The 56,331-nt window shown below is 71.3% G+C and carries 57 protein-coding genes and 1 pseudogene (1 of these 58 only partly in view); 18 read left to right on the top strand and 40 right to left on the bottom strand.

Features of this window, described 5'->3' with window-relative positions; genetic code table 11:
* From ACIBEF_RS27815 to ACIBEF_RS27780, 8 genes are all read right to left on the bottom strand, one after another.
* A protein-coding gene (locus tag ACIBEF_RS27815; protein WP_396796152.1) for a YciI family protein crosses the window boundary here: on the bottom strand, positions 1-257 show its 5' portion. 79 nt of this gene lie to the left of the window's left edge; 257 of the gene's 336 nt are visible here — the first part of the coding sequence; it begins with the start codon at positions 255-257; the stop codon falls past the left edge of the window.
* An 87-nt stretch (positions 258-344) separates the two neighbouring features.
* Entirely contained in the window at positions 345-956 is a 612-nt protein-coding gene (locus ACIBEF_RS27810; protein ID WP_238682656.1) for an ATP/GTP-binding protein, read from the bottom strand.
* Positions 937-1,323 carry a DUF742 domain-containing protein gene (locus tag ACIBEF_RS27805; RefSeq protein ID WP_396796150.1) on the bottom strand — a complete coding sequence of 129 codons (387 nt, stop codon included), beginning with the start codon at positions 1,321-1,323 and terminating at the stop codon, positions 937-939. The genes ACIBEF_RS27810 and ACIBEF_RS27805 overlap by 20 nt, the downstream gene beginning before the upstream one ends.
* Positions 1,324-1,328: 5 nt before the next feature.
* Positions 1,329-1,751, bottom strand: a complete 423-nt coding sequence (locus ACIBEF_RS27800) for a roadblock/LC7 domain-containing protein (protein ID WP_396796149.1) — start codon at positions 1,749-1,751, stop codon at positions 1,329-1,331.
* An 81-nt stretch (positions 1,752-1,832) separates the two neighbouring features.
* Positions 1,833-4,394 (bottom strand): nitrate- and nitrite sensing domain-containing protein, encoded by a 2,562-nt coding sequence (locus ACIBEF_RS27795; protein WP_396796147.1) that lies wholly within the window; start codon positions 4,392-4,394, stop codon positions 1,833-1,835.
* Between the two features lie 124 nt (positions 4,395-4,518).
* Positions 4,519-6,135 carry a prenyltransferase gene (locus ACIBEF_RS27790; RefSeq protein ID WP_396796146.1) on the bottom strand — a complete coding sequence of 539 codons (1,617 nt, stop codon included), beginning with the start codon at positions 6,133-6,135 and terminating at the stop codon, positions 4,519-4,521.
* Complete coding sequence (locus tag ACIBEF_RS27785) at positions 6,128-7,045, bottom strand: terpene synthase family protein (protein ID WP_396796144.1); 918 nt, start codon at positions 7,043-7,045, stop codon at positions 6,128-6,130. The genes ACIBEF_RS27790 and ACIBEF_RS27785 overlap by 8 nt, the downstream gene beginning before the upstream one ends.
* Complete coding sequence (locus ACIBEF_RS27780; RefSeq protein ID WP_396796161.1) at positions 7,042-8,379, bottom strand: cytochrome P450; 1,338 nt, start codon at positions 8,377-8,379, stop codon at positions 7,042-7,044. The genes ACIBEF_RS27785 and ACIBEF_RS27780 overlap by 4 nt, the downstream gene beginning before the upstream one ends.
* A 432-nt stretch (positions 8,380-8,811) precedes the next feature.
* Between ACIBEF_RS27780 and ACIBEF_RS27775 the strand changes: the two genes are divergently transcribed.
* Complete coding sequence (locus ACIBEF_RS27775) at positions 8,812-9,060, top strand: DUF2630 family protein (RefSeq protein WP_091403743.1); 249 nt, start codon at positions 8,812-8,814, stop codon at positions 9,058-9,060.
* Between the two features lie 44 nt (positions 9,061-9,104).
* Here ACIBEF_RS27775 and ACIBEF_RS27770 read toward each other — a convergent pair whose 3' ends face one another.
* The 3 genes from ACIBEF_RS27770 to ACIBEF_RS27760 form a co-directional block, all read right to left on the bottom strand.
* Positions 9,105-10,037: a serine protein kinase RIO gene (locus ACIBEF_RS27770; RefSeq protein WP_396796143.1), complete on the bottom strand. Its 933-nt coding sequence runs from the start codon at positions 10,035-10,037 to the stop codon at positions 9,105-9,107.
* A 192-nt stretch (positions 10,038-10,229) separates the two neighbouring features.
* A complete protein-coding gene (locus ACIBEF_RS27765) occupies positions 10,230-10,874 on the bottom strand; it encodes an HAD family hydrolase (RefSeq protein ID WP_357232909.1) in 645 nt (214 codons plus the stop codon).
* Between the two features lie 65 nt (positions 10,875-10,939).
* Positions 10,940-11,800 (bottom strand): carbon-nitrogen hydrolase family protein, encoded by an 861-nt coding sequence (locus ACIBEF_RS27760; protein WP_396796141.1) that lies wholly within the window; start codon positions 11,798-11,800, stop codon positions 10,940-10,942.
* Positions 11,801-11,877: 77 nt separating this feature from the next.
* Between ACIBEF_RS27760 and ACIBEF_RS27755 the strand changes: the two genes are divergently transcribed.
* The 6 genes from ACIBEF_RS27755 to mug all read left to right on the top strand — a co-directional run bounded on the left by ACIBEF_RS27755 (position 11,878) and on the right by mug (position 16,280).
* The gene (locus tag ACIBEF_RS27755; RefSeq protein ID WP_396796139.1) at positions 11,878-12,450 is read left to right on the top strand and encodes a TetR/AcrR family transcriptional regulator; all 573 of its coding nucleotides are present in this window, start codon (positions 11,878-11,880) and stop codon (positions 12,448-12,450) included.
* Between the two features lie 81 nt (positions 12,451-12,531).
* A complete protein-coding gene (locus ACIBEF_RS27750) occupies positions 12,532-13,458 on the top strand; it encodes a TIGR04222 domain-containing membrane protein (protein WP_396796137.1) in 927 nt (308 codons plus the stop codon).
* Positions 13,455-14,273 (top strand): DUF692 domain-containing protein, encoded by an 819-nt coding sequence (locus ACIBEF_RS27745; RefSeq protein WP_396796136.1) that lies wholly within the window; start codon positions 13,455-13,457, stop codon positions 14,271-14,273. The genes ACIBEF_RS27750 and ACIBEF_RS27745 overlap by 4 nt, the downstream gene beginning before the upstream one ends.
* Entirely contained in the window at positions 14,270-14,815 is a 546-nt protein-coding gene (locus tag ACIBEF_RS27740) for a hypothetical protein (RefSeq protein ID WP_396796135.1), read from the top strand. Before ACIBEF_RS27745 ends, ACIBEF_RS27740 begins: the two co-directional genes overlap by 4 nt.
* Positions 14,800-15,561, top strand: coding sequence for an SDR family oxidoreductase (locus tag ACIBEF_RS27735; RefSeq protein ID WP_396796134.1), 762 nt, complete (start codon positions 14,800-14,802; stop codon positions 15,559-15,561). The genes ACIBEF_RS27740 and ACIBEF_RS27735 overlap by 16 nt, the downstream gene beginning before the upstream one ends.
* 143 nt (positions 15,562-15,704) lie before the next feature.
* Positions 15,705-16,280: a G/U mismatch-specific DNA glycosylase gene (gene mug / locus ACIBEF_RS27730; protein WP_396796159.1), complete on the top strand. Its 576-nt coding sequence runs from the start codon at positions 15,705-15,707 to the stop codon at positions 16,278-16,280.
* Positions 16,281-16,289: 9 nt separating this feature from the next.
* Here the strand turns inward: mug and ACIBEF_RS27725 are convergent, their stop codons facing one another.
* The 3 genes from ACIBEF_RS27725 to ACIBEF_RS27715 all read right to left on the bottom strand — a co-directional run bounded on the left by ACIBEF_RS27725 (position 16,290) and on the right by ACIBEF_RS27715 (position 19,422).
* Positions 16,290-18,266, bottom strand: coding sequence for an ABC transporter ATP-binding protein (locus ACIBEF_RS27725; RefSeq protein ID WP_396796157.1), 1,977 nt, complete (start codon positions 18,264-18,266; stop codon positions 16,290-16,292).
* 114 nt (positions 18,267-18,380) lie between these two features.
* Positions 18,381-19,148, bottom strand: coding sequence for an enoyl-CoA hydratase/isomerase family protein (locus ACIBEF_RS27720; protein WP_396796133.1), 768 nt, complete (start codon positions 19,146-19,148; stop codon positions 18,381-18,383).
* Between the two features lie 46 nt (positions 19,149-19,194).
* Positions 19,195-19,422 (bottom strand): helix-turn-helix domain-containing protein, encoded by a 228-nt coding sequence (locus tag ACIBEF_RS27715; RefSeq protein WP_007462679.1) that lies wholly within the window; start codon positions 19,420-19,422, stop codon positions 19,195-19,197.
* Positions 19,423-19,638: 216 nt separating this feature from the next.
* Here ACIBEF_RS27715 and ACIBEF_RS27710 point away from each other — a divergent pair, with 216 nt between their 5' ends.
* Positions 19,639-20,187, top strand: coding sequence for a cadmium resistance transporter (locus ACIBEF_RS27710; protein ID WP_396796131.1), 549 nt, complete (start codon positions 19,639-19,641; stop codon positions 20,185-20,187).
* A gap of 69 nt (positions 20,188-20,256) precedes the next feature.
* Here the strand turns inward: ACIBEF_RS27710 and ACIBEF_RS27705 are convergent, their stop codons facing one another.
* Complete coding sequence (locus ACIBEF_RS27705; protein ID WP_396796130.1) at positions 20,257-21,861, bottom strand: ABC-F family ATP-binding cassette domain-containing protein; 1,605 nt, start codon at positions 21,859-21,861, stop codon at positions 20,257-20,259.
* A 263-nt stretch (positions 21,862-22,124) separates the two neighbouring features.
* On the opposite strand from ACIBEF_RS27705, the gene ACIBEF_RS27700 reads away from it, so the two are divergent.
* Entirely contained in the window at positions 22,125-23,054 is a 930-nt protein-coding gene (locus tag ACIBEF_RS27700; protein ID WP_396796128.1) for a neutral zinc metallopeptidase, read from the top strand.
* A gap of 72 nt (positions 23,055-23,126) precedes the next feature.
* Here the strand turns inward: ACIBEF_RS27700 and ACIBEF_RS27695 are convergent, their stop codons facing one another.
* The 13 genes from ACIBEF_RS27695 to ACIBEF_RS27635 all read right to left on the bottom strand — a co-directional run bounded on the left by ACIBEF_RS27695 (position 23,127) and on the right by ACIBEF_RS27635 (position 33,554).
* Positions 23,127-23,486 (bottom strand): YybH family protein, encoded by a 360-nt coding sequence (locus ACIBEF_RS27695; protein WP_396796127.1) that lies wholly within the window; start codon positions 23,484-23,486, stop codon positions 23,127-23,129.
* A 65-nt stretch (positions 23,487-23,551) separates the two neighbouring features.
* Positions 23,552-23,851, bottom strand: a complete 300-nt coding sequence (locus ACIBEF_RS27690; protein WP_238682673.1) for a muconolactone Delta-isomerase family protein — start codon at positions 23,849-23,851, stop codon at positions 23,552-23,554.
* Positions 23,852-24,014: 163 nt separating this feature from the next.
* A complete protein-coding gene (locus tag ACIBEF_RS27685) occupies positions 24,015-24,662 on the bottom strand; it encodes an acVLRF1 family peptidyl-tRNA hydrolase (protein ID WP_396796125.1) in 648 nt (215 codons plus the stop codon).
* A 196-nt stretch (positions 24,663-24,858) separates the two neighbouring features.
* Complete coding sequence (locus ACIBEF_RS27680) at positions 24,859-25,491, bottom strand: LysE family transporter (RefSeq protein WP_396796124.1); 633 nt, start codon at positions 25,489-25,491, stop codon at positions 24,859-24,861.
* Between the two features lie 403 nt (positions 25,492-25,894).
* A complete protein-coding gene (locus ACIBEF_RS27675; protein WP_396796123.1) occupies positions 25,895-26,494 on the bottom strand; it encodes a TIGR03086 family metal-binding protein in 600 nt (199 codons plus the stop codon).
* Positions 26,495-26,681: 187 nt separating this feature from the next.
* A complete protein-coding gene (locus tag ACIBEF_RS27670; protein ID WP_396796121.1) occupies positions 26,682-27,131 on the bottom strand; it encodes a metal-sulfur cluster assembly factor in 450 nt (149 codons plus the stop codon).
* 67 nt (positions 27,132-27,198) lie between these two features.
* The gene (gene sufU, locus ACIBEF_RS27665; RefSeq protein ID WP_396796118.1) at positions 27,199-27,672 is read right to left on the bottom strand and encodes a Fe-S cluster assembly sulfur transfer protein SufU; all 474 of its coding nucleotides are present in this window, start codon (positions 27,670-27,672) and stop codon (positions 27,199-27,201) included.
* A complete protein-coding gene (locus ACIBEF_RS27660) occupies positions 27,672-28,976 on the bottom strand; it encodes a cysteine desulfurase (protein ID WP_355009956.1) in 1,305 nt (434 codons plus the stop codon). Before ACIBEF_RS27660 ends, sufU begins: the two co-directional genes overlap by 1 nt.
* 20 nt (positions 28,977-28,996) lie before the next feature.
* A complete protein-coding gene (gene sufC, locus ACIBEF_RS27655; RefSeq protein WP_007462702.1) occupies positions 28,997-29,770 on the bottom strand; it encodes a Fe-S cluster assembly ATPase SufC in 774 nt (257 codons plus the stop codon).
* Entirely contained in the window at positions 29,770-30,096 is a 327-nt protein-coding gene (locus ACIBEF_RS27650) for a non-heme iron oxygenase ferredoxin subunit (RefSeq protein WP_396796115.1), read from the bottom strand. Before ACIBEF_RS27650 ends, sufC begins: the two co-directional genes overlap by 1 nt.
* A complete protein-coding gene (gene sufD, locus ACIBEF_RS27645; RefSeq protein WP_396796114.1) occupies positions 30,096-31,241 on the bottom strand; it encodes a Fe-S cluster assembly protein SufD in 1,146 nt (381 codons plus the stop codon). The genes ACIBEF_RS27650 and sufD overlap by 1 nt, the downstream gene beginning before the upstream one ends.
* A gap of 85 nt (positions 31,242-31,326) precedes the next feature.
* On the bottom strand, positions 31,327-32,757 hold the full coding sequence (sufB, locus tag ACIBEF_RS27640; RefSeq protein ID WP_396796113.1) for a Fe-S cluster assembly protein SufB: 1,431 nt from the start codon (positions 32,755-32,757) through the stop codon (positions 31,327-31,329).
* On the bottom strand, positions 32,754-33,554 hold the full coding sequence (locus ACIBEF_RS27635; protein ID WP_396796111.1) for a helix-turn-helix transcriptional regulator: 801 nt from the start codon (positions 33,552-33,554) through the stop codon (positions 32,754-32,756). Before ACIBEF_RS27635 ends, sufB begins: the two co-directional genes overlap by 4 nt.
* A 98-nt stretch (positions 33,555-33,652) precedes the next feature.
* Here ACIBEF_RS27635 and ACIBEF_RS27630 point away from each other — a divergent pair, with 98 nt between their 5' ends.
* Positions 33,653-34,618 carry a heme A synthase gene (locus ACIBEF_RS27630; RefSeq protein ID WP_396796109.1) on the top strand — a complete coding sequence of 322 codons (966 nt, stop codon included), beginning with the start codon at positions 33,653-33,655 and terminating at the stop codon, positions 34,616-34,618.
* A gap of 492 nt (positions 34,619-35,110) precedes the next feature.
* On the opposite strand, the gene ACIBEF_RS27625 is transcribed toward ACIBEF_RS27630, so the two are convergent.
* The 3 genes from ACIBEF_RS27625 to ACIBEF_RS27615 form a co-directional block, all read right to left on the bottom strand.
* Positions 35,111-36,031, bottom strand: coding sequence for a RimK family alpha-L-glutamate ligase (locus tag ACIBEF_RS27625; protein WP_396796107.1), 921 nt, complete (start codon positions 36,029-36,031; stop codon positions 35,111-35,113).
* A 13-nt stretch (positions 36,032-36,044) separates the two neighbouring features.
* Positions 36,045-36,380, bottom strand: coding sequence for a hypothetical protein (locus tag ACIBEF_RS27620; RefSeq protein ID WP_396796105.1), 336 nt, complete (start codon positions 36,378-36,380; stop codon positions 36,045-36,047).
* Between the two features lie 354 nt (positions 36,381-36,734).
* Positions 36,735-37,688, bottom strand: coding sequence for a heme o synthase (locus ACIBEF_RS27615; RefSeq protein WP_357229939.1), 954 nt, complete (start codon positions 37,686-37,688; stop codon positions 36,735-36,737).
* Between the two features lie 266 nt (positions 37,689-37,954).
* Between ACIBEF_RS27615 and tkt the strand changes: the two genes are divergently transcribed.
* From tkt to pgl, 6 genes are all read left to right on the top strand, one after another.
* On the top strand, positions 37,955-40,093 hold the full coding sequence (tkt, locus tag ACIBEF_RS27610) for a transketolase (RefSeq protein WP_396796103.1): 2,139 nt from the start codon (positions 37,955-37,957) through the stop codon (positions 40,091-40,093).
* A gap of 15 nt (positions 40,094-40,108) precedes the next feature.
* Positions 40,109-41,284: a transaldolase gene (gene tal, locus ACIBEF_RS27605; protein WP_396796101.1), complete on the top strand. Its 1,176-nt coding sequence runs from the start codon at positions 40,109-40,111 to the stop codon at positions 41,282-41,284.
* Positions 41,281-42,930 carry a glucose-6-phosphate isomerase gene (locus ACIBEF_RS27600; protein WP_396796099.1) on the top strand — a complete coding sequence of 550 codons (1,650 nt, stop codon included), beginning with the start codon at positions 41,281-41,283 and terminating at the stop codon, positions 42,928-42,930. Before tal ends, ACIBEF_RS27600 begins: the two co-directional genes overlap by 4 nt.
* Positions 42,931-42,932: 2 nt before the next feature.
* Positions 42,933-44,486 (top strand): glucose-6-phosphate dehydrogenase, encoded by a 1,554-nt coding sequence (gene zwf, locus ACIBEF_RS27595; RefSeq protein ID WP_396796098.1) that lies wholly within the window; start codon positions 42,933-42,935, stop codon positions 44,484-44,486.
* Positions 44,483-45,499, top strand: a complete 1,017-nt coding sequence (locus tag ACIBEF_RS27590) for a glucose-6-phosphate dehydrogenase assembly protein OpcA (RefSeq protein ID WP_396796097.1) — start codon at positions 44,483-44,485, stop codon at positions 45,497-45,499. Before zwf ends, ACIBEF_RS27590 begins: the two co-directional genes overlap by 4 nt.
* 143 nt (positions 45,500-45,642) lie before the next feature.
* On the top strand, positions 45,643-46,413 hold the full coding sequence (gene pgl / locus ACIBEF_RS27585; protein WP_396796096.1) for a 6-phosphogluconolactonase: 771 nt from the start codon (positions 45,643-45,645) through the stop codon (positions 46,411-46,413).
* Positions 46,414-46,430: 17 nt separating this feature from the next.
* Here the strand turns inward: pgl and ACIBEF_RS27580 are convergent, their stop codons facing one another.
* From ACIBEF_RS27580 to rapZ, 8 genes are all read right to left on the bottom strand, one after another.
* Complete coding sequence (locus ACIBEF_RS27580; RefSeq protein ID WP_124853953.1) at positions 46,431-46,772, bottom strand: RNA polymerase-binding protein RbpA; 342 nt, start codon at positions 46,770-46,772, stop codon at positions 46,431-46,433.
* 140 nt (positions 46,773-46,912) lie between these two features.
* A complete protein-coding gene (gene secG, locus ACIBEF_RS27575) occupies positions 46,913-47,173 on the bottom strand; it encodes a preprotein translocase subunit SecG (RefSeq protein WP_121653040.1) in 261 nt (86 codons plus the stop codon).
* Between the two features lie 96 nt (positions 47,174-47,269).
* A complete protein-coding gene (gene tpiA, locus ACIBEF_RS27570; protein ID WP_393227767.1) occupies positions 47,270-48,061 on the bottom strand; it encodes a triose-phosphate isomerase in 792 nt (263 codons plus the stop codon).
* Positions 48,062-49,261 (bottom strand): phosphoglycerate kinase, encoded by a 1,200-nt coding sequence (locus ACIBEF_RS27565; protein ID WP_396796094.1) that lies wholly within the window; start codon positions 49,259-49,261, stop codon positions 48,062-48,064. It lies immediately after the preceding gene.
* A complete protein-coding gene (gene gap / locus ACIBEF_RS27560) occupies positions 49,258-50,262 on the bottom strand; it encodes a type I glyceraldehyde-3-phosphate dehydrogenase (protein WP_396796092.1) in 1,005 nt (334 codons plus the stop codon). The genes ACIBEF_RS27565 and gap overlap by 4 nt, the downstream gene beginning before the upstream one ends.
* Before the next feature lie 266 nt (positions 50,263-50,528).
* Positions 50,529-51,509 (bottom strand): DNA-binding protein WhiA, encoded by a 981-nt coding sequence (gene whiA, locus ACIBEF_RS27555; RefSeq protein WP_030337350.1) that lies wholly within the window; start codon positions 51,507-51,509, stop codon positions 50,529-50,531.
* A gap of 54 nt (positions 51,510-51,563) precedes the next feature.
* Positions 51,564-52,631 carry a 2-phospho-L-lactate transferase CofD family protein gene (locus ACIBEF_RS27550; RefSeq protein ID WP_396796091.1) on the bottom strand — a complete coding sequence of 356 codons (1,068 nt, stop codon included), beginning with the start codon at positions 52,629-52,631 and terminating at the stop codon, positions 51,564-51,566.
* Positions 52,628-53,530 (bottom strand): RNase adapter RapZ, encoded by a 903-nt coding sequence (gene rapZ, locus ACIBEF_RS27545; protein WP_396796155.1) that lies wholly within the window; start codon positions 53,528-53,530, stop codon positions 52,628-52,630. Before rapZ ends, ACIBEF_RS27550 begins: the two co-directional genes overlap by 4 nt.
* 253 nt (positions 53,531-53,783) lie before the next feature.
* On the opposite strand from rapZ, the gene ACIBEF_RS27540 reads away from it, so the two are divergent.
* Both ACIBEF_RS27540 and recQ read left to right on the top strand, forming a co-directional pair.
* Positions 53,784-54,128: a hypothetical protein gene (locus ACIBEF_RS27540; protein ID WP_396796089.1), complete on the top strand. Its 345-nt coding sequence runs from the start codon at positions 53,784-53,786 to the stop codon at positions 54,126-54,128.
* A 76-nt stretch (positions 54,129-54,204) separates the two neighbouring features.
* Positions 54,205-56,049 (top strand): DNA helicase RecQ, encoded by a 1,845-nt coding sequence (recQ, locus tag ACIBEF_RS27535; protein WP_396796087.1) that lies wholly within the window; start codon positions 54,205-54,207, stop codon positions 56,047-56,049.
* Positions 56,050-56,117: 68 nt separating this feature from the next.
* Here recQ and ACIBEF_RS27530 read toward each other — a convergent pair.
* Positions 56,118-56,331, bottom strand: a pseudogene (locus tag ACIBEF_RS27530) (phytochelatin synthase); the annotation flags it as partial.

The following is a 56,331-nucleotide window of genomic DNA, read 5'->3' as shown; positions in this document are numbered from 1 at the left end:
GCCTCGTCCAGGTCGGCGCAGTCGAGCAGGTCGAAGCCCACGATCACCTCGGCGGTCTCCGCGAACGGCCCCTCGGAGACGAGCAGCTCGCCGTCGCGAACGCGGACGGTGGTGGCCGCGCTGGTCGGCCCCAGCACGTTGCCGGTCAGGCGGCGGCCACGAGAATCGTTCTCCGCCACCCACTTGTAGATGTCGGGAAGCTCGGTGGGGTCGGTGTCCGGCTCGGTGTCGCTGCAAACGAACATCATGTACTTCATCTGATTCGCTCCCTTGGTTTCTCGGGGTGTCGCCAGCATGACGATCGGCCGGGAGCGTTCCGGACACCCTCCCCCGAAAAACTTAGGTCAGTCTCCGTTGGCGGCGCGGCGGCGGGCCTCGCGGGTCTTCATGGCGTGCTCCATCAGTGTGACGAGCACCTCCTTGCTGGACTCACGCTGCCGGGCGTCGCAGAGCAGCACCGGCACACCCGGGTCCAGGTTCAGCGCGGCCTGCACCTCGTCGAGCCGGTACTTCCGAGCGTCCTGGAAGCAGTTCACCGCCACCACGAAGGGCGTGCCCCGACCCTCGAAGTAGTCGATCGAGGGGAAGCAGTCGGCGAGCCGGCGGGTGTCGGCCAGCACCACCGCGCCGATCGCCCCCAACGCCAACTCGTCCCAGACGAACCAGAACCGGTCCTGCCCCGGCGTACCGAACAGGTATAGCACCAGGTCGTCGCTGATGGTGATCCGGCCGAAGTCCATGGCCACGGTGGTCGTGGTCTTGCTCTCCACCCCGGATAGGTCGTCGATGCCGACCCCCGACTCCGTCAGCACCTCCTCGGTGCGCAACGGCCGGGTTTCGCTGACCGCGCCAACCATCGTCGTCTTGCCCACGCCGAAGCCGCCCGCGACCAGGATCTTGATCGCGGTGGGCAGTGGCGTCGCTCCCGCCGGCCGGTCAGAGTGCCCGTAGTCCATTGATTACCGCCTCGAAGATGCTGTTGTCGGGAAGACCGGCCGTGGTCTGCGGCTCGCGGACCTGCACCAGGCTGCGGGCCGCCAGATCACCGAGGAGCACCCTGATGGTGCCCACCGGCAGGTCGAGATGGGCGGCGATCTCGGCGACGGACTGTATGCGTTGGCACAGCCCGACGATCGCCAAGTGCTCGGGACCGAGACCGACCTCGGGCGTGACCTCGGTTCGGGTCGCCGTGACCAGGGAGATCAGGTCGAATGTGCCGGTGACCGGGCGGGCCCGACCACGCGTCACCGCGTACGGACGCACCACCGGACCCGCGTGGTCATCCACCCACTGATGGTCTGCGGACTCCCCCTGGACCGTCATCGCCGCTACCTCTCGCCGACCTGCTGATCAGTGCTGCGCGACGGTGATGCGACGTACTTGCCGACCCGGGTGACCAGCATCGCCATCTCGTAGGCGATCAGGCCGACGTCGGCGTCCTCGCTGGCCAGTACCGCCAGGCAGGCGTTGCGGCCGGCGGCGGTGACGAACAGGAACGACGACTGCATCTCGATGATGGTCTGCTGCACCTGCCCGCCACCGAAACGCTTGCCGGCGCCCCGGGCGAGGCTCTGGATGCCGGCCGCCATCGCTGCGAGGTGCTCGCCGTCGTCCCGGCTCAACCCCTGGGAGGAGGCCATCAGGAGGCCGTCGGTGGAGAGCGCGACCGCGTGTTCGGCCTGCTTCACCCGGCCCACCAGGTCATCCAGCAACCACGTCAGGTCGGCGCTCGAAGCCGTCTTCTGGGTCACTTCGTCGTCCTCTTCTCACCCGGCTGTGCGCCGTTGTTCGTCTGGGGCTCGACCGTCACACCGCGCGTCGTCGGTGTTCGGTCAGGTCGCTTGTGGATCCTCGTCGGCCGGCTCGGACGGCGTCGTCGTCACCGGTGCGCCGGAGGCGCCGCCGAGCAGCCGCGCCGCGTCGGTCCGCCCACGCCGGGTGCCGGTCTGGTAGGAGCTCATCATCCGGCGAACCTGCTCCGGCGGGCGCACCACATCCTCGTCGTCGGTTTCGGACACTGCCGGGTCGTCTCGCAACTCGGGAACGATGTTCGCCTGTCGGACCCGGACGGGGAGGCCGGAGTCGGTCCGCTCCGCATCGGCGCTGGCGGGCGCCGGGCCGCCGTCGCCGGCCGGGGCCGGCTCCTCGGCGGGGGTCTCCGGGCGGGTGCTGTCGACAGCGGGCAGCCCGGTGGGCACTGTCGGGGCTTCCAAGGCTGGCTGAACGGGCCCGCGCCGGGCGCGGGTGGGCAGGTCGGGGGCGCTGGTTGCCGGGGTGGTCCGCTGTCGGGTGGGGAGAACGGTGTCCGCCTCGGCCTCCCCGTCCGTCGTCGGCGCGGTGGTGTCGGCTGGATTCGGCGCCGCCGAGGTCACCGCCACCTCCGACGTGGTGGTCGTCGGTGCGGCGAGCGCGACCGGTGCGAGGGGGGTCGTACGGCTGGTGTCGGTGGCGGGCGCCGACGGCACCGGGATGGCCGAGCCGGTTCGGAACGAGCCGGAGTCCTCGGGGGAGGCGACGGCCTCGGTGACCAGCTCCAGCGGGATCAGCACGACAGCGGTGGTGCCGCCGTACGCGGACTCCTTGAGCCGTACCCGCACGCCGTGCCGTTCGGTCAGCCGGCTCACCACGTAGAGCCCGAGGCGGGCGGCGTTGGCGAGGTTCAGCTCGGACTGGTCGACGATCCGGTGGTTCGCTGCGGCCAGGTCCTCCTCGCTCATGCCGAGGCCACGGTCCTCGATCTCGATGGCGAAGCCGTTGGAGACCAGTTGGCCGCGGACCTCGACCGTCGTGTGGGGCGGGGAGAACGACAGGCCGTTCTCGATCAGCTCGGCGAGCAGATGGATGACGTCGCCGACCGCGCGGCCGGCGAGCGAGACAGGACCGAGCGGCAGCACGTTGACCCGGGTGTAGTCCTCCACCTCGGCCACGGCGCCGCGCACCACGTCGACCATCGGGACGTTGCGCCGCCAGGCCCGACCAGGGGTGGAGCCGGACAGCACAATCAGGTTTTCCGCGTTGCGCCGCATCCGGGTGGCCAGGTGGTCGACCCGGAACAGGTCCTCCAGCTCCTCCGCGTCGTGCTCGCGGCGTTCCATCGCGTCGAGCAGGGTGAGCTGACGGTGGACGAGCGCCTGCGTGCGTCGGGCCAGGCTCAGGAAGACCTCGCGGACGTTGCGACGCAGGTCGGCCTGCTCGACGGCGGTGCGCAGGGCGGTCTCCTGAACGGCGTTGAACGCCTTGCCGACCTGACCGATCTCGTCGGTGCCGAACTCCAGCGGGGGTGCCTCGGTGGCCACGTCGACCTCCTCGCCGCGCCCGAGCCGGTCCACCACCCGGGGGAGACGCTCGTCGGCGAGCTGCCAGGCGGCCTGTCGCAGCCGCTCCAGCTGGCGCAGCAGGTTTCGCGCGGTGGTGATGGAGACGACGACGGAGGCGATGACGGCGAGCAGGCCCAGACCGGTGGCGAGCACCAGCCGGACGACGACCATCACGGCGACGCCGGTGGCCCGGTCCACGATGCCCTCGCCACCGCCGAGCACGACGTCGTCGATCGCGGCCAGCGCGGGCTCCACGGTGCCGCGCCACTGCTCGGCGCCGACCGGTAGCTGGGTCGACGGCCGGCCCTCACGGATGATGCTGTCCTGCACGGCGCGCAGTCGGGTGAACGCCTCACCCTCGACGAGCTGCTGGTAACTGCGCTGGTCGGCGTCGGCGAGCCGGACCCGGGCCTCTTCACCGACGAACCGCTCCGAGCCGACCAGCGCGACGTAGCGGGCATACTCCGCGCCGCTCATCCGGCCGTTGCCGAAGAGGCCACTGAGCAGCGCGTCCTCCTGCGAGACCAGCTCCTTCATCCGGTTGAGCTGGATGAGGGCCGCCGCCTCGCCGGCGATCTGCTTGTCGTCCAGACTGCCTGTCACGTCGTAGACCTGGAAGATCGACTCGATCGCGTCGGTGTACGCCTCGGCGGCGGCGACTCGGTCGATCTTGCGGTCCAGCACCTCGGCTCGGGTCCGCTTCAACGTGTCGACCTGGGCGATCGTCGTGCGGAGCTGGTTGCCCAGCACGGAGCTGCCGGCGATGTCGACCTGCCAGCCGCGCACCGAGTCGGCGAAGGCGGCAGCCAACTCGGTGGTCTTGCGCTGCTCGGCTTCGAGCGCCGTCCGCTGCGCGGCCTCGGGGTTGCTCAGGTACGCCTGGGTCAACCGCCGCTCCACCTGGAGCTCCTGCAGCAACGGTTCGCTCGGCTCGTACACCTTGGTGTTGATGACCTGAACACCGAGCAGGTTGAAGCCATCACGCAGGGTGACCCAGGCCGCGAACATCCAGAGCGCGACCAGGGAGAGCAGCAGGGCGACAACCTTGGTGCGGATACTCGTACCGCGAGAACGCATTGAACCGTCCCAGGCCGGGCGTTGACTCAGCTCATCAACGAATGATCAGAGGGGGCGACGTCCCACCACAGCGGGGCATCCGGGGCTGAGGCTCTGCGTACGCTAGCAGTGTCCACACAACCCCTCAAGTCGCTGTTTTTGTTACCTGGTAACCGCAATCCACCACCGATCGGTCCACGCCGGAGGCACGGATGCCGGCCAGCCGGCAGGCGGCGAGCACCGTGGCGCGAACGATGACTGTCGGACAGTACAGCTCCTTGCCGTACCACAGTGGAGGGTGGGGCCGGACGGCGGATTCGTGCAGGTAGGCGTGCCCGCGCGCCACCGCGTCGTCGACCCGTGGCACCGTCGTCGGCACCGTCAACAGCACCTGGAGGGCGTACGCGGTCTCCTCGGCGGTGCCGCCCCACCGCCCCCACGAACCGTCCGCGCGCTGGCCGTTCAACACCCAGCCGGCCGCCCGATCCACCGCCTCGGCGGCGGCCGCGCCCCGCCCGAACTCGGCGAGCGCCATCGCGCAGCAGGCGGTGGCGTAGAACGGCGAGGCGTGCCACCGGTCCTGCCAGTCACCGTCCGCGCGCTGACGCCCGGTCAACACCAGGCTCAGCCGGTCGACCGCCCGGTGGTAGCGACCGTCGGCGTCCGGGTGTCGGCTCACGTGCTGACCGAAGGCGTTCAGCACGTGGGCGTTCGTGGTGACCGAGAAGCCGTCCTCCCCCGGCCAGGTGCAGAAGCCGTCCGCCGTCTCGTACGCCCACAGGCTGGCCGGGTCCGCCGGACGGCCGAGCCGGGCCAACGCGTCGAGTGACACCGCTGTGGTGTCCGCGTCGGTCGGCAGGCCGTCGCCGGTGGCGATGCCCTGGCCGGTGGTGGCAGCGGTGAGGCTCTCCAGGACGGCAGCCGGCGGGTCGATCGTGAGCCCGGCCCGGCTCAGGCCACTCAGCACCCAGGCCCGCTCGAAGACGGTGATCGGCGCCGGGCAGGGCACCGGACCGCCGCCGTCGTCAACCAACGCCCGCAGGAAGGCGTACGCGGCGGGGCCGGCGGCCGGGCCGACCACGCTCAGCCAGGCCGCGGTCGCGGCGGGTGAAGCGCCGACCGCGGTGAGGGTGGGGCCGGCGTCGGAGGGTGCCGCGTCCAGGATCTCGTAGAAGTGGGCCAACTTCGGCGGCAGCGTCGCTCCGGCGGCCACCGCGGACCGCACCGCGCGCAGCCGGTCCCGATTCAGCCCGGCCGGCAGCGGCAGTGGCGCGCGGGCCAGCCGGTCGGCGGTGGCTCGTCCCAGCCCGGCGAGCCGGCCATTGATCGTGTCGATCAGCGCCGGAACGATGAGGTCCAGCGCGGGGGTGTCCGGCAGGGTCCGGGCGTCCGTACGGAGCAGCGTGTCGACGAGCGCGCCGAGCCCATGGGCCACCGGAGCGAGCAGCTCCGTCCCGGCCCTGCCGTCGGACAACACGGCGAGCAGCGCGTCGGTGGCGCTCAGCGTCGGCACCAGGGCGTACCCCTCGGGTGGACCCCACGCCCCGTCCGGGCGCTGGCTGCGCACCAGGAACGCGATCCGCTGGTGGTGCCCGGTCAGCCAGGGGGCGACGGCGACCAGCCGCCCCGTCTCGTAGACGGACGCGCCGACCTGCCCCCACGGCCGCAGGCCAAGGCCGGCGACCAGCTCGCGGGCGGCGTCGGCGACCGGCCCGGCGGTCGTCGTCGCGTCGGCGAGGAGACGGGTGCCACAGTCACTCATCGCGCACCCCCCAGAAGTCCGACAGTTGGTAGAAGCCGCCGGTGAAGGAGATCTGCCGGTTGAGGTAGTCCGCCTGGCGGGGGCACCGCTCGGCGAGGGCGGCCAGGTCCCCCCGGGACCGGGCGGTCAGCTCGGCCAGCCGGTCGTGCACCTGTGCCGGGTCGTCGACGAGCGACAGGGCGTTCAGGTCACCCCACTCTGCGTCGCGTCCCTGCGTGGCGAGGTCGTTGACCAGCCGCAGCACCCGCTGCACGCCGCGTCCGGCGTCCAGCAGATCGGCCAACTGGGCGAGTGTCCGGTCGTCTCCGGTCGAGATCCAGTGGGTGACGTTGACGAAGGAGCTGCCGGAGTTGTCGGCGTTCGCCAGGTAGCGGTCCAGGTCCGGCAGGCGTCGCCCGGTGGTCGGGTCGGTCGGCAGGTTCTTCCAGTCCCACTCACGGGCCATGGCGGCGAGCATCCGGGCCAGCTCGTCGCGCCAGATCGGGCGCAGCCGGGCGAACGCCGGCACGGTCGCCAACTCGTCACGCAGGTCGGCCAGCAGCCGGGCCAGGTGCCGCCCGGGTGGTGGCGGCCCGCCGTCGACGACCGCCAGGCAGGCGTTCACCACCTCACGGACGTCGTCCACGGACCGGGCGAGGTAGTCGACCTGCCAGTCGGCCGCGAAGACCCAGAGGACGGTACGGGTGGTGATCCGCAGTTCGGCGACGGTGTGCCAGGGCGCGACGAAGGCAACCGCGGTGGCAACCGAACTCAGCAGTGCCGGGTCGAACGGCGCGGCGTCGAACAGCTCGGGATGGGCGGCGGTGACGGTCTGGAGGTCGCGTACGCCCCGCACGGCGAGTGCGCACACCCGACCCTGCTCGGCGACCGCGTCCTGACCGGCCCGCGCCGGTCGCGGGGCCTCCGTCACGACGCGGCCGGGCGCTCGCCCGGGGTGAGGATGAGCTCGGCCCGTTGCTTGGGTTGCAGCGAGGCGCCCATCCGGGGGGTGAGGTCCACCGGTTCGCGCAGTCGAAAACGGTAGCGGCTCAGCACAGTGCTGACGATGAGCTGGGCCTCCAACAGAAACAGGTACTGCCCGAGGCACTGGTGCGGGCCCCCGCCGAAGGGGAAGTAGGAGTAGCGGTAACGCCGCCGGGGCAGTTCCGGCGCGAACCGCTCCGGGTCGAAGAGTGTCGGGTCGGTCCAGAAGGTCGACATCCGCTGGGTCACATACGGGCTGACCAGCACGGTGCCGCCGGCCTTGACCCGCACTCCGCCCAGCACGTCGTCGCCGACCGCGGTGCGCGGGATCATCCAGCCGGCCGGGTAGAGCCGCAGCATCTCGTCGAGCACCATCCGGCCGTAGCGCAGGTGGGGCAGGTGCTCGCGGCCGACCCGGTCGGCGCCGACCACCCGCTCGATCTCGTCGGTCATCCGCTCGGCCACGTCGGGCCGGGACCCGAGCACTGGCCAGAGCCAGGAGAGCAGGGCGATCGTGGTCTCGGTGGCGGTGGAGAACATCGCGACCACGTCGCCGCGGATCGCGTATTCGTCGGGTTCGCTGCCGTCGGCGCGCGGCCGGCAGAGCGTCGAGATGATGTCGTCGCCGTCGGTGGGATGGGCCCGGGCCTCCCGGATGATCGGCAGCACCACCTCGTCGATGGTGCGCACCGCCTCGCGGAAGCGCCGGTCACGGGGCATCGGCACCGCGTACGGCACAGCGGGCATCAGGAGTCGGGGGAGCATCGCGGTGGTGAGGGTGTTCAGCGCGGCGCTGATCCGCAGCGCGTCGGGGACCGAGATCCGGTCGGCGAAGAGCACCCGCATGGTGGTACGCAGGACGATCCGGGTCAGCTCGGCTCCGCCGTCGATCGGGCGGCCGGCGCGGGCCGGTTCGAGCCACTCGTCGACCGCCTCGTTGATCGCCTCAGCCATCCTGTCGACGAGCATCTCGGCCCGCTTGGCGGTGAACAACGGTTGCAGCGCGCCTCGGCTGGATTCCCAGATCTCACCCTCGGCGACCAGGATGGCGTCGCCGACGATTCGACGTACGGGTCGCCAGAGCAACCCGTCGCCGTCCCGGGTGTAGTTGGCAACGTTGTCCCGCAGAATGCGTTGCAGGTGCTCAGGGTGGCTGACCAGATAGGGGCGGAACGAGCCGAGGTTGAGCCGGACGACGTCACCGCCGGCGTCCTGCGCGAAGTCGACGAGTGCGCCCAGCGGATCGCGGGCCAGTGCCGGGAGAACGCGCCGTAACGGGATCGTCCGGGGCTCGGCGCTGACGGTGACAGGGCGCGCCTCGGACACCTGCGACATCGAACCACGTCTCCTCGTCGTCCTGACGGTCCATTTCGGTCGGTCAGGTTGATGAAACTTTCACCTTATGGGCCGCCGGAAGCATCTCACCAAACGAGGGGCACCTCCAGACTTGCGTACAGCGCAATTTCCATCTAAGCGCACGCACAACCATCGATGTTCTACGTCGAGCAAATCCAGAATGGATATTCAGGAACGGCACCCGCCGGGTGGCCGACCCGCCACCACGACGGGCGGAAGCTGGCCGCATCCCGCCGGCCGGGCCGCCACCTCTCCGCCAGGGCGAGGGAGGGCCGACCGATGCGGGTCGGTGATCCGGGACGCACCGGTACCCCCGAATCCGGGCGATGCCCGGCACCCTGTGCCAGGCTCTGTGGCATGGACGACAAGACCATCCTGAACCGGATCTCCGAGCTGGTCGACGAGGAACACAAGCTGCGTGCCGACGCCCAGGCCCACGAGTCGGGCACCGAGGGCGAGGCCAGCGAGCGGCTGCGCGCCCTGGAGGAGTCCCTCGACCAGTGCTGGGACCTGCTACGCCGCCGACGGGCCGCCCGGGAGACCCACGGCGACCCGGACGCCCAGGGCGAACGCCCCAAGCCCGAGGTGGAGCGCTACCTGCAATAGCCGACGTGGCGGGTCGGGCGGTGCGGCCGCCCGACCCGCTCCGATCAGCGCAGGCCCGCCTCGTGCAGCAGCTCTCCGGTCAACATGCCCGGGTCCACCAGCTCGGCGGGGAGACCCCGGGCCGCGAACCAGGCGCCGACCACCCGCACATCGCGGGCCAGGAACTCCGGCCCCTGTGGGTTCGCCACCACATCGACCACCTGCGGCAGGTCGATCACGACCAGTCGCCCCTGGTGCACGAGCAGGTTGTACGGCGACAGGTCGCCATGCGCGTAGCCGGCCCGCGCCAGCACCCGCAGCGCCTCCACCAGTTGGGCCCACAGGTCACGCAGCTCGGTCGGGCCGGGTCGCAACTGGGCCAGTCGGGGTGCCGCCTCCCCCGACTCGGCGTCACCGACGAACTCCAGCATCAGCTCGGTGCCCCGCAACTGCACCGGGTACGGCACGGCGATCCGGTCGTGCCCGGCGCCGATCTCCCAGAGCCGGCTCAGCGCGGCGAACTCGGCTGCCGCCCACTGCCCGGCGATCATCTGCCGGCCGAACGTCGTCCGGCTGGCCATCGCCCGGTTCTCCCGGGACCGGCGCACCCGACGGCCCTCCAGGTAGCCGGCATCGCGGTGGAACAAGCGGTGCTCGGGATCGCGGTAGCGTTTCACCGCGAGCAGACAGGACCGGTCGGTGTCCGGCACGGCCCGACGGACCAGGTGGACGTCCGCCTCCTTGCCGGTCTTCAACACACCCAGCTCGGTGTCCTTGGCGGCCAACTCGGTGACCAGCCAGGCGGGGTGCGGCTGTGGCCCGTGCACGGCGTCGTCCCAGGACGACCAGCGCTCGCCGGTGTCGGGGTCAGGTTCGCTGTCCGGGTCTGCGAGCGGCTCGGTGGGCCGCCCGCGCTTCAGAAACTGCGGTTCGTCGTCGTCGAAGCGGCTCTTGCCGCGGCTCCGGCGCTCAAGCGCCGGAAGGTCATGATCGCGCACTGTGGTGAGGTTCCCTTGGTCGAGGCTGAGATAGGCAGCTGGACGCGACCTGCAAAGACGGCCATGACCCGCCTCCTCTCCTCGACCGGGCACACGCCCGGGATGCACCATGCGCGGACAATGCTCGTACGACCATGTCGGTCGGTCAACCGAATTACCGAGCCGCCACCCGAACGACCGCGCGGAAAGCCGTCAGCGGGCCAGGACGGTGGCGACCGCGGCGATCAACCCGTCCACCGTGCGGCTCGGCGCGAACCGGACGTCCGACCAGGTGCGCCCCCGGTGCAGCCAGACGCTGGGCAGCCCGACGGCGGCGGCCCCGCCGATGTCCGCCTCGGGGCTGTCACCGATCACCCACGCCCCCCGCAGCGGCATCCGGACCCGCTGGGCGGCGAGCGCGAAGATTCTCGGGTTGGGCTTGCTGACGCCGGCCTCTTCGGAGATCACCCAGTCCGCGACGTACTGGTCCAGCCCGGTCCGGCGAATCTTGGCGTCCTCGACGCGTACGGTGCCGTTGCAGACCACCACCGGCACCCAGCCGGCGTCGTCGGCGATCCGGAGCGCGCAGGCGGTCAGCGGGTCGAGCCGGGTCTGCGCCACCACCCCGTCGTGCAGCTCCTCGACCAGGTCGATCGAGGGAATCCGCAGCTCGTAGCGGTCCCGGATGGCGTCGGCGAGGTCCCAGCGGTCGGTCAGCCCGTCGGCGTCGATCGAGATCAGCCAGTCGATGTCGGTGTGGGGCGCGCCGATGCTGTCCAGGAAGCGCTCACCCCAGCGGCGGAACGGCCCGGCCCGATCCAGCAGGGTGTTGTCCAGGTCCAGCAGGAGCAGTGGCACTCGGGCACCCTACGGGACCGACGTGTCCGTTAACAGATGCGGCGGGTATCGAGCTGACGGCAGGCTCAGCCAGGCATCGACAGCCGCGCGCCACCCTGGTCCGGCAGCCGATCGAGAAGCATCGAGTGGGCCGTCCGGGTGGCCGCGAGCGCCGCGGGATCCAGCGTCGCCACGAGCACCGCCGCGCCGTCGTCGGGGCCACGGGCCAGCACCCGCCCCTCGGGGTCGTAGATGGCCGCGCCACCGTTGAACTGCCACGGCTCGACCCCGCCGACCGCGTTGGCGAAGACCACGAACATCGTGTTGTCCAGGGCACGCGCGGCGTAGTAGAGATCCCGGCGGTGCTCGGAACCGGCCAGGTAGCCGCTGGGGCACAGGTAGGCGTGGGCGCCGTCGAGGGCGGCGGCCCGGCCGTGCTCGGGGAAACAGCCGTCGTAGCAGATGCCCAGCCCGAGCCGCCAGTCGTCGACGAGCAGCGTGGCACCCCGCTCGCCGGGGCTGAACAGCTCCCGCTCGTCGCCCCACAACTGCTGCTTGTCGTACCCGACCCGCACCTCGCCGGTCCGGTCGACCACCAGCGCCGCGATGGTCCGCCGGCCGTCGGGGTGCCGGACGGCCGCACCGACCACCGCGGTGACGCCGGCCTCGCGCGCCGCGACGCGCAGCGGGTCGAGCCGGGGATCCGCGACCATCCCGGCCGGGTCGGCCGCGACGTCCGTGCCGGCCGGGTCGGCGGCGAGAACCGGCGGGTGGTACGCGCAGAGGAACAGCTCCGGCAGGACGGCCACCCGGGCGCCCCGCCTACCGGCCTGCCGGACCAGGTCGGCGGCGATGACCGTGTTGCCGGCGACGTCGCCCGGTGTGGGGGTGGCCTGGATGGTGGCCACCGTCAGCGGGGAGCTGGGCACGGTGTGGGACTGGGTCACCGGGCGATGGTAGTCGGCAACATCCCAAGCCGTACGTACGGTTTGCGTACCCCGGGTTGACCTGCAACGATCGACGTGTGCCCAGAGTAAGCCAGGACCAGCTCGACGCTCGTCGGCAGGAGATCCTCGCCGCGGCCCGGGCGTGTTTCGCCCGGCTCGGCTACGAGGGGGCGACCGTACGCCGCCTCGAGGAGGCCACCGGCCTGTCCCGTGGCGCGATCTTCCACCACTTCCGCGACAAGGACTCGCTCTTCCTTGCCGTCGCCGAGGACGACGCCGCGGTCATGGTCGAGACGGTGGCCCGCAACGGTCTGGTCCAGGTGATGCGTGACCTCCTCGCTCACGCCGTCTCGCCGGACACCACCGGCTGGCTGGGCAGCCAACTGGAGGTCTCCCGTCGGCTGCGCACCGACCCGGCGTTCGCCAAGCGCTGGGCGGAGCGGTCCGCCGCGATCGCCGAGGCGACCCGGGACCGGCTGGCCCGCCAGCGCGACGCCGGGGTGCTGCGCGAGGACGTCCCGATCGACGTGCTGGCCCAGTTCCTGGAGCTGGCCTACGACGGCCTGGTGCTGCACCTGGCCATGGGCCGACCGGCCGGTGACCTCGGCCCGGTGCTCGACCTCGTCGAGGAGGCGGTCCGCCGGCACTGACCGCGCGCACACCGGTCTGTCGACCGTGGCGGGGCTGCTCCACAATGGGGCCGCCGATCCCTCCGGTGACAGGAGCAGTCGATGACCGTCCACGCCGCGTCCGGCGACACCTGGGGCATCTCCGGCCCGACCTTCCTCCGCTACTACATCGCCGCGGCCATCCTGCTGGTGGCGATCGTGGCGTACCAGCGCTTCCGTCTGGCGGTCGGGTCGAGCGGTGCCATGACCGCCGATCCCCTCGGACCACAGCAGGTCGCGTACCTCAACGGTGGCCCCCAACTCGCGGTGCACGCGGCGCTCGGCGGGCTGCGCGGCAGCGGCGCGGTCGGCGTACGACCGGACCGCCGACTGACCACCGTCGGTGCCGCCCCGACCGGGCTCACCCCACTGGACCAGGCCATCCACTGGGCCGCCCACCAGCACTCGCGGGTCCGGGATCTGCCCCAGGACGAGCGCGTACGCGTCGCGCTGCACCAGATCCGCAACGGCCTGGAGGAGCGCGGGTTGCTGACCAACGACGCGCAACGCGCGCGGGCCCGCTTCTGGGCCACGCTCCTGATCGCCCTGCTGGGTCTCGGTGTGCTCCGGTTGGTCTCCGGCCTGTTCAGCGGCCGCCCGGTCGGCTACCTGCTGCTGACCCTGGTCGCTCTCCTGATCGTCACGCTGGTGCTGCGTCGGGTCCCGGGGCTCACCCGGGCCGGTCGGGCCGCCCTGCGCTCCGTCCGCCGCCAGCACACCCACCTCGCCCCCGCCTCCGCGCCGGCCTACGCCACCTACGGAGCGGCCGGCGCGGCGATGGGCGTGGCCCTGTACGGCACCGCCTCGCTCTGGGCGCTCGACCCGGGCTTCGCCGAGCAGGCCGAGATCCAGCGCCAGGCCGCCGCCGGTAGCGGCTGGTCCGGAGGGTCCGACGGATCCTCGGGCGGTGGTGACAGCTCCGGCTCGGACGGCGGCAGTTCCTGCGGCGGCGGCGGAGGCGGGTGCGGCGGCGGGGGGTGCGGCGGATGACCGGCCCGTCCGGCATCGGCATCGGCTGGCGGCCGGAGATCGCCGGTTTCGTGGCCGAGCTGCCCGGCCTGCGCTTCGTGGAGGTGGTGGCCGAGGGGGTGCCCGCCTCCGGGCCGCTCCCGCCCGGCCTGACCCAGCTGCGGGACCGCGCGGTGACCGTCGTACCCCATGGGGTGCGGCTCTCTCTCGGCGGCGCCGAGCCGGTCGACCCGGCCCGGGTCGCGCACCTGGCCGCGGTGGCGCAACGCCTGGACGCCCCGCTGGTCAGCGAGCACATCGCGTTCGTCCGGGCCGGCGGCCTGGAGGCCGGTCACCTGCTGCCGCTGCCACGCAGCCGGGAAGCCGTCGACGTGGTCTGCGCGAACGTGGCCCGGGCGCAGGCCGAGCTTCCGGTGCCGATCGCGCTGGAACCGATCGCCGCGCTTGTCGACTGGCCCGACGACGAGCTGACCGAGGCGGACTTCCTCACCGAGATCCTCGACCGCACCGGAGCACTGCTGCTGCTGGACGTGGCCAATGTGCACGCCAACGCCCGCAACCGGGGTGCCGACCCGCTGGTGTTGCTGGACCGCCTGCCGTTGGAACGGGTCGCGTACGCCCACGTGGCCGGCGGCGCGGAACACGGCGGTTTCTACCACGACACCCACACTGACCCGGTGCCGACAGCGGTGCTGGAGCTTCTCGGCGCGCTCTGCGCCCGACGGCGACCGCCGGCCCTGCTGCTGGAGCGCGACGGCCACTATCCGCCGGCCGTCGAACTCCGCGCCGAACTGGACGCCCTGGCCGCCGCCGCGGGCTTTCCGGCCGTGACATGACGGGCACACCAGAGGGCGGCAGCGCGCCGACGCCCCGCGTCGGGCTGGCCGAACGGCAGGCCGAACTTGTCGCGGCGCTGGTCGCCGGGGGTGAGCCACCGGCGGGGTTCGCGCCGGGCCCGCTGGCCGCCACCCGCGCGGCCCTGCTGCGCAAACGGGCCGGCGAGGTGGCCCGGCACTGGCCACTGCTCGCCGGAGGTCTCGGCGCCCGCTGGTCGGCCACCTTCGCCGAGTGGGCCGCCCGGCGACCCACCACCGGATCGCTGCGCGACGGTTGGGACCTGGCCCGGGCGCTGCGCGCCCAGCAGGCGCTCCCCCCGGCCGCCGCCGAGGAGTTGGCCGTCCGGGAGGCGCGCCTGCGCTACGACGGGCTTCGAGCACCGCGCCCGCGCCGGGCGCCAGCGGTGGGCCGCGCCGGCGGCGCCGTCGCGCTGCAGATCGCCGGCCGGGTACGCCTGCTGCGCCCCGCCCCACGGCTGTCCACCCGTGCTGGCGACGGTGTGACGGATACGGCAGGATCGGAGTTATGGATCTCGGACTGACCGACCGCGTGTACGTCCTCACCGGCGCCTCCCGCGGTCTGGGTTACGCGACCGCACAGAGCCTGGTCGCCGACGGCGCGCGGGTGGTGCTCTCGGCCCGCGACCCGGACGCGGTGGCCGCCGCCGCGCAGCAGCTGGGCGGCCCGGAGCACGCCATCGGGCTGACCGCGGACCTGACCCACCCGGAGACCCCGGGGCAGCTCGTCGCCGCCGCCCAGGAACACTTCGGCCGGCTCGACGGCGCGCTGATCTCGGTCGGTGGACCACCGCCGGGCAACGCCGCAGCGGTCACCGACGAGCAGTGGCGGCTCTCCTTCGAGACCGTCTTCCTGGGCACCATCCGCGCCGTACGCACTGTCGCCAACGCCCTGCCCGAGGGCGGCGCGATCGGGTTGGTGCTCTCCACCTCGGCGCGTGGCCCGGTGCCCGGCCTCGGCATCTCCAACGGTCTGCGGCCCGGTCTGGTCGGGGCCGCCAAGGACATCGCCGACGACTACGGTCCGCGTGGGGTCCGGGTGGTCGGGCTGTTGCCCGGCCGGATCATGACCGACCGCAACCGGGAACTGTTCGGAGCGACCGGCGACCCGGAGCGGGCCCGCGCCGAGGCGGAGGCCGGCATCCCGCTGCGCCGCGTCGGCGACCCCGCCGAGTTCGGCCGGGTGGCCGCGTTCGTGCTCTCCCCCGCCGCGAGCTACCTCACCGGAATCACCCTGCCGGTCGACGGCGGCGCGCTGCGCGGGCTGTGACAGCCGAGCGGGCCCGACCCGCAGGCACGGTGACGCCGCCAGAGCCGGCCCCACACGACCATCCGGGCGTCGATCGACTCGACATCACGGAAGTCGGGCTGTCGACGCGACCAGGACACGCCGACGTCCAGGAACCCGAGTCGATCGAGGCGAGGCGTTCCGTCCCGACCCGGCCAACCCGCGCGGACCTCGCGGCAGCCGCGGACCGGACGATTCCCGACGTCCTCGCTCCCGGCCTGGAGGTGCTCTTCGTCGGCATCAACCCGGGCCTGTGGTCGGCGGCGACGGGCTGGCACTTCGCCCGCCCCGGCAACCGGTTCTGGCCGGCGCTGCACCGGGGCGGGTTCACCCCCCGGCTGCTGCACCCCAGCGAACAGGACGAGCTGCCGGCGCTCGGGCTCGGCATCACCAACATGGCCGCCCGGGCCAGTGCCCGCGCGGACGAGCTGAGCACCGAGGAACTCCTCGACGGCGCGGCGATCCTGACCGACAAGGTGGCCCGGTACCGGCCGCGCTGGGTGGCAGTGGTGGGGGTGACCGCGTACCGGATCGGTTTTCAGCGGCCCAAGGCCGCCTTCGGGCCGCAACCGGAGACGCTGGCCCACGCGCGGCTGTGGGTGCTACCCAACCCCAGCGGCCTGAACGCGCACTTCACCCCGGTCACCCTGGGCCTGGCGTTCGCCGAGTTGCGGGCAGCGACCGAGCTACCAGCCCTGTGATCGACGACGTCAGTTGGCGGCGGCCGGTGGCAGCACCTCGTCGGCGCGGTAGGTGCCCAGCGGCATGACCACCGGCTCGGCACCGGTCGCGTCGACGAACGGGGTGGGCGAGTCGGCGACCGCGAACTGGGTGCGGTACAGCTCGGCGTAGAGCCCACCGACGGCCACCAACTCGTCGTGCCGTCCCCGCTCGACGACCCGTCCGCCGTCCAGGACGAGGATCTGGTCGGCGTCTCGCACTGTGGAGAGCCGGTGCGCGATCACCAGCGCGGTCCGCCCGGCCAGCGCCACCGACAGCGCCCGCTGCACCGCCGCCTCGCTCTCCGAGTCAAGGTGAGCGGTCGCCTCGTCGAGGATCACGATCGACGGTGCCTTGAGCAGCAGCCGCGCTATCGCGATGCGCTGCTTCTCGCCGCCGGAGAACCGGTAGCCGCGCTCCCCCACCGTGGTGTCCAGACCGTCGGGCAGCGCCCGAACCAGATCGGCCACCTGCGCCCCGGCCAGGGCGGCCCAGATCTCGTCGTCGGTGGCGTCCGGCTTGGCGTAGCGCAGATTCTCGGCGATCGTCTCGTGGAACAGGTGCGAATCCTGAGTGACCACACCGATCTCGTCGCGCAGGGAGGCGAGCGTCGCGTCACGCACGTCCACGCCGCCGACGAGCACCTGCCCGTCGCTGACGTCGTAGATCCGGGAGATGAGCATCGACAGTGTCGACTTGCCCGCCCCGGACGGGCCGACCAGCGCGACCATCTGCCCCGGCTCGACGCTGAACGAGACCCCCTTGAGCACCGGTTCGTTGACGGTCCGGTCGAGGGTGGCGACCTCCTCCAGGGAAGCGAGGGAGACCTCGGCGGCGCTCGGGTAGCGGAAACGCACGTCGCGGAAGTCGACCCGGCCGGCGCCCAGGGGCACCGGCACCGCGTCGGGCTTCTCCACGATGCCCGGCTTGAGGTCGAGCACCTCGAAGACCCGGTCGAAGGAGACCAGCGCGCTCATCACGTCCACCCGGACGTTGGAGAGTGCGGTGAGCGGCCCGTACAGGCGGGTGAGCAGCAGAGCGAGCGTCACCACGGTGCCGGCGCTGACACCGCCGGTCACCGCGAGCCAGCCGCCGAGACCGTAGGTCAGCGCTTGCGCCAGCGAGGCGACCAGCAGCATCGCCACGAAGAAGGTGCGGGAATACATGGCGGACTGGATGCCGATGTCACGGACCCGCTCGGCCCGGTCGCCGAACCGGCGGGCCTCGATCTCGGGCTGGCCGAAGAGCTTCACCAGCAGCGCGCCGGCCACCCCGAACCGCTCGGTCATCGTCGCGTTCATCTTGGCGTCGAGGTTGTACGCCTCGCGGGTGATCTCGGCCAGTCGCTTGCCGACCCGACGGGCCGGAATGATGAAGATCGGTAGCAGTACCAGTGACAGCGCGGTGATCTGCCAGGAGAGGGTGAACATCACCGCTGCGGTGAGGACCAACTGGATGACGTTGCTGACCACACCGGACAGGGTGGAGGTGAACGCCCGCTGGGCACCGAGCACGTCGTTGTTGAGCCTGCTGACCAGGGCGCCGGTCTGGGTGCGGGTGAAGAACTGCAACGGCATCCGCTGCACGTGGTCGTAGACCCGGGTGCGCAGGTTGAAGATGATGCCCTCGCCGATGCGGGCGGAATACCACCGCTGGACCAGCGACAGCAGCGCGTCGGCGACCGCGAGCGCGGCGATGAACAGGGCCAGCCGCACCACGAGCCGCCCGGCCTCGGTGCCGCCCTGGTTGATCGCGTTGATCACGTCGCCGGCGAGCACCGGAGTGGCCACGCCGATGATGGCGGCCAGCACGACGGTGGCCAGGAAGACGACGATGTCGCGCCGGTAGGGGTGGGCGAAAGCGACGATGCGGCGGGCCACCCCACGCTTGAGCCGGTGGGTGGAGACCTCGTCGCGGTTACGCATCGACCGGAGCATGCTCCACCCGGCCATGCCACCGCCGGACATCGGGTTGGACATCGTTCACCTCCGGGTTGCCGGGCGGACCGCACCGTCAGGTCAATTCTCCCGACGAGTGTGACAACCTCGGTCGTAACCCGGATCTTCCCGTGCGGTCCTTACCTATTCTCCAGTGCCGGCGAGGTCACGCAGCCGACGGGTCTGCGCCTCCCGCTCGGCGCGCTGCTGGTCGGCGTGCGACCGCCCGGCGGCCCTGGCGAGCAGCGCCTTGATCTCGACCACCGCGTCGCGGGCCCCGGAGAGCAGGCCGGCGGTCAGATCCCGTACCGCGCCGTCCAACTCGGCCGGGGGTACGACCAGGGTGGCCAGCCCGACCCGGTCCGCCTCGGCGGCGTCCAACCGGCGGCCTGTCGCACAGATCTCCAACGCCCGCGAATAGCCGACCAGCTCGACGAGGCGTTTCGTCCCGGCCAGATCCGGCACCAGGCCGAGGGTCACCTCCGCCATCGACAACTTCGCGTCCGCGGACAGCACTCGCAGGTCACAGGCGAGCGCGAGCTGAAAGCCAGCACCGATCGCATGGCCCTGCACGGCCGCGACAGAGACGACATCCGGCCGGTGCAGCCAGGTGAAACCGGCCTGGAACTCCGCGATGCGCTCGGCGCACTCCTGCTCGGGCAGCGTGGCCAGCTCGGCGAACGACCCCGGACCGGAGGCGCCCGCCACCGCGAGATCGAGGCCGGCCGAGAACGCGCGACCCTCACCGCGGACCACCACCACCCGCACGTCGCCGGGCAGGTCGCGGGAAAAGTCGCTCATCGCTCGCCACATGGCGGGCGTCTGGGCATTGAGCACGTCGGGCCGGCACAACGTCACCGTGGCGACCGGCCCGTCGCAAGTCAGCCGAACCCCGGTTGCCTCGGCGGTCACCGGACTCCCCGGGGCGCGGCGCTGGTGGACGACGCTGAGGGGCGGGTCACGCCTTCTTGCGGCGTCGGGCGCCACCGCGCTGACGCAGCTGCACGCCGGACTCGGTGAGCACTCGATGGATGAACCCGTAGGAACGGCCGGTCGAGGCCGCCAACGCGCGGATGCTCTCCCCCGAGGTGTACCGCTTTACCAGGTCCTTGGCGAGCGTCTGACGCTCGGCTCCGACGATCCGGCGACCCTTCTCAGTGCTGGTGGCTGTGCCAGTGGCTGCCATGCTGTGTCCTCACGTCCCAGACTGTGCGGTTCGGATACGGTCCCACCTATTAGACCGCCTCGAACGATCATGCGCCACATATCAACTCTTCGCCAACCGACACGCTATGCAATGTCAGCTTCCCGATAGAGTGATCCTGGCGATGCGGCCCGCCGCGGCGTCCGGGCGTACCACCCGCCGACGCTGGCTGCTGCCGGCAAGCCGTAACCTGCCGTCGTGATCGACCTGCTCAGCACGGCGGCCGGAGCGGCAGTGGTCTTCGCCGCGACCGACATCGACGACATCGTCATCCTGACCCTGTTCTTCGTCGCGGCCCGCACCACCGGTCGACCCCGCCCGTGGCAGATTGTCGCCGGCCAATACGTCGGTATCGGTGCGCTCGCGCTGGCGAGCGCGGTGGTGGCGGCCGGGCTGCTCGTGGTGCCGGACCCGTGGACGGGGCTTCTCGGCCTGTTACCGATCGCGCTGGGCGTACGCGCGCTGCGTCACTCCGACGAGGACGAGACCCCCACTGTCGTCACCGGAGCGCTCGGCGTGGCCGGGGTGACGATCGCGAACGGCGCCGACAACGTGGCCGTCTACGTACCCGTCTTCCGAGCCCTCGGCGCAGCCGACAGCGCGGTGTTCCTCCTGATCTTCGTGCTGCTGATCGCGCTGTGGTGTGCCGCCGGCGCGTGGCTGGGAGGGCACCCACGGGTGTCCGGCTGGTCGAACGCGCCGGCCACTGGCTGGTGCCGACGATCTTCATCGGCATCGGCGTGGTGATCCTGGTCAGCTCCGGCGTCGTCGGCCGGCTGGTGGACCTGCTCGGTTGAGGGCCGGCCAGGAGCTTGATCAGGCCAGCTCGACAAGTTCGAGCAGGTCGTCGCTCCAGGCGTCCTCGTCGCCGTCGGGCAGCAGGATGGCCCGGTCCGGCTTGAGCGCCAGCACCGCACCCGGGTCGTGGGTGACCAGGACGATCGCGCCGGGATAGTTGGCGATGGCGTCGAGGACCTGCTCCCGGCTGACCGGGTCGAGGTTGTTCGTCGGCTCGTCGAGCAACAGCACGTTGGCACCGGAACAGACCAGGGTGGACAGCGCCAGCCGGGTCTTCTCGCCGCCGGAGAGGACCCCGGCCGGCTTGTTCACGTCGTCGCCGGAGAACAGGAACGCGCCGAGGATCTTGCGCAGGTCGGTGTCGGACTGCTCGACCGCGGCGGCGCGCATGTTCTCCAGAACCGTCCGCTCCACGTTTAGCGTCTCGTGCTCCTGGGCGTAGTAGCCCAGCCGCAGGCCGTGCCCCGCGTGCACCTCGCCGGTGTCCGGGCTGAGCAGCCCGCCGAGCATCCGCAGCAGGGTCGTCTTACCGGCGCCGTTGAGCCCGAGGATGGCCACCCGGGAGCCCCGGTCCACCGCCACGTTGACGTCGGTGAAGATCTCCAGCGATCCGTACGACTTGGAGAGGCCGGTCGCCGTGAGCGGGGTCTTGCCGCACGGCGCGGGACTGGGGAACCGCACCTTGGCCACCCGGTCGGCGACCCGCACCTCCTCCAGGCCGGAGATCAGCTTCTCGGCGCGGCGGGCCATGTTCTGCGCGGCCACGGTCTTGGTGGCCTTGGCCCGCATCTTGTCGGCCTGCGCCATCAGCGCGCCGGCCTTCTTCTCCGCGTTGGCCCGCTCCCGGCGGCGGCGCCGCTCGTCGGTCTCGCGCGCCTCCAGGTACGCCTTCCAGCCCAGGTTGTAGACGTCGATGACCGACCGGGTGGCGTCGAGGAACCAGACCTTGTTGACCACCGACTCCAGCAGCGCGCCGTCGTGGGAGATCACGATCAGGCCGCCCTTGTGGTTGGCGAGGAAGCCCCGCAGCCAGGTGATCGAGTCGGCGTCGAGGTGGTTGGTGGGCTCGTCGAGCAGCAGAATGCCGCCGCCGTTCTCGCCCGCGTCACGGAACAGGATCCGGGCCAGCTCGATGCGGCGCCGCTGACCACCGGAGAGGGTGCCGATGGTCTGCGCGAGCGCCCGGTCCGGTAGGCCGAGGTTGGCGCAGATCCGCGCGGCCTCGGCCTCGGCCGCGTACCCGCCGAGGGCGGCGAACTGGTCCTCCAGCGCGCCGTACCGACGGACCAGCTTGTCGTTGGCGTCCTCGGCGAGGCGGGCCTCGACCTCCTGCATCTGCGCCATCAGCACGTCCAGGCCGCGCGCGGAGAGAACCCGGTCGCGGCCGGTGACCTCCAGGTCACCCGTGCGCGGGTCCTGCGGCAGGTAACCGATGGCGCTGCGCTGGTCGATCTGGCCGCCGTACGGCTGCCCCTCGCCGGCGAGCACCTTCAGCGTGGTGGTCTTGCCGGCGCCGTTGCGACCGACCAGGCCGATCCGGTCACCGGGCTGCACGCGCAGGGTGGTGTCGGACAGCAGGATCCGGGAACCGGCACGCAGTTCCAGGCCGGTGGCAGTGATCATGTTTGCGGGGCTCGCTCTCGGGGTTCGGAAGGCTGACTCGGGGCACGCGAAACGGCCGGCGGGCTCAAGGGCCCGACGGCGCGGGGCGGTTCAGCCTTCGCAGCGCAGCACCTGACAAGTGTACCGGGCGCCGCCGGAGCGCCTGCCCGGATTACCAACCAAGATCATCGGGTACCGGAACGCCTGTCCGGACCCCGTCCGGCACTCGATGGACGAAACGACACACAAAAGACACTCACCGGCATACGGCGATCGGGGTCACCATGGAACTCAACGAGCGGGCCGAAATCGACACCTCGCAGGTCAACGACGTGGGCCGCGGTGGCGGAGGCGGCGGAGGCGGAGGCGGCCTCGGCATCCCGATCCCCGGAGGCGGCGGTCGGGGCGGCATCATCGGCATCGTGGTGGCCGTGCTCATCGCGCTGCTCGGCGGCGGTTTCGGCCTCAACGCCATGACAAACGGCGACGAGGGCGGTCAGGCCGGCGGCACCGACCTGGAGCAGTTGTGCTCCCGCGACAACCCCGAGCGTCTCGACGACGCGCGCTGCCGCAACGCGCTCTACGTCAACAGCATCCAGGCCTACTGGCAGAAGGCGTACCCGGAGTTGGGCAAGGGAGAGTACGAGCAGACCGACACCAACTTCTTCCAGGCCGCCGTCAACACCGGCTGCGGGCAGGCCGACTCGGGCGTCGGCCCGTTCTACTGCCCCGCCGACAAGCAGGTCTACATCGACCTGAGCTTCTACGACGAGTTGGCGTCCCGGTTCGGGGCGAAGGGCGAGTTCGCCCAGCCGTACGTGCTCGCCCACGAGTACGGACACCACATCCAGAACCTCCTCGGCACCAACGCCAAGGCCGGCCAGGGCGACCAGAGCGGACCCACGTCCGCCTCCGTGCGGCTCGAGTTGCAGGCCGACTGCTACGCCGGTGCCTGGGCCAAGCACGCCACCGAGAGCAAGGACAAGACCGGCCAGGAACCGCTGTTCAAGTCCATCACCCAGACCGACATCAGCGAGGCGGTGCAGGCCGCCGAGGCGATCGGCGACGACAGCATCCAGGAGCGCTCCGGCGGGCGGGTCAACCCCGACCAGTTCACCCACGGCACGTCCGAGCAGCGCAAGCGTTGGTTCACCCAGGGCTACGACCGCGGCGACCCGAAGACCTGCGACACCTTCGGAACCGACCAGCTCTGACACCCGCTCCGAGATCGTGGCAGGCCCCCGGTGGGCCTGCCACGATTGTCATTCCGGGCCGAAGCTTCGGGGTCAGGTGAGCCGCGAGACCTGGTAGTGGCCGATGAGCCAGTCGTCGTCGACCCGCCGCAGGAGCACTCCGAGGTTGACGGTCAGCGCCGGCCGGTCGGTGAAGCCGAACTCCACCTCCAGGTAGCCGAGGACCACGTCGTCGGCGAGACGGCGGATTTCCCGGATGTCGTACGCGGCGGTCAGGCCGAGCGGCTGTCCGGTGTAGTACGCGGCGACGCCGGCAGGACCGACCGTGTACGGCTGCAACCCCTGGAAGATCGCGTCGTCGGTGAAGCACGCCGCGACCCGGTCGGGCTCGTGGGCGTCGACGGCCGATTTCCACCGGTCGAGGACGGTACGCAGAATCTGAGCGTCGGACATGATGATCTCCCTGCTGACGGACGTGTCCCGTGGCGTGCCTGTCGAGGCGGCGTGCCCTCGCCGGCTCAGCGAGGCGGCTGACCCGGGTCGTTCGGGTGCGGCGTCAACGGCGTCACGGTCTCGCGCCGCCAGGCCCGCAGCGGCATCGACGCGAGCACGGCTTCCAGCTCATCGGCGTCGTCGGCCTGAAACAGCCCCCACGTACGCCACTCCCCCGGTGCCAGCGGCGGTCGCCACAACCGCAGGAGACTGCCCTGAGCCGTCAGCTCGGCCGAACGCGCGGCCTCTCGCGCACGCATGTCGGCGACGCCGTCCTCCGACGTCCCCTGCGGCACCGTCGTCACCATGTCAACGAGAAACTCCACGCGCCCATCCTCCAGCGGCCGGCAGGACAGCACGCCGCGAACCCCGTTCCAGGTGGCGACCGTCGCCCCTCCGCCGCCGCCGGTGCGGGCCGCCGACGCCGCCGGTGCGGGGGCCTCCGAGCCGGCCCGTGCAGGCCTGCGACGCCGCCGGTGCGGGCCGAGGTCAGTCGGGGTCGCGCACCAGGATCCGTACCGCCCGGGCCGCACCCACCGCCGCGACCAGCACCGCGTGCCGGGGCTCCGGCACGTCGAGCAGCCGCTCCGCCCGCAACGGCACGAGCGGGGCCAACCGCCGGTCGGTCAACACCCCGTCCACCGCCCGCCGGTCACCGCCGCACACCAACGCGGCGAGCGTCGCCACCTCCGGCAACAGCAGCCGTACGGCCAGATCCGCCGCGTCGCCCAGCGCCGCCTTTGCCTGGTTGTCACGCCGGCGGGCGAACCGGTGCTGCGACCATCCGCCCGCAGCGGTGCGCCCCTGCACGTAGCGGGTGTCCACCTTGGAGACGACGAGGTCGCCGCCCTCGGCCACCCCGAGCGCCACCGCGCCCTTGCGCGCCAGCAGCAGGCCGATCCGGCGGGGCATGACAGCGGAGGCCACGAAGCCGGCCACGTCCGCGCCGGCCGGCGCACCCGGCGGGGCGTGCAGCTCGGCGGTTGCCCCGTCCGGGGCGGCGAGCAGCAGGCCGTAATCCCTCGCGCTGGTGCCGGGCGGGCCGTGCCGGTCGGCGAAGCCCTCGACCCAGCGGCCGACGCGGGCCGGGTCGACCTCGACCCACCGGCCTCCGCCGGCTGCGGGTCGACTGGTCATCGCCCGACCGTACGGCACAGCGAACCCGTCCGGGCCCCCGGGCGGCCCGTGTGCCCGGCCAGGAACACGCCCGGCGACACCGCCGACCCGGCGCGGTCGGGCGCCGTCCGGGTGGCTGAGCCGCCCGTGAACCTGGTCCGGATCGGCCGCGACCTCCCGCGGGTCGGCCGCCGCGTCGGATGGTCGCCGTGGCCGTTCAGCCTGGCAGGAGCGCGGCCACCGCCAACGCGGCGATGAGCGCGCTGGAGACCAGGCCGGTGACCAGCCGGCCACGCGGCCCGGTCAGCGCCCGGCCGACCACGGTGCCACCGCCGGCGATGACCAGTTGCCAGCTCGCCGACGCGAGGAACACCCCGGCCACGAAGAGGCTCATCGGGACCATCCCTGAGTCGGCTGTGTCCCGGCGGCCGAGCACCAGGGCGGTGAAGTAGAGCACCGTCATCGGGTTCAGCAGGGTCAACCCGAGCAGCGCCGCGTAGGCCCGCCCCGGAGTGCTCATGCCCCCACCGTCGCGTGCCGTCGGCGGTCGCCGCGAGCGGTGCGCGGACCACGTCCGCCACAGGCCGTGCCCGGCGAGGCCCAGCAGCACCACGGCGGCGACCACCCGCAGGGGCCCGGCGACCGGCGCGATGATCCCGGCCAGGCCCGCGCCGCCGAGCACGGCCACCACCGCGTAGAGCCCGTCGGCCGTCGCCACCGCGAGCGCTGCGGCCGCACCCACCCGAAACGACGTACGGGCGCTGAGCCCCATGATCAGAATCGCGATCGCGCCGACGGGGACGGCGACGCCGTAGCCGGCCACGAGACCGGCGAAAAACGCGCCGCTCACGACGGCGGGCGCGGGATCGAGGCGGGCCGGGGCAGGCTGCGCTGTCGACGCACGGCAGTGGCCGCACGGACAGGAACCTGCTTCGGGTACGCCTCAGTCACACGCGCATCCTCCGCGCCGGACCCGCGCCCCCGCCACCGATATTCCGCCGCGCCCCGCGCCCCGCGCCCCGCGCCCCGCGCCCCGCGCAAGATCCGAGCAACTTCCCCGATGTTGCTGCCTCCGACACGGCGGAGACAGCAACATCCCTGATCCTGCTCAGATCTTGACGACACACACGCGCCACCAAGATCGCACTCGAACCAGGATGTAGTGGCCTCGGCGACGCACCGAGGCCACTACATCGAGGATCGAGGGCGATCTTGGGGCGTTCTGGGATCGGCCGAGGGAGCAGAGCCGAACCTCAGGCGGCCAGTCGGGGGTCGCGACCGAGGTAGGAGAGCAGGGCGGTGACCTCGTCGGCCTCCGGAGCGGAGTCGATCGCCGGGGCGTAAGCGCCGTAGGCCCGCAGCGGCTCGACGATCTGCCGGGCCACCACCAGCAGGGGGCGGGCCAGTTCGGCGCCGAGCGGGGACGGCTGGCCGGTGGCCACCGCGATGTCCCAGGCGTGCACTGCGGCGTCCAGGGCGCACGCTACGGCGCCGACCTCGGCCGGCAGCTTGCCCTGAGGCAGCGGCGTGGGCACCTCCGGGTCGTCGTCGGCGACGCCCTTCCAGGCCCGGGCGGACGCGTCGAGGGCGGCGCGCAGGCCGGCGAGCTTGTCACCGTCGAACCGACCGGAGGGTGCGAACGGGTCCTCCGCCGGCCCCGGCCCGCCGTCGATCGCCGCCGCGAAGGCGAGCTGGTCGCCGACCGCGTGCTGAAGCACCTGGGTGACGTTCCACCGCTCGCACGGGGTGGGCCGCTCCCAGGCGTCGGCCGGAACTCCCTCGACTGCCGTCCGAAGCGCCGCGTGCGCCTCGTCGAGCACGGTCCGCCACTGCCCCGCCGCCATCCCGCTCATTGTTCTGCCCTCTCCGCCGGCTTCCAGCGAGCTGACCCACCCGCTGTCGGATCGGAATGTTCCGCTCCGTTTGATGAGTTCAGCTTAGCAGACCGGAACGATCCGTTCCACTACTTTCGAGGCTGGCCTGCAAAGGCGTCGAGCGCGGCACCCGGACGGGTACCGCGCTCGACGAAGTGGGATCGGTTCAGACGTTGAAGCCGAGGGAGCGAAGCTGGTCCCGACCCTCGTCAGTGATCTTGTCCGGGCCCCACGGCGGGAGCCACACCCAGTTGATCCGGATGTCGTTGACCAGGCCACCGCCGGGGCCGGTGGTCAGCGCCTGCCGGGTCTGGTCCTCGATGACGTCGGTCAGCGGGCAGGCCGCCGAGGTGAGCGTCATGTCCAGGGTGGCGACGTTCTCCTCGTCGACGTGGACGCCGTACACGAGGCCAAGGTCGACCACGTTGATGCCGAGCTCCGGGTCGACGACGTCCTTCATCGCCTCCTCGATGTCGGCGATCATGGCCTTGCTGACGCCGCCCGCAGGAGCGGCGGCGTCAGAGGTGCCGTCGGTGGTCGCGGCGTCGGTCTGCGGCACCACAGTGGTGTCACCGGCCTCCGGCGTCGCCTCAGTAGCAGCGATGTGCTCGCTCATGCCGTCCCTCCGCTTCGCTGCGTGATGCCGCAGGGCACCACTGTGTCATTCGCTCGCTGACGCTCGCTCACGCCTTCACCTCCGGGCTCACGCCCACACCGGCGCGTGCCGCGGCGTCCATGAACGCCATCCACGGCAGCAGCGCGCACTTGACCCGGGCGGGGTAACGGGCCACACCCGCGAAAGCAACCCCGTCACCGAGCACGTCCTCGTCCGGCGTGACCTGGCCACGTCCGGACATCAACTCCACGAACGCCTCGTGCACCTCGAATGCTTCCCCGGCGCCCCGACCACGCAGCAACTCGTGCAGCACACTCGCCGACGCCTGGCTGATCGAGCAGCCCATCCCGTCGTACGAGATGTCGTGCAGCACAGTGCCGTCGGTGGCCACCCGGACGGTGACCTCGTCACCGCAGGTGGGGTTGACGTGGTGCGCCTCCGCGACCTGGTCGCCCGGGTCGTCGGCATCGCGCAGGCCACGCCCGTGCGGGCGCTTGTAGTGGTCCAGGATGATCTCCTGGTAGAGCTGATCGAGCTGCATCAGTCGAACACCTTCCGTACCTGCTCCAGACCGGCCACCAGAGCGTCGATCTCCTCGGTGGTGGTGTAGAGGTAGAACGAGGCCCGGGTCATGGCCGGGACGCCGAACCGACTGCACACCGGCTTGGCACAGTGGTGACCCACCCGCACCTGCACACCGAGCGAGTCGAGCACCTGTCCCACGTCGTGCGGGTGCACGTCGCCGAGCGCGAACGAGATGGTGCCGCCCCGGCCCACCGGCACTGTCGGGCCGAAGATCCGCAGGTCCGGCACCGAGCCGAAGGCGTCCAGCGCGTACGCCGTCAGCTCCTTCTCGTGCCACTGGATGGCCCGCATCCCGACGCCGGTCAGGTAGTCCACCGCCGCGCCCAACGCGACCGCCTCGGCGATCGGCGGGGTGCCGGCCTCGAACCGGGCCGGCGGGGCGGCGAACGTCGAGCGGCCCATGGTGACCGTCTCGATCATCGAGCCGCCACCCATCACCGGCGGCATGGCCGCCAGCAGCTCGGCCCGGCCCCAGAGCACACCGATGCCGGTCGGGCCGCACATCTTGTGGCCGGTGAACACGATGTAGTCGGCGTCCAGGTCGACCACGTCGAGGGGCAGGTGCGGCGCCGACTGCGAGCAGTCCAGCAGCAGCAGCGCGCCCACCTCGCGGACCCGAGCGGTGATCCGGGAGGTCGCGTTGACAGTGCCCAGGATGTTCGACACGTGCACCAACGAGACGATCTTCGTCCGTTCGGTGACCAGGTCCTCCAGGCCCGACTCGTCCAGCCGGCCCTGGTCGGTGACCGGGAACCAGCGCAGGGTCGCGCCGGTCCGCTCACAGAGCAGCTGCCACGGGACGATGTTCGAGTGGTGCTCCATCTCGGAGATCACCACCTCGTCGCCGGGACCGAGCCGGAACCGGGGGTCGGCGTCCGCTCGCAGCGAGGCGTTCGAGAAGGCGTACGCCACGATGTTGATCGCCTCGGTGGAGTTCTTGGTGAACACCACCTCGTCGACGCTCGGCGCGTTGATGAACGCGGCGACCTTCGCCCGCGCCCCCTCGTACGCCTCGGTGGCCTCGGTGCCCAGCGTGTGCACCGACCGCGACACGTTGGCGTTGTGCCGCGCGTAGTGCTCGTCGAGCACGTCGAGCACCTGGCGCGGTTTGTGCGAGGTGTTGGCGCTGTCGAGGTAGACCAGCGGATGCCCGTTGATCTCCCGGTCCAGGATCGGGAAATCGGCGCGCACCCGGGCCACGTCGAAACGCGGCACGTCGTCGTACTGCGGCATCCCCTCGGGGATCGCGATGCTGGTCATCTCGGCAGCGCCTCCTTCGCTCAGGCCTTGGCCGTGCCGGCCCCGGCGGCGTACCGCTCGTAGCCCTCGGCCTCGAGCTTGTCTGCCAGCTCCGGGCCGCCCTGCTCGACGATCCGGCCGGCCACGAAGACGTGCACGAAGTCCGGCTTGATGTAGCGCAGGATCCGCGTGTAGTGGGTGATCAGCAGCACGCCGGTGTCGCCGGTGTCGCGGACCCGGTTGACGCCCTCGCTGACCACGCGCAGCGCGTCCACGTCGAGGCCGGAGTCGGTCTCGTCGAGGATCGCGATCTTCGGCTTGAGCAGCTCCAGCTGGACGATCTCGTGCCGCTTCTTCTCACCACCGGAGAAGCCCTCGTTCACGTTGCGCTGAGCGAACGCCGGGTCCATCTGGAGGCGCTCCATGGCGCCGCGCAGCTCGCCACCCCAGGTACGGAGCTTCGGCGCCTCGCCGTCGATGGCGGTCTTCGCGGTCCGCAGGAAGTTCGCCACCGAGACGCCGGGCACCTCGACCGGGTACTGCATGGCCAGGAAGAGACCGGCGCGAGCGCGCTCGTCGACAGTCATCGCCAGCACGTCCTCGCCGTCGAGGGTCACCGTACCGCCGGTGATCTCGTACTTGGGGTGGCCGGCGATCGAGTACGCCAGGGTGGACTTGCCGGAACCGTTCGGGCCCATGATCGCGTGGGTCTCGCCCGACTTCACGGTCAGGTCGACGCCGGCCAGGATCGGCTTGAGCTCACCCTCGGGCAGCTTGACCGACACCTTCAGGTCGCGGATCTCCAGGGTGCTCATTATCGGGTCACTCCATTACTCGGCGTCAGGCTGAGGTAGATGTCGCCGTCGCGGACTTCGACGGGGTAGACGGGGACGGGTTCGGTGGCGGGCAGGCCGGTCGGCTCGCCGGTGCGCAGGTCGAAGCGCGAGCCGTGCAACCAGCACTCGAGCGTGCAGCCGTCGACCTCGCCCTCGGAGAGCGCGACAGCGGCGTGCGAGCACTCGTCGTACGCGGCGTAGAAGGCGCCGTCCTCGCCGTGCACCAGGGCGATCGGGGTGCCGTCGACGTCCGCGCGGATCGCGGTGCCCTTCGGCACGTCCTCGGTGGAGCAGAGCCGGATCATCAAGCGCCGGCCTTGGTCAGCCGGGCCTCGATCGTGTCGCCGAGGCTCTCCCGCAGCGACTCCACCGGGATCTTGTTGATCAGCTCGGCGAAGAAGCCACGGACCACCAGCCGGCGGGCCTCACTCTCCGGGATGCCCCGGGCCATCAGATAGAACAGCTGCTCGTCGTCGAAGCGGCCGGTCGCGCTGGCGTGACCGGCACCGGCGATCTCGCCGGTCTCGATCTCCAGATTGGGTACGGAGTCCGCCCGCGCGCCGTCGGTGAGCAGCAGGTTCCGGTTGATCTCGTACGTGTCGGTGCCGGTCGCCTCGGCCTGGATGAGCACGTCGCCCACCCAGACGGTGTGCGCGCTCTCGCCCTGCAGAGCGCCCCGGTAGCCGACGTAGCTGCGGCAGTCCGGCACATTGTGGTCGACCAGCTGCCGGTGCTCCAGGTGCTGGCCGGAGTCGGCGAAGTAGACGCCGTACAGCTCGGCCTCGCCCCCGCGCCCGGTGTATTCCACGCTGGTGAACTGCCGGACCAGGTCGCCACCCAGGGAGACCTGAATGTGAATGACCTTGGCGTCCCGACCCAGCTTGATCTTCAGGTGCTGGGCCTGGACCGCGTCGTCGGCCCAGTCGGCGACCGTGACCAGCGTCAGCTTCGCACCATCGGCCACGGCGACCTCGACGTTGTCGGCCAGGGTGGCCGACCCGACGTGCTCCAGCACCACTGTCGCCTCGGCGAACCGGCCCACCTCGACGAAGGTGTGACCGAACGCCGGCTGCTCGACGCCCTCGCCGACCACCCGCAGCCGCACCGCCTCGCCGAGCACCACGTCGGGGGCCACCCGCAGCAGCAGGGCGTCTGCGGCGGCACCGTAGGCCAGCGCGCTGACCCGGTCGACCGGGATCAGCACGCTGCCGACGCGCTCGTCGTCACGGCCGACCCGGGTGATGGCGACGCCCTCGGGCAGGTCACCGTACTCGTGTCGGACCGCGCCGGTCGCGGCCGGCGCGTCGCCGCTAAGGCCGCGCAGGCGCTTGAGTGGGGTGAAGCGCCACTCCTCCTCCAGGCCGGTGAGGGCCGGGAAGTCGGCGACGTCGTACGAGCGCAGCGCCTGCGACTTGGTGCTGGGCGGCGGCGCGGAAGCCTGGGTAGTCATGTCTTCCTTGGTCTGTTCCGTGACGACGAGTTGGGGCCGGGTGTGACGGGCCGAGGTTCCGGCCCGTCACGGGGGAGCGGCGGCGTCAGCCGACCGCGCCCTCCATCTGAAGCTCGATCAGGCGGTTGAGCTCCAGGGCGTACTCCATCGGGAGTTCCTTGGCGATCGGCTCGATGAAGCCACGCACGATCATCGCCATCGCCTCGTCCTCGCTCAGGCCCCGGCTCATCAGGTAGAAGAGCTGGTCATCACTGATCTTGGAGACGGTCGCCTCGTGCCCCATCGACACGTCGTCCTCACGGATGTCGACGTACGGGTAGGTGTCCGAGCGGGAGATCGTGTCGACGAGCAGTGCGTCGCACTTGACAGTGCTCCGGCTGTGGTGCGAACCCTCCAGCACCTGCACCAGACCCCGGTACGAGGTGCGGCCGCCGCCACGGGCGATCGACTTCGACACGATGGTCGAGGAGGTGTGCGGCGCGGCGTGCACCATCTTGGCGCCGGCGTCCTGGTGCTGACCCTCGCCGGCCATCGCCACCGAGAGCACCTCGCCCTTGGCGTGCTCTCCGGTCATGTAGACCGCCGGGTACTTCATGGTCACCTTGGAGCCGATGTTGCCGTCGACCCACTCCATGGTCGCGCCCTCGTGGCAGACGGCGCGCTTGGTGACCAGGTTGTAGACGTTGTTCGACCAGTTCTGGATGGTCGTGTAGCGGCAACGTGCGTTCTTCTTGACGATGATCTCCACGACCGCGCTGTGCAGCGAGTCGGAGGAGTAGAGCGGCGCGGTGCAGCCCTCGACGTAGTGCACGTACGCACCCTCGTCGACGATGATCAGCGTCCGCTCGAACTGGCCCATGTTCTCCGTGTTGATCCGGAAGTAGGCCTGCAGCGGGATCTCGACGTGCACGCCCTTCGGCACGTAGATGAACGAGCCACCGGACCACACCGAGGTGTTCAAAGCGGCGAACTTGTTGTCGCCGACCGGGATCACGGTGCCGAAGTACTCCTTGAAGACGTCCTCGTGCTCGCGCAGCGCCGTGTCGGTGTCCAGGAAGAGGACGCCCTGCTCCTCAAGGTCCTCGCGGATCTTGTGGTAGACGACCTCCGACTCGTACTGCGCCGCGACACCGGCGACCAGCCGCTGCTTCTCCGCCTCCGGGATGCCCAGCCGGTCGTAGGTGTTCTTGATGTCCTCGGGCAGGTCCTCCCAGCTGGTGGCCTGCTTCTCGGTCGACCGGACGAAGTACTTGATGTTGTCGAAGTCGATTCCGGTGAGGTCCGCGCCCCAGGCCGGCATCGGCTTACGGCCGAACAGCCGCAGGCCCTTCAGCCGCAGGTCGAGCATCCACGCCGGCTCGTCCTTCTTGGCCGAGATGTCCCGCACCACCGCCTCGTTGATGCCACGCTGGGCAGTTGCCCCGGCGGCGTCCGGGTCGGACCAGCCGTACTCGTACCGGCCCAGGGCGGCGAGCTGCTCTTCCTGGGTTAGGGGCTGGACGATCTGCTCGGTCATCTATCTGTCCTCACAGTGGTTACGGGATTACCGGATTGAACACGGCCCGGCTGGGTCGGGATGTGCGTGGTGCACACCCCGTCGCCGTGCGCGATGGTGGCCAGACGCTGCACGTGGGTGCCGACCAGACGGGAGATGACCGCGGTCTCGGCCTCGCACAGCTGAGGAAACTCGGCGGCCACGTGCGCCACCGGGCAGTGGTGCTGACAGAGCTGGCCGCCAGAGGCGATCGTGGTCGCATTGGCAGCGTAGCCCTCGCCCGTGAGCGCTGCGGCAAGTGCCTCGGCTCGGGCGAGAGGGTCGTCGCCCGCATCCTCCATTGCCGCCCGACAGCGGGACTCGAGAGCGGACACCTGCTCGGTGGCGAACGCCTCCACCGCGTCCGGGCCGCCGCTGCGGGCGATCCAGCGAAGCGCGGCGGTGGCCATGTTGTCGTAGTGGTGTGTGCCACAGCGGACCCGGGCGGCCTCGGTCAGCAGGAACACCTTCGCCGGGCGGCCCCGACCGCGACTGCCCTGCACGGGCTGCTCGCGGGCGTACACGTCACCATCCGCAAGCATCGCGTCGAGGTGTCGGCGAATCGCCGCCGGGCTGAGCCCGAGCGCCGCGCCAAGCTGCGCGGCGGTGGTGGCACCCTGCTCCAACAGCAACTGGGTGACCCGATCCCGGGTGGAGACCTCGGCCGCCGCCGGCCCGGCGGGGCCGACCGGCGTGGTCACGGCAGGCGCGGACGCGGACGCACCGACAGCCGGAACGGCCGTCGGTTGGTGCCCGGAGAGCGCCGCCACGTTTTTCACAACGCCAACGTTACGTAATTACCCGGAGGGTCGCAAACCCGGGCCCCGGTGATCCCAACCACCGCACTGACGGAGTCGGACGAACCTCGATCACTACGGTGCGTAGGATTTGCGCCGTGAACCGAATCGTCCGTCCGGTCTCCGGCATCCTGCTGCGCCGCCTCGCGCTCGCCTCGATCATCGCGAACGTGGGCATCGTCGTCACCGGCGGGGCCGTCCGACTGACCGCCTCGGGCCTCGGCTGCCCCACCTGGCCCCGGTGCACAGACGATTCCTACGTCACCACGCCGGAGATGGGCGTGTACGGCGTCATCGAGTTCGGCAACCGGATGCTGACCTTCGCGGTGGGTCTTATCGCGCTGGCCACGGTGCTGGCCGTACTGCTGCACCGGCCCCGCCGACCCGGGCTCCTCGCACTGGCCGTGGCGGTCTTCCTGGGCATCCCCGCGCAGGCGGTGATCGGTGGCATCACCGTGCTGACCAACCTCAACCCGTGGGTGGTCGGGCTGCACTTCCTCGCCTCGATGGCCGTGATCGCCGCCGCGTACGCCCTCTGGCGACGCGTCGGCGACCCCGACGGCCCGACCGTGGCCGTGGTGCCCGCACCGCTGCGCGCGCTGGCCCGGGTCACCACCGGCGTCACCGTCGCTGTGCTGGCCGTCGGCACCTGGGTCACCGGCAGCGGCCCCCACGCCGGCGACCATGGCGCCGCCCGCAACGGGCTCGACCCGGAGACGATCTCCCAGGTGCACGCCGACGGGGTCTTCCTGCTGATCGGCCTGTCGGTGGCGCTGATCTTCGCGTTCCGCGCCGTCGGTGCGCAGCGGGCCACCCGCGCCGCGATCATCCTGGTCGCCGTGGAGTTGGGCCAGGGCCTGATCGGCTTCGTGCAGTACTTCACCCACGTGCCGGCGCTCCTGGTCGGCGCGCACATGCTCGGCTCCTGCCTGGTACTGCTGGCCGCGCTGTCAGTGCAGTGGTCCACCCGGGAACGCCGCCCGGTCGCACCGGCCCCCCAGGCCACCCCGACCGACGCCGCCGCCCCGGTACCAGTCACCGCCTGACCGCCCGCGCCCCGCGCCCCGCGCCCCGCGCCCCGCGCCCCGCGCCCCGCGCCCCGCGCCCCGCGCCCCGCGCCCCGCGCCCAAGATCCGAGCAACTTCCCCGATATTGCTGCCTCCGACACGCCGGAGACAGCAACATCCCTGATCTTGCGCGGATCTTGACGACGAACACCGCCCCTGGGGAGACCGGAACCCCGGCCTTGGCACCCACGGCCACCAAGATCGCACTCGAACCAGGATGTAGTGGCCACCGAACGCCAGGAAGCCACTAGAACCAAGATGTTGCGCGATCTTGCCGGCAGCAGCACGGACGCAGCGAAGCACGGCGGCACGGCAGCACGGCGGCACGGCAGCACGGCGGCACGGCAGCACGGCAGCACGGCGGCACGGCAGCACGGCGGCACGGCAGCACGGCAGCACGGCAGCGCGGCGGCACGGTGCGCGAGCGCGCGGCGCGGGCGGCCGTTCGGGAGTTGCTTGTTGGGTGAGCGGTTAGGCGTTGCGGGCCAGGTGAGTGGTGATCGCGGTGGCGAGGCGCTCGGGGGCGCCGTCCGCGTACCCGATGAAGAGCGACGGCTCGGTCAGCTCCAGCTCGACCAGGACCGGCTCGCCGTCCGGGCCGGGGATCAGGTCGACCCGGGCGTAGAGCAGCTGTCGGGTGCCGCCGGGCACCGTCGCGAGGGTCTGCTCGGCCACCGCCAACTGTTCGGGGCGAGCGGTGCGGGTGGTGATCTCCTCGGCCTTGTACAGCCCGTCCGGACCGAGGTCCGGCCCGGACAGCATCGGACCCTTGCGGATCGCGTGGCTGAACGCGAGCCCCTCGGGGCCGGCCAGGAAGAGCAGAGCCGTCTCGCCTTCGGTGTCGACGGCCCGCAGGTACGGCTGGACCATGGTGACCCGGCCGGCCTCGGAGAGTCGGCGAACGTGTGCGGCGGCCAGGTCGCGGTGCTCCGGGTCGGCCAGGTCGTACCGGCCGGTGTCCTGACTGCCGGCGCTGACGGCGGGTTTGAGCACGTACTCGCCGGTCTCGGCGGGCGGCTGCCAGCTCTCCCCCGGCATGATCCACGCTGTCGGCACGGTTGGCACGCCGGCGGCGCTCAGCTCGGCGAGGTAGCGCTTGTCGGTGTTCCAGCGGACCACGTCGGCCGGGTTGACGAGCGTCGGCACTGTCGACGCCCAGGACACGAACTCGTCGCGGCGCAGCGCGTAGTCCCAGGGTGAGCGGAGCACGACCAGGTCGTAGGACGACCAGTCGACGCCAGGGTCGTCCCAGACGACGGCCTGGACGGCGACGCCACGGGTGGCGAGCGGGGCGAGGACCAGCCGGTCGTCCGGGTCGAGGTCGGCCAGGTCGGAGCAGGTGACGAGAGCGACCCGGGGTTCCCCCCGGGTCGACTGGTGATATGTGGTCAATTCAGCTGTCTGTTCAGCGGGCCATCGTGCGCCGGGCCATCGACCGCCAGAGGTCGTTGCTCGGACGCATCTGGTCCATCAGTTCACGCTCCCAGGCGTTCTCGACGGTGACTCCCGCCTTGGCGCACGCCTCCCGGGCGGTGACGGTGTCGTCGGCGAACTGGTCGCCCCACTCACCGTCGGCACCGACCAGGACGATTCGCGCGCCGCGCTTGCCGACGTACTCGATGACCGCCTTCGCGCCGCCGTGTTCTGCGGCGAACGCCTTGAGACCCGCAACCAGGCCTTGGGGCGCCTGCTCACTGGCGGTCTGCTCAGCGGTCAGCGTCGTATCGGAACCATCTGCCATGACGCGAAGCCTAAGCAGACTTGCACCCCGTCGGGCGAGAACCATGAACCTTTTGTGATGCCAATTACCTACAGGTTTAAGGACGACCACAGGTTCACTGTCCGTTTATTTACCGACTTTTACGCCCAAAGCACGCAGGCAAATCGCCCTCGAACCCTCCCAGGTTGAGCCGATCCGACTCATGCTGAAAGTTACTCTGATGTGACGTTAAACCCGGACAACTCATCCACGTCCATGATTAGTCAGTAGATCAGCGGCATCGATCACTGCGGCGCGAATAGAAGGCAGCCAGCGGAGCCGACGGGCGCAGGCCACCGCACGTGGAGAGCGGAGAGCGGAGTCGGCCGGGACGGGTCAGATCAGCGCGTCGAGCGCGACGGCCACGAAGACGATCGTCAGGTACGTCGTCGACCAGTGGAACAGCCGCATCGGCTTGACCGCCTCGCCACGCGTCGCGCGTCGGCAGAGTCGGTGAGCCTCGAGGATGAAGATGGCACCCACCACCAGGGTCGGCACCCCGTAGATCGCGCTGAGCCCCAGCGGCCAGACGGCCAGGGAGGTGAGCACGGTGAGCCACGCGAAGATCAGGATCTCGGCGTTCACCCGGCGGGTCGAGGCCACCACCGGCAGCATCGGGATGCCGGCCCGGGCGTAGTCGTCCTTGTACTTCATGGCGAGCGGGTAGAAGTGCGGCATCTGCCAGAAGAAGACCACAGCGAAGAGCCCCCAGGCGGCCGGCGCCAGTGAGCCGGTCACCGCAGCCCACCCGATCAGCACCGGTGCCGCCCCGCAGGCGCCGCCCCAGAAGGTGTTCGTCGGGGTGGAACGCTTGAGCCACAGGGTGTAGACGAGGTCGTAGTAGGCGATCGCGGCGAGGGTCAGCCCGGCGGCCAGCAGGTTGGTGAACGCCGCCATCAGGGCCACCGACACCGCCGCCAGCACCAGACCGAAGATCAGCGCGCTCCGCGGCGACACGGTGTGTGCCGGCAGCGGCCGACGCTTGGTACGCCGCATCAACTGGTCGATGTCGCGGTCGATGTAGCAGTTGAGGACGCTGGCCGCACCGGCGGCGAGCGAGCCGCCGATCAGCACGATGGCCATCAGCCACAGCGACGGCAGCCCACCCTCGGCGAGCATCATCGCCGGGATGGTGGTGACCAGCAGCAACTCGACGATCCGCGGCTTGGTGAGCGACACGTACGCCGAGAGAACCGCGCGTACGTCCCGCCGGGCCACCGGGCCCTCGGCCGCCCGTGCCGGGTGTGGCCCGGCCGGGTTGCTCGCGGGGCGCTCGGTGATCATGCTCACGGATTGCCACCTTCCGGCGTCGGGCACGGGGAGATCGGATCGGTCGGGACCGCACGGGTCCGCATACCGCCCCACACACTACGCGTCGTCGTTTTGGCTGCCCGGCCGACCCGACAACGGTGCGGGCCGTCACACCACCGGGTTGAAGCGAGCATCCGGATGGTCACGTAGCGCACACCATGCGCAGATCCCCGGGCGCATGTTTAGGGACGCTCGATAAGGTCATCGGTGAGGGTTCCGCCCATCTGCCGAGGAGCACAACCATCGTGGCTGTTAAACGACCCGAGCACCCCGCACTGAACTGGTCCGACCTCGATCGCCGGGCCGTAGACACCGTCCGCGTGCTGGCCATGGACGCCGTAGAGAAATCCGGCAACGGTCACCCGGGCACCGCGATGAGCCTCGCGCCCGCGGCGTACCTCCTCTTCAACCGCGTCATGCGGCACAACCCGGCCGACCCGAACTGGCCCGGCCGCGACCGGTTCGTCCTCTCCGCCGGGCACTCCAGCCTGACGCTCTACATCCAGCTGTTCCTCTCCGGTTACCCGCTGAGCCTGGACGACCTGAAGTCGTTGCGGCAGTGGGGCTCGCTGACGCCGGGGCACCCCGAGCACGGGCACACGCCGGGCGTGGAGACCACCACCGGCCCGCTCGGGCAGGGTCTGGGGAACGCGGTCGGCATGGCCATGGCGGCCCGCCGCGAGCGCGGCCTGTTCGACCCCGAGGCCGAGCTCGGCGCGTCGGTCTTCGACCACGACATCTGGTGCATCGTCTCCGACGGTGACATCGAGGAGGGCATCAGCCACGAGGCCAGCGCCCTCGCCGGGCACCAGCAGCTGGGCAACCTCACGGTGATCTACGACGACAACGAGATCTCCATCGAGGACGACACCCGGATCGCCAAGAGTGAGGACGTGGCCGCCCGCTACGAGGCGTACGGCTGGCACGTGCAGACCGTCGACTGGCGCAGCGGCGACGCCGACCAGGGCGACTACCACGAGGACGCCGAGGCGCTGTACGCGGCGCTGGTGGCCGCCAAGGCGGAGACCGCCCGCCCCTCCTTCATCGCGCTGCGCACCATCATCGGCTGGCCCGCGCCCAACAAGCAGAACACCGGCAAGATCCACGGTTCGGCGCTCGGCGCCGACGAGGTGAAGGCCACCAAGCGGCTCCTCGACTTCGACCCGGAGCAGACCTTCCAGGTCGACGAGGAGGTGCTCGGCCACGCCCGCACGGTGATGGGGCGCGGCGACGCGGCCGAGCAGGAGTGGACCGCCGCGTTCGACGCCTGGAAGAAGGCCAACCCGGAGCGCACCGCGCTCTACGAGCGGTTGGCTGGTCGCGTACTCCCCGACGGCTGGACCGACGCGTTGCCGGTCTTCCCGGCGGACGCCAAGGGTGTGGCCACCCGGGCCGCCTCCGGCAAGGTGCTGGAGGCGCTCGCGCCGGTGCTCCCGGAGCTGTGGGGTGGCTCGGCCGACCTGGCCGAGAGCAACAACACCACGATGAAGGGCGAGCCGTCGTTCATCCCGGCGGCGCACGCCACCAAGGACTTCCCGGGCCACGAGTACGGCCGCACGCTGCACTTCGGCATCCGTGAGCACGCCATGGGCGCGATCCTCAACGGCATCGCCCTGCACGGCGGCACCCGCCCCTACGGCGGCACGTTCCTGGTGTTCAGCGACTACATGCGTCCGTCGGTGCGGCTGGCCGCGCTGATGAAGCTGCCGGTGACCTACGTCTGGACGCACGACTCGATCGGCCTCGGCGAGGACGGCCCGACCCACCAGCCGGTGGAGCACCTGACCGCGCTACGCGCCATCCCGGGTCTGGACGTGGTCCGCCCGGCCGACGCCAACGAGACCGTCTGGGCGTGGCGGCAGGCGCTGGAGCACACCGACCGGCCGACGGCCATGGCGCTGAGCCGCCAGGCCCTCCCGACCCTGGACCGGAGCGTCCTGGGCGACGCGGCGGGTGTGGCCAAGGGCGGTTACGTGCTGGCCGAGGCGTCCAACGGCAAGCCCCAGGTGATCATCGTCGGCACCGGTTCCGAGGTGCAGCTCTGCCTGACCGCCCGGGAGCGGCTGGAGGCCGACGGCACCCCGACCCGGGTCGTCTCGATGCCGTGCCAGGAGTGGTTCTACGAGCAGGACGAGGCGTACCGGGAATCGGTGCTCCCCCGCGGGGTAAAGGCACGGGTGAGCGTGGAGGCGGGCATCGCGATGTCCTGGCGCGGCGTCGTCGGCGACCTCGGCGAGAGCGTCAGCATCGAGCACTACGGCGCGAGCGCCCCGTACACCGTGCTCTTCGAGCAGTTCGGGTTCACCGGTGACCGGATCGTGGCGGCGGCACACGCCTCGCTGGCCCGGGTGGGCGACATCACCGGTTTCACGACCGGCAACTGAGGGAGCGTGGACGGCATGACCGACAAGCTGAATGAGCTGACCGCCGCGGGCGTGGCGGTCTGGCTCGACGACCTTTCCCGGGTACGACTGAGCTCCGGTGGGCTGGACCAGCTCCGCCGCGAGAAGCACGTGGCCGGCGTCACCACCAACCCGACGATCTTCGCCAAGGCCCTCAGCGACGCCGACGAGTACAACTGGCAGCTGCGCGACCTCGCCATCCGTGACGTGGACGTGGAAGAGGCCGTCCGCATGCTCACCACGTACGACGTGCGGTGGGCCTGCGACGTGATGCGCCCGTCGTACGACGGCAGCGACGGCGTCGACGGCCGCGTCTCGATCGAGGTGGACCCCCGCAGCGCGCACGACGCGGACAAGACCGTCGCGGAGGCCAAGGCGCTGTGGTGGCTTGTCGACCGGCCCAACCTCTACATCAAGATCCCGGCCACCGAGGAGGGCCTGTCGGCGATCACCGACACGCTCGCCGAGGGGATCAGCGTCAACGTGACACTGATCTTCGGGCTGGACCGCTACTCGGCGGTCATGGAGGCGTTCCTCGCCGGCCTGGAGCAGGCCAAGGCCAACGGCCACGACCTGTCGAAGATCGGCTCGGTCGCGTCCTTCTTCGTGTCCCGGGTCGACGCCGAGGTCGACAAGCGGCTCGAGAAGATTGGCTCCGAGCAGGCCAAGTCGCTCAGGGGTAAGGCCGCCGTCGCCAACGCCCAACTGGCGTACGAGCGCTACACCGAGGTGTTCGCTTCGGACCGCTGGAAGGCGCTCGCCGCAGCAGGCGCGCACCCGCAGCGGCCGCTGTGGGCGTCCACCTCGACGAAGAACCCGGACTACCGGGACACCATCTACGTCGAGGAGCTGATCGCACCCGGCACGGTCAACACCATGCCGGAGTCGGTCGTCAACGCGTACGCCGATCATGGCGAGACCCGCGGTGACACCGTCACCGGGGCCTACGACGCGGCCCGGAAGGTCTTCGCGGACCTGGAGTCGGTCGGGGTCGACATCGACGACGTGATCGCCACCCTGGAGCGCGAGGGCGTCGAGAAGTTCGAGGTCAGCTGGCAGGAACTGCTCGACGGGGTGACCAAGTCGCTGAAGGCAGCGGCGAAGGGCAAGGGCGCCCCGAACAAGGCCGCCAAGGGCAACGCCAAGGCCGCCGACAAGGCTGGTGGCGCATGAGCGACCTGCTTGCGGGGCCGGTGGAGGCAGCCGCCGGGCTCTCCGTGTACGGCGCGGACGCCGTCGACAAGGCCGCGCCGGCCTCGACCCGGGACGCGCTGGTCAAGGCCGGCGTCCCGGGCAAGCTGGCGGGCAAGGACGCCAGCCTGTGGGGTCCGGACGCCGAGGCCGAGGCCAAGATCCGGCTGGGCTGGGTGGACACCCACCGGCGCAGCCGCGAGCTGCTCGGCCAGTTGGCCGAGCTGAGCGCGGAGCTGGCCGACCTGGATCACGTGGTGCTCGCTGGCATGGGTGGCTCTTCGCTCGCCCCCGAGGTGATCACGCAGACGCTGGGACGCCCGTTGACGGTTCTGGACACCACCGACCCGGGCCAGGTCCGGGCGGCGCTCGGTGACCGGCTGGAGCGCACCGTCGTGGTGGTGGCCAGCAAGTCCGGGTCGACGGTGGAGACCGACAGCCACCGGCGCGCGTACTGGCAGGCGTTCCTGGACGCCGGGATGACCGAGGCGGAGGCCGGCCGGCACTTCGTCATCGTCACCGACCCGGGTTCGCCGCTGGAGGCCACCGCGGCCGAGATGGGCGCGTTCACGGTGCTCGCCGACCCGAACGTCGGCGGTCGCTACTCGGCGCTCACCGCGTTCGGTCTGGTGCCCTCGGCGCTGGCCGGGGTCGAGGTCGCGGAGCTGCTCGACCAGGCCGACGCGCTGGCCACGTCGCTCGGCGCGGACCAGAACAACCCGGCTCTGGCGCTGGGTGCCGCTCTGGGCGCGGCGGCCACGCTCGCCCGGGACAAGGTCGCCCTGGTCTCCGACGGCACCGGCATCGACGGGCTCGGCGACTGGGCCGAGCAGCTGATCGCCGAGTCGACGGGCAAGGCCGGGGTGGGCATCCTGCCGGTGGTCGTGGAGTCTCCGCAGAGCCCCGGCGCCACCGGCGCGGACGTGCTGACTGTCAGTTACGGCGGCGCGCTGGCCCCCGGTGACATGCCGGGCGGCGGGGCCACCCCGGACGTGGCCGTCAACGGCCCGCTGGGCGCGCAGTTCCTGGCCTGGGAGTACGCCACCGCGGTGGCCGGTGTGGTGCTCGGCATCGACCCGTTCAACCAGCCGAACGTCACCGAGTCCAAGGAGAACACCAACAAGATCCTGGCCTCGGGCCTGCCGGCGGAGACGCCGTCGTTCACCGAGGGCGCGATCGAGGTGTACGCCCCGCAGGGCGCTCCCGGGGACCTGGCCGGTGTGCTGCGCTGGCTGCTCGACGGGCTCGGCGACGACGGTTACCTCGCGGTGATGGCGTACCTCGACCGGTTCGCCGACGCCGACACGGCCAAGCTGCGGTCGCTGCTGGCGCAGGCGGGTGGCCGACCGGTCACCTTCGGCTGGGGTCCGCGCTTCCTGCACTCGACGGGCCAGTACCACAAGGGCGGCCCGCAGGTGGGCAGCTTCCTCCAGGTGACCGGCGCGGTCGCCGAGGACCTGGCGGTGCCGGGCAAGCCGTACACCTTCGGTGAGTTGCAGGCGGCGCAGGCCGCCGGTGACCGTCAGGCTCTCGCCGGTCGGGAGCGGCCGTTGCTGCGGTTGCACCTCACCGACCGGGCCGCCGGTGTCGCCCAACTACTGGACGCGGCCGGTGATCTGCGGGCGTGAGGATGGACGACGTGACTGAGGCGGAGCGAGGAGGCGGTTCGGTGAACCCGCTGCGCGACCCGCAGGACCGCCGGTTGCCCCGGATCCCGGAGCCCTGTGCTCTGGTGATCTTCGGGGTGACCGGCGACCTGGCCCGCAAGAAACTGCTCCCTGCGGTCTACGACCTGGCCAACCGAGGGCTGTTGCCGCCGGGCTTCGTGGTGCTCGGGTTTGCTCGCCGGGACTGGGGCGACGGCGACTTCGAGACGTTGGCCTGCGAGGCTGCCCGCAAGCACGCCCGTACCCCGTGGCGGGACGAGGTGTGGGCGCGGCTGGCCGGCAACATCAAGTTCGTTGGCGGTTCGTTCGACGACGACGCCGCCTTCGACACCCTCGCCTCGACGCTTGACGATCTGCGCCAGACCCACGGCATCACCGGCAACGCGGCGTTCTACTTCTCCATCCCGCCGGCCGCGTTCCCTGTCGTGCTCAAGCAGTTGGCCCGCACCGGGATGGCCGACAACGACAAGTCCGGCGGTTGGCGCCGGGTCGTGGTGGAGAAGCCGTTCGGTAACGACCTGCCCTCGGCGAAGGCGCTCAACGACCTCGTCGACGACGTGTTCACCCGGCAGGACGTCTTCCGGATCGACCACTACCTGGGCAAGGAGACGGTTCAGAACATCCTCGCCCTGCGGTTCGCCAACAACCTGTTCGAGCCGCTGTGGAACTCCAAGTACGTCGACTCGGTGCAGATCACCATGGCGGAGGACGTCGGCATCGGCACCCGCGCCGGCTTCTACGACACCGTCGGCACCGCCCGCGACGTGCTGCAGAACCACCTTCTCCAACTCCTCGCCCTGGTGGCGATGGAGGAGCCGACCAGCTTCGACGCGGACGAGATCCGGGCCGAGAAGCTGAAGGTGCTCAAGGCCATCACCCTGCCGAAGGACGTCGCCCGGGACACCGTCCGCGGTCAGTACCTGCCGGGCTGGGTCGGCGGCGAACGCGCTGTCGGTTACCTGGAAGAGCGGGACGTCCCCGCCGACTCCACCACCGAGACGTACGTGGCGGTGCGGTTGGGCATCCAGAACCGCCGCTGGGCGGAGGTGCCGTTCTACATCCGGGCCGGCAAGCGGCTGCCCCGGCGGGTCACCGAGGTCGCCATCATGTTCAAGAAGGCGCCGCACCTGCCGTTCAACGACGCCGACATGGAGTCGCTGGGCAACAACCAGCTGGTCATCCGGGTGCAGCCGGACGAGGGCGTGGTGCTCAAGTTCGGCTCGAAGGTGCCGGGCACGACCATGGAGGTCCGCGACATCGCGATGGACTTCCAGTACGGCGAGGCGTTCACCGAGTCCAGCCCCGAGGCGTACGAGCGTCTGGTGCTGGACGTGCTGATCGGCGACCGCACCCTCTTCCCGGACGCGGCCGAGGTCGAGCAGAGCTGGCAGGTGATCGACCCTCTGGAGCACGCCTGGGAGGGCACCACCCCGGAGCCGTACCGGGCCGGCGAGTGGGGCCCCCGGGCCTCCGACGAGATGCTGGCCCGCGAGGGCCGCGCCTGGAGACGAGCATGATCGGGCTGTGGGACACCACCGGCAACGAGGTGGTCAAGGCGCTCGCCGCCGAGCGGCGCAGCGCCGGCGGGGTGGCCAGCGGCATGGCGCTCACCCTCATCGTGGTGGTGGACGAGAAGCGGGTCCGGGAGGCTGAGGCCGCGGCGACGATCGCCGCCGCGGCGCACCCGTGCCGCCTCGTGGTGGTGGTCCGCTCGGAGATCGAGCGGGACCGCAACCGACTGGACGCGGAGATCGTGGTCGGTGGCCGGCTCGGCCCGTGCGAGGCGGTGGTCACCCGGATGTACGGCCGGTTGGCCCTGCACGCCGAGTCGGTGGTGATGCCGCTACTCGTTCCCGACGTACCGGTGGTCACCTGGTGGCACGGCGAGCCGCCGGCGGAGATCGCCACCGACTTCCTCGGGGTGGTGGCCGACCGGAGGATCACCGACTCCGCGCAGGCCGCCGACCCGGTGGAGGCGCTGCGGCAGCGGGCCCGGGACTACGCCCCGGGCGACACCGACCTGGCGTGGACCCGGATCACCCCGTGGCGCACCCTGGTCGCCGGGGCGTTCGACACCACCAACGCCCAGGTCACCGAGGCGACGATCGTCGCGCCTCCCACTGACCCGACGGCGGCGCTGATGGCCGGTTGGCTGTCCAGCCGGCTCGGCATCACCCCACGCCGGGTGGACAGCAATGAGTTCCCCCGGATGCGGGAGGTGCAGCTCAGCTGCGCCAACGGCGATCAGCTGACGCTGACCCGCGAGGACAGCATGGCCGTGTTCCGGCGCACGGGCCAGGACGACCGGGCCCTGCCGCTGGTGCGCCGCCCGCTCGGCGACGAACTGGCCGAGGAGCTGCGCCGGCTGGACGCCGACCAGGTGTACGCGGAGGCGCTGGGCGCGACGGTCGGGCTGCGAGGGCTGGACCAGCGCCCCGCGCAGCGGGTCCACGTCTGGAAGGATCCGGCCACCGCACAGCGCGCCGAGGCCGGGGTGACCGCGCACGTCGGCACGAGCGGCGAGGGCTGAGCCCAGCCGGGGCACAACGTCGGGCAGGGCCGGTACGCACCGGCCCTGCCCCGCAATCTCCGGGGTTTTCGCCCCACCACCTCGGGCACACCGCCCCGGGCACGACAGCGACCGCCTCGCGGTCCTCGAACGAAGGCGCAACCATGAGTGAGGCGAGTGTCGCCGTCCACGCCGACGCTGACCTGCTGGCGCAGGCCGTGGCGGCCCGGTTGCTGGTGAAGCTGCTCGACGCCCAGGCCGACCGGGGCGAAGCCTCGGTGGTGCTCACCGGAGGTCGGGTCGCCGCGGCCGTCTACCGGGCGGTGGCGACGCTGCCGGCCCGCGACGCGGTGGACTGGTCCCGGGTCGACGTGTGGTGGGGCGACGAACGGTTCCTGCCCGCCGGTGATCCGGATCGCAACGAGACGCAGGCCCGGGCCGCCCTGCTGGACGTGGTGCCGCTGAATCCGGCCCGGGTACACCCGATGCCGGCCTCGGACGGCCCGGCCGGCAACGACCCCGAGGCGGCGGCTGCCGCGTACGCGCAGGAGCTGGACCGCGCTGCCGGGCCCGGTCACGCCACAGTGCCGCACTTCGACGTGCTGATGCTGGGCGTCGGCGAGGACGGCCACGTGGCCTCGGTCTTCCCCGAGCACCCGGTGGGCTACGAGACCCGGCCGGTGAGCGCGGTGCGGGGCAGCCCCAAGCCGCCGCCGACGCGGACCACCCTCACCCTGCCGGCGATCAACACCGCCGAGGAGGTCTGGCTGGTGGCCGCCGGCGCCGACAAGGCCCGTGCGGTGGGTATGGCGTTGGCCGGCGCAGGCCCGGTGCAGTTGCCGGCAGCCGGCGTGCACGGCGTGAACCGCACCCGCTGGTTGCTGGACCGGACGGCCGCAGCCGATGTGCCCGTCCGACTGCGCAGTCTGCGCTGAGCGGGCGGAGGAGCCCGCTACTCGCCGCGTCGACGGCGTAGTGCGGCGAGCGCCTCGGCGAGCAGGGCCTCCCCCTCCTCGGCGGTACGGCGCTCCTTCACGTACGCCAGGTGGCTCTTGTACGGCTCGGCGCGGACCCGTCCTGGCGGGTTCTGGGCGTCCCGACCGGCGGGTAGGCCACAGCGGGGGCAGTCCCACAGGGGCGGCGGTTCGACGTCCGCGGCGATCCGGATGTCGACCCGGTGGTCGTTACGGCACCAGTAGGTGACGTCCTGTCGGGGGGCGGGTTGGTGCCGCTCGTCGGGGCGCATCGGTGCGGACCCGACCCGGGCTCCCCGGATAACGTTGCCATTCGGCACGGCTGCTCGCTCCTGTCGTCGGAGGGGACCCGCCGTCTTCGGGGGTGGAGCGGCGGGCGACGCGGTGCAGCGGAGAAAAGCCTGCGCGCGGCCCGTCGAGTGACGAACCGCGCGCAGATTGTACGACTTACTGAGCCTGCTCAGGCGCCGCTGTTCATCTGGAGGCGCAGCCAGAGCCCGAGCCCGATGATGGCGGCGAACCAGACGACGCTCACCAGAACGGTGTAGCGGTCCAGGTTCTTCTCGGCGACCGAGGAGCCGGCGAGGCTGGAGCTGACGCCACCGCCGAACATGCTCGACAGACCGCCACCCTTGCCACGGTGCAGCAGGATCAGCAGGGTGAGCAAAATGCTCGTGATGACCAGCAACACGATCAACGTGTATGCGAACCAGATCGGCATGGCTGGGGTCAGTTCCTCTCGTAGCGATCCTCGCCCGGTCTGATCGGGCACGGCGGCACCGACCGGCGGACGGGCGGTGTCAAGGATACCGAGCGATCAGCGGGCGAGGTGCTCCGGGAACCTGCAGATCTGAGCGAATTCCTCGGCGTCCAGGCTGGCGCCCCCCACCAGGCCCCCGTCCACGTCCGGTTGGGCCATGATCGAGGCGATGTTGGACGCCTTGACCGACCCGCCGTAGAGAACCCGGACCTGGTCGGCGGTCTCCTGGTCGAAGCGTTCCGCCAGTCGCTGACGCACCGCCCCGCAGACCTCCTGGGCGTCGTCGGGGGTCGCGGTCTTGCCGGTGCCGATCGCCCAGACCGGCTCGTACGCGATCACGACCTGCCGCACCTGCTCGGGGGTGAGCCCGGCGAGGCCCCCGTCGAGCTGGTCGGAGCAGTGCGCCACGTGGGTGCCCTGCTCGCGGACGTCAAGCCCCTCCCCCACGCACAGGATCGGCGTCAGGCCGTGCGTCAGCGCGGCCTTGACCTTGGCGTTGACCAGCGCGTCGTCCTCGTGGTGGTAGGCCCGCCGCTCGGAGTGCCCGACCACCACGTACGTGCAGCCGAGCTTGGCCAGCATCGGCCCGGAGATGTCCCCGGTGTACGCGCCGGAAGCGTGCGGGGAGAGGTCCTGCCCGCCGTAGCCGATCAGCAGCTTGTCCCCGTCCACCGCGGTCTGCACGGTGCGCAGGTCGGTGAAGGGTGGCAGCACTACCGTCTCGACGGCGGTGAGCTGCTTCTCGGTGAGGCTCGCCGCCAGCTTCTGCACCAGCAGGTTGGCCTCGAGGTGGTTGAGGTTCATCTTCCAGTTGCCGGCCATCAGCGGCCGGCGGGTGGTGCTCGACATTCAGTTCTCCAGGGCCGCGATGCCGGGGAGGGTCTTGCCCTCGAGGTATTCCAGGGAGGCGCCACCACCGGTGGAGATGTGCCCGAAGGACGATTCGTCCAGCCCCAGGGCACGGACGGCCGCGGCGGAGTCACCGCCACCGACGACGCTGAACGCGTCGGCCTTGGTGATCGCCTCGGCGATCCCCCGGGTGCCCGCAGCGAAGGCCGGCATCTCGAACACGCCCATCGGGCCGTTCCAGAAGATCGTCTTCGCCTGGGACAGCGCGGCGCTGAAGCCAGCCACCGTCTCCGGGCCGACATCCAGACCGAGCCGGTGGCTCGGGATGCCGTCGACCCGCACCGTGTCGTGCGCCGCGTCCGGAGCGAACGCGTCCGCCACCACCACGTCGACCGGCAGCATGATCTTGCCGTCGGCCCGCTCCAGCAGGTTGCGGCAGGTGTCGACCATGTCCTTCTCCAGCAGCGAGGTGCCCACCTCCAGGCCCTGGGCCTTGAGGAAGGTGAAACACATCCCGCCACCGATGAGCAGCCGGTCGACAGTGGGCAGCAGAGCCTCGATCACGGCGAGCTTGTCGGACACCTTCGACCCACCGAGCACCACGACGTACGGGCGCTCGGGGGCACCGGTGAGCTTGGAGAGCACCTCGACCTCACGCAGCACCAGCCGGCCCGCGACGTGCGGCAACCGGGCCGGCACGTCGAAGACGCTGGCGTGCTTGCGGTGCACGGCACCGAACGCGTCGTCCACGTACGCGTCGCCGAACGCGGCCAGCTGGTCGGCGAAGGCGCCCCGCTCGGCCTCGTCCTTGCTGGTCTCGCCCGCGTTGAAACGCAGGTTCTCCAGCAGGGCGACCTGGCCGTCGGCCAGGTCGGCGACGGTGGCGCGGGCCGACTCACCCACGGTGTCGGTGGCGAAGTGCACCGGCGCGCCCAGCAGCTCACCGAGCCGCCCGGCGACCGGGCCCAGGCTGAACTGCGGGTCCGGGGCGCCCTTCGGGCGGCCCAGGTGCGAGCAGACGATCACCTTCGCGCCGGCCTCGACCAGCGCGCCGAGGGTCGGCAGCACCGCGCGGATCCGCCCGTCATCCGTGATGGCACCGGTCTGCTTGTCGAGCGGGACGTTCAGGTCGGCGCGCACCAGCACGCGCCGACCCGACACCCCCTCGGCGAGCAGGTCGTCGAGGGTCCGGATGCTCACAGCGACGAACCGACCAGCTTGACGAGGTCGACGAGGCGGTTGGAGTAGCCCCACTCGTTGTCGTACCAGCCGACGACCTTGACCTGGTTGCCGACGACCTTGGTCAGCGGCGCGTCGAAGATGCACGACGCCGGGTCGGTCACGATGTCGGTGGAGACGATCGGGTCCTCGTTGTAGACCAGGATGCCCTTGAGCGGGCCGTCCGCGGCGGCCTTCAGCGCGGCGTTGACCTCGTCCACGGTGGTCTCGCGACCCACGTTGACGGTGAGGTCGGTGACCGAGCCGGTCGGGATCGGCACCCGCAGGGCGTAGCCGTCGAGCTTGCCCTTGAGGTCCGGCAGGACCAGGCCGATCGCCTTGGCGGCACCGGTCGAGGTCGGGACGATGTTCAGCGCGGCGGCCCGGGCACGACGCAGGTCCGAGTGCGGCGCGTCCTGGAGGTTCTGGTCCTGGGTGTACGCGTGGATCGTCGTCATCAGACCGTGCTGGATGCCGAACGTGTCGTGCAGGACCTTCGCCATCGGCGCGAGGCAGTTGGTGGTGCACGAGGCGTTGGAGATGATGGTGTGCTTCGCCGGGTCGTAGGTGTCGTGGTTGACACCCATGACGACGGTGACGTCCTCGTTCTTCGCCGGGGCGGAGATGATGACCTTCTTGGCCCCACCGTCGACGTGCGCCTTGGCCTTGGTGGCGTCGGTGAAGAAGCCGGTCGACTCGATGACGACGTCGGCGCCGACCTCGCCCCACGGCAGCTTCGACGGGTCCTTCTCGGCGTACGCCTTGATGGTCTTGCCACCGACGGTGATCTCGTCGGCGGTGGCCTTGACCTCGAACGGCAGGCGACCGAGGATGCTGTCGTACTTGAGCAGGTGGGCGAGCGTGGCGTTGTCGGTCAGGTCGTTCACCGCCACGACCTCGATGTCGGCGTCAGACGCCAGCACTGCCCGGAAGAAGTTACGGCCGATTCGGCCGAAGCCGCTGATGCCAACCCGGATGGTCACAGGTCCCATCTCCTCGCGTTCTGGTCCGCCGGCTTCAGACAACGGGCCGGCGGGAATGGTGTGCGCCGACCGTTGGAGCCGGCCGTCGACGGTTCATCTCGGCCACCCCGCCGCGCGGTCTGAGGACCTGACCGCCCGAGGCGGTGGGCACGACGAGAAAGGCCGGTGTCGGCCCCCTTGCCGTACTCAGCGACCTTATCCGAGCGTGCGAGACCACGCTGCGCCGGGTCGCGCTCCCGGGCGCACCGTGCGGCCCCACCGTCCTATCAGACCACGAGCATGTCGGGCGTGACTGCCGCTTCCGTATCCGGGATGCCAAGGTCGCGGGCCCGCTTGTCGGCCAGCGCCAGGAGCCGGCGGATCCGCCCCGCGATGGCGTCCTTGGTCAGCGGGGGGTCGGCCAGGGCGCCCAGTTCCTCCAGCGACGCCTGCCGGTGCTCCAGACGCAGCCGACCGGCGTCGGTCAGGTGGTTGGGCGCCTCGTCGGCGAGGATCTCCAGCGCACGGGTGACCCGGGCGGCCGCGGCGACCGCCGCCCGCGCCGAGCGGCGCAGGTTGGCGTCGTCGAAGTTGGCGAGCCGGTTGGCGGTGGCCCGCACCTCGCGGCGTACCCGACGTTCCTCCCAGGCCAGCACGCTGGAGTGCGCGCCGATCCGGGTGAGCAGCGCGGCGATCGCGTCGCCGTCCTTGACGACCACCCGGTCCACCCCGCGTACCTCGCGGTTCTTCGCGGTGATGCCGATGCGGCGGGCCGCGCCGACCAGCGCCAGCGCGGACTCCGGCCCCGGGCAGGTGATCTCCAGCGCGCTGGAGCGGCCGGGCTCGGTGAGCGAGCCGTGGGCCATGAACGCGCCCCGCCACGCGGAGACCGCGCAGCAGACGTTGGCCGCCACCACGTGCGGGGGCAGCCCCCGCACCGGGCGACCCCGCACGTCGAGCAGGCCGGTCTGCCGCGCGAGGGCCTCGCCGTCCTTGACCACCCGCACGATGAAGTGGCTGCCCTTGCGCAGCCCACCGGAGGCCAGCACGTGGATCTCGCTGGGGTAGCCGTAGACCTCGGCGATCTCCCGGCGCAGCCGCCGGGCGACCGCCCCGGTGTCCAGTTCCGCCTCCACCACCACGCGGCCGGAGACGATGTGCAGCCCGCCGGCGAAGCGCAGCAGCGCGGCCATCTCCGCCCGCCGGCAGCAGGGCTTGGGCACGTCGACCCGACTCAGCTCGTCCTTGACCGCGGCCGTCATCGCCATTGTGCGTCCCCTCACGGACCTGTTCCGGCGTGTCGCCGGAGATTACGTACGTGTCTAACGATCGGCGCCCAGGACAGGCACCAGCGCGGCGCCCAGGGCAACCGGATCATGGCGGGGAGTCCCGTCGACAACGGCGACGGGGGCGAGGACCAGGCGGGCACCCAGCGATTCTGCCGCACGTTCGACCGGTTCGGGGTCACCCACCGCCTTGGCGTCGGCGAGCACAAGATCGACCTTGAGTTCGGGCAGGTACCAGTGCAGTGCCGCGAGATGATCAGCGACGGAGAGCCCCAGGGTCTCCTTCTCCGCGGCGAGGTTCAGCGTGACCAGCCGCCGGGCCGAGGTGGACACGATCGCGTCGGCCAACTGCGGCACCAGCAGGTGCGGGAGCACACTCGTGTACCAGCTGCCCGGCCCGAAGATCAACCAATCGGCCGCCCGGATCGCCTCGATGGCCTCGGCACACGCCGGTGGGGCGCTCGGGGTGAGGCGCAGCGACTCGACCCGCCCGGTGGTCACGGCCACCTGGTGCTGGCCGCTGACGGTGCACACGTCGTCCGGGGCGGCCGGGTCGGCGCCGCGTACCCGCGCCTCGATGCCGACCGGTTGACGGGACATCGGCAGCACCCGGCCCACGGCGCCGAGCATCGCGCCGGCGTGCTCCAGCGCTGCCACCGGGTCGCCAAGCAGCTCCATGAGGCCGCAGAGCACCAGGTTGCCCACCGCGTGCCCGGTCAGACCGTCGGTGCCGGCCGACGCCCCGTCGGTGCCGCGCGAAGCCGCGCCGTCCCGGCCCGCGTCGCCGCCCGCCGCCGGGCCCCGGCCGGTCGCGCCGGATCCGGGTACGCCCACCGGCGCGGCGGCGAAGCGGTGCTGGAACAGCCCGGCGCTGCGCCGGGTGGCCGGGTGGTCACCGGCCAGGGCCACCAACGCCTGGCGCAGATCGCCCGGCGGCAGGCCGCCCCGCTCGGCCCGCAGCCGACCACTGGAACCACCGTCGTCACCCACCGTGACCACCGCGGTGATGTCGAGGTCGAGTTCGGGAGCGCAGTGGCGCAGCGCACGCAACGAGGCGGACAGACCGTGCCCGCCGCCGAACGCCACCACCCGCCGGGCCGTCATTCCCGCCCCAGGTCGCGGTGCTGGGCGTTCGCCGCCAACCCCGAGTGACGCAGTCGGCTGGCCAACTCCTCGGCGATGGCCACGCTGCGGTGCTTGCCGCCGGTGCAGCCCACGGCGACCGTGAGGTACCGCTTGCCCTCCCGCTCGAAGCCGGTCGTGGTGGCGTTGACCAGGTCGGCGTACGAGGCGACGAAGGCGTCCGCGCCCTCCTGGCCCAGCACGTACGCGCTGACCGCCTCCTCCCGCCCGGTGTGCTCCCGCAGCTCCGGCACCCAGTACGGATTGGGCAGGAAGCGGGCGTCCAACACGAAGTCGGCGTCCGGTGGCAGGCCGTACTTGAAGCCGAACGACAACACGGTGACCCGCAGCCGGCGGGCGTCCTCGCCGCCGAACAGCTCCTCGATGCGGCGCCGGAGCTGGTTGACGTTCAGGTGGCTGGTGTCGATGATCACGTCGGCCTGGTCACGGGCCTCCTCCAGCAGGCCGCGCTCCACGGCGATACCGTCGGCCAGCCGCCCGTCACCCTGCAACGGATGCGAACGGCGAACGCTCTCGAACCGCCGGATCAGCACCTCGTCGTCCGCGTCGACGAAGACCACCCGGGGCGAGAATCCGCGCTCCTTGAGCTCCCGGATCGCCCCGGCCAGGTCCGTGGAGAAGGCCCGCGACCGCACGTCCAGCACCATCGCGGTACGCCGAGCCGCGCCGCCCGCCTTGAACGCCAGCTCGGCCATGTCCAGCATCAGGGCCTGCGGCAGGTTGTCCACGACGTAGTAGCCGACGTTCTCCAACGCCCGGGCCACAGTGCTGCGGCCACCCCCGGAGAGGCCGGTGACCACCACCAGGGTGGTCTCCGACTCAGTCGCCGCCTGCTCGTCATTGGCATCCGGGCCGTCGATCCGGTCCCCGGCTGTGCGCGCCTCGCTCACCCGTACCCCCAAGCCGTGGCGCCGCGGCCGCCCTCGGCCGCGATTGGTCAATCAGCGACTCTATCCCGCCACCCGGTCGCCACCCGGCACCCGTGGCCGGACGGCGCACACCGAGCGCGCGGCGGTCGCGCTCCCGACAGTGCGCACCCTTGATGATGATCAGTGACTGTCTATACGCTTCTTGCGATAACCGCAGGTCAAGGCCGATATCTGGGAGGGTGCGATGCACGACCTGGCGGACAAGAACAAGTACGTGGGCTTCCTGTTCATGCGGATCAACCCCGAGTACTTCGCCCTCGGACGTGAGGGCATCCATGAGATCTCCGCCGAGCACGCCCGTGATCTGGGCCGCTTCGCCAAGCAGCTCACCCACGTCGTCTGCACCGGGGTGAACGGCACGTACGACCAGGTCACCATGGTCGAGGCCGACACCCTGGAGGAGATCAACGCGGCGGCCACCGCCTTCCGCATGGGCAACAAGGCCCGCTACATCGAGATCGTCGACATCGTGGTCGGGATGAAGGCCCCGCCGCGCGGACTGGCCAACCGGTCCAGCCAGCCCGGCTGACCGCCCCGCCCGTCCGGCCCACCCGACCCGGGTGCGCCGGGCGGGCGCTGTCGGGGTCGCCTCGTAGACTCCCCGGATGGCTTCTCCCACCGACCTGCGTAGCGCCTCCGGCGCCCTCGACGCGCTGCGCCGGGTGTTCGGCTACGACGCGTTCCGTGGTTTCCAGCAGGACGTGATCGACCACGTGGTCGATGGCGGCGACGCGCTGGTGTTGATGCCCACCGGTGGCGGCAAGTCCCTGTGCTACCAGATCCCGGCCCTGGTCCGCGACGGGGTCGCCGTCGTCGTGTCCCCGCTGATCGCGCTCATGCAGGACCAGGTGGACGCCCTCACCGCGGTCGGCGTACGCGCCGGGTTCCTCAACTCGACCCAGACCCTGGACGCCCGGCGACGGGTGGAGGCCGCCTTCGTCGCCGGCGAACTGGACCTGCTCTACCTCGCCCCCGAGGCGCTCGGCGTCCGATCCACCCTCGCCCTGCTCGACCGGGGTCGCATCTCCCTGTTCGCGATCGACGAGGCGCACTGCGTGTCCCAGTGGGGGCACGACTTCCGCCCCGACTATCTCGCGCTCTCGATGCTGCACGAACGCTGGCCGCAGGTGCCCCGCATCGCCCTGACCGCCACCGCGACCAGCGCCACCCGCACCGAGATCGCGACCCGACTCAAACTCGACGACGCCCGGCACTTCGTGGCCAGTTTCGACCGGCCCAACATCCAGTACCGGATCGTGCCCAAGCGCGAGCCCCGCAAGCAGTTGCTGACCCTGCTGCGCGACGAGCACCCCGGCGACGCCGGCATCGTCTACTGCCTGTCCCGTGCCTCGGTCGACAAGACGGCGGAGTTCCTCACCGCCAACGGGGTCGCCGCGCTGCCGTACCACGCAGGGCTGGACGCGGGCACCCGCGCCCGCAACCAGCAGCGCTTCCTGCGGGAAGACGGCCTGGTCATGGTGGCCACCATCGCCTTCGGCATGGGCATCGACAAGCCCGACGTGCGGTTCGTCGCCCACCTCGACCTGCCCAAGTCCGTCGAGGGCTACTACCAGGAGACCGGCCGCGCCGGCCGTGACGGCCTGCCGTCCACCGCCTGGCTGGCGTACGGGCTTCAGGACGTGGTCCAGCAACGCAAAATGATCGAGACGTCCGACGGGGACCTCGCCCACCGCCGCAACCTGGCCGCACACCTGGACGCGATGCTCGCCCTCTGCGAGACGGTGCGCTGCCGGCGGGTCCAACTGCTCGAATACTTCGGCGAGACGACGACGGCGGCGTGCGGCAACTGCGACACCTGCCTCACCCCACCGGAGTCCTGGGACGGCACCGTCGCCGCCCAGAAGTTGCTCTCCGCCGTCTTCCGCCTCGACCGCGAACGCAACCAGCGCTTCGGCGCCGGGCACTGCATCGACATCCTGCTCGGCAAGCAGACCGACAAGATCAGCCAGTACGGTCATGACTCCCTGACCGTCTTCGGCATCGGCTCCGAGCTCAGCGAGGCCGAGTGGCGGGGCGTGGTCCGGCAACTGCTCGCCGAAGGGCTCCTCGCCGTCGAGGGCGACTACGGCACGCTGGCGCTGACCGAGGCGAGCGCCGACGTCCTCGCTCGCCGCCGTACGGTCACCATGCGCCGCGAGCCGGAGAAGCCGGCATCGAGCCGCTCATCGAAGCCGCGCGGCGCGTCCACCGTCGTGGCCGAGCTGACCCCGGCCGCCGCGTCGCTCTTCGAGCGGCTGCGAGCCTGGCGCGCGACCACCGCCAAGGAACAGGGCGTCCCGGCGTACGTCATCTTCCACGACGCGACACTGCGACAGATCGCCAGCGACGCGCCCAGCACGCTGGGCGACCTGTCCAAGGTCAGCGGGGTCGGCGAGAAAAAGCTCGCCAAGTACGGCGAGCAGATCCTGGCCGTCCTCGCCACCGACTGAGGTCATGCCGAAGGGCCGGGCCCTTTGTGGGGGTCCGGCCCTTCGGTCATGTGGTGTGCTCGGGTGGGTCAGCTGGTGGCGTAGCCGCGGGTGGCGATCCAGTCGGCGAGGTGTTCGACGCTGATCTGGTAGGCGGCCTGGTTGGGGTCGGCGGAGTCGGCGATGGTGACGGTGCTGCCGTTGTCGCGGTAGCCGACGACGCTGATGTAGTGCCCGCCTTCGTAGGAGTGGCTCACACCGTCGGTGTCGGTGCTGGTCCCGGCGATGTTCGCGACCACGGCC

It is taken from the genome of Micromonospora sp. NPDC050795 (assembly GCF_044456785.1).
In the GTDB taxonomy this organism is placed as follows: domain Bacteria; phylum Actinomycetota; class Actinomycetes; order Mycobacteriales; family Micromonosporaceae; genus Micromonospora.
Note: the sequence above shows the minus strand (reverse complement) of the source record. Positions and strands in the feature narration are given on the sequence as shown.

Bases quoted from the DNA above. Each gene is read 5' to 3' on its own strand.
- secG (WP_121653040.1), bottom strand. From the start codon at position 47,173: ATGCCGATCTGGTTCGCATACACGTTGATCGTGTTGCTGGTCATCACG.
- ACIBEF_RS27700 (WP_396796128.1), top strand. From the start codon at position 22,125: ATGGAACTCAACGAGCGGGCCGAAATCGACACCTCGCAGGTCAACGAC.
- sufU (WP_396796118.1), bottom strand. From the start codon at position 27,672: ATGCAGCTCGATCAGCTCTACCAGGAGATCATCCTGGACCACTACAAG.
- tpiA (WP_393227767.1), bottom strand. From the start codon at position 48,061: ATGTCGAGCACCACCCGCCGGCCGCTGATGGCCGGCAACTGGAAGATG.
- ACIBEF_RS27540 (WP_396796089.1), top strand. From the start codon at position 53,784: ATGCACGACCTGGCGGACAAGAACAAGTACGTGGGCTTCCTGTTCATG.
- sufB (WP_396796113.1), bottom strand. From the start codon at position 32,757: ATGACCGAGCAGATCGTCCAGCCCCTAACCCAGGAAGAGCAGCTCGCC.
- ACIBEF_RS27590 (WP_396796097.1), top strand. From the start codon at position 44,483: ATGATCGGGCTGTGGGACACCACCGGCAACGAGGTGGTCAAGGCGCTC.
- ACIBEF_RS27695 (WP_396796127.1), bottom strand. From the start codon at position 23,486: ATGTCCGACGCTCAGATTCTGCGTACCGTCCTCGACCGGTGGAAATCG.
- ACIBEF_RS27750 (WP_396796137.1), top strand. From the start codon at position 12,532: ATGACCGTCCACGCCGCGTCCGGCGACACCTGGGGCATCTCCGGCCCG.
- sufD (WP_396796114.1), bottom strand. From the start codon at position 31,241: ATGACTACCCAGGCTTCCGCGCCGCCGCCCAGCACCAAGTCGCAGGCG.
- ACIBEF_RS27725 (WP_396796157.1), bottom strand. From the start codon at position 18,266: ATGTCCGGCGGTGGCATGGCCGGGTGGAGCATGCTCCGGTCGATGCGT.
- tal (WP_396796101.1), top strand. From the start codon at position 40,109: ATGACCGACAAGCTGAATGAGCTGACCGCCGCGGGCGTGGCGGTCTGG.
- sufC (WP_007462702.1), bottom strand. From the start codon at position 29,770: ATGAGCACCCTGGAGATCCGCGACCTGAAGGTGTCGGTCAAGCTGCCC.
- ACIBEF_RS27790 (WP_396796146.1), bottom strand. From the start codon at position 6,135: ATGAGTGACTGTGGCACCCGTCTCCTCGCCGACGCGACGACGACCGCC.
- ACIBEF_RS27715 (WP_007462679.1), bottom strand. From the start codon at position 19,422: ATGGCAGCCACTGGCACAGCCACCAGCACTGAGAAGGGTCGCCGGATC.
- ACIBEF_RS27705 (WP_396796130.1), bottom strand. From the start codon at position 21,861: ATGATCACTGCCACCGGCCTGGAACTGCGTGCCGGTTCCCGGATCCTG.
- ACIBEF_RS27675 (WP_396796123.1), bottom strand. From the start codon at position 26,494: ATGAGCGGGATGGCGGCGGGGCAGTGGCGGACCGTGCTCGACGAGGCG.
- ACIBEF_RS27795 (WP_396796147.1), bottom strand. From the start codon at position 4,394: ATGCGTTCTCGCGGTACGAGTATCCGCACCAAGGTTGTCGCCCTGCTG.
- ACIBEF_RS27670 (WP_396796121.1), bottom strand. From the start codon at position 27,131: ATGAGCGAGCACATCGCTGCTACTGAGGCGACGCCGGAGGCCGGTGAC.
- ACIBEF_RS27735 (WP_396796134.1), top strand. From the start codon at position 14,800: ATGGATCTCGGACTGACCGACCGCGTGTACGTCCTCACCGGCGCCTCC.
- ACIBEF_RS27620 (WP_396796105.1), bottom strand. From the start codon at position 36,380: ATGGCAGATGGTTCCGATACGACGCTGACCGCTGAGCAGACCGCCAGT.
- pgl (WP_396796096.1), top strand. From the start codon at position 45,643: ATGAGTGAGGCGAGTGTCGCCGTCCACGCCGACGCTGACCTGCTGGCG.
- ACIBEF_RS27660 (WP_355009956.1), bottom strand. From the start codon at position 28,976: ATGACCAGCATCGCGATCCCCGAGGGGATGCCGCAGTACGACGACGTG.
- ACIBEF_RS27685 (WP_396796125.1), bottom strand. From the start codon at position 24,662: ATGACCAGTCGACCCGCAGCCGGCGGAGGCCGGTGGGTCGAGGTCGAC.
- ACIBEF_RS27740 (WP_396796135.1), top strand. From the start codon at position 14,270: ATGACGGGCACACCAGAGGGCGGCAGCGCGCCGACGCCCCGCGTCGGG.
- ACIBEF_RS27745 (WP_396796136.1), top strand. From the start codon at position 13,455: ATGACCGGCCCGTCCGGCATCGGCATCGGCTGGCGGCCGGAGATCGCC.
- recQ (WP_396796087.1), top strand. From the start codon at position 54,205: ATGGCTTCTCCCACCGACCTGCGTAGCGCCTCCGGCGCCCTCGACGCG.
- ACIBEF_RS27775 (WP_091403743.1), top strand. From the start codon at position 8,812: ATGGACGACAAGACCATCCTGAACCGGATCTCCGAGCTGGTCGACGAG.
- ACIBEF_RS27805 (WP_396796150.1), bottom strand. From the start codon at position 1,323: ATGACGGTCCAGGGGGAGTCCGCAGACCATCAGTGGGTGGATGACCAC.
- ACIBEF_RS27810 (WP_238682656.1), bottom strand. From the start codon at position 956: ATGGACTACGGGCACTCTGACCGGCCGGCGGGAGCGACGCCACTGCCC.
- ACIBEF_RS27550 (WP_396796091.1), bottom strand. From the start codon at position 52,631: ATGACGGCCCGGCGGGTGGTGGCGTTCGGCGGCGGGCACGGTCTGTCC.
- ACIBEF_RS27650 (WP_396796115.1), bottom strand. From the start codon at position 30,096: ATGATCCGGCTCTGCTCCACCGAGGACGTGCCGAAGGGCACCGCGATC.
- whiA (WP_030337350.1), bottom strand. From the start codon at position 51,509: ATGGCGATGACGGCCGCGGTCAAGGACGAGCTGAGTCGGGTCGACGTG.
- zwf (WP_396796098.1), top strand. From the start codon at position 42,933: ATGGACGACGTGACTGAGGCGGAGCGAGGAGGCGGTTCGGTGAACCCG.
- ACIBEF_RS27600 (WP_396796099.1), top strand. From the start codon at position 41,281: ATGAGCGACCTGCTTGCGGGGCCGGTGGAGGCAGCCGCCGGGCTCTCC.